General features: G+C 71.9%; 51 protein-coding genes and 1 pseudogene. 28 read left to right on the top strand and 24 right to left on the bottom strand.

The genetic code is table 11. The annotated features are described in order from the left end of the window. Positions 1-12 precede the first annotated feature (12 nt). The gene (locus ACRWK8_RS19675; RefSeq protein WP_431872073.1) at positions 13-1,281 is read right to left on the bottom strand and encodes an amidohydrolase family protein; all 1,269 of its coding nucleotides are present in this window, start codon (positions 1,279-1,281) and stop codon (positions 13-15) included. Positions 1,282-1,413: 132 nt separating this feature from the next. Here ACRWK8_RS19675 and ACRWK8_RS19670 point away from each other — a divergent pair, with 132 nt between their 5' ends. From ACRWK8_RS19670 to ACRWK8_RS19655, 4 genes are all read left to right on the top strand, one after another. Beyond that, a complete protein-coding gene (locus tag ACRWK8_RS19670) occupies positions 1,414-2,388 on the top strand; it encodes a sugar kinase (RefSeq protein ID WP_431872057.1) in 975 nt (324 codons plus the stop codon). Positions 2,389-2,463: 75 nt separating this feature from the next. Next, positions 2,464-3,210, top strand: a complete 747-nt coding sequence (locus tag ACRWK8_RS19665) for an IclR family transcriptional regulator (protein WP_431872055.1) — start codon at positions 2,464-2,466, stop codon at positions 3,208-3,210. Further along, positions 3,207-3,839, top strand: coding sequence for a bifunctional 4-hydroxy-2-oxoglutarate aldolase/2-dehydro-3-deoxy-phosphogluconate aldolase (locus ACRWK8_RS19660; RefSeq protein ID WP_431872053.1), 633 nt, complete (start codon positions 3,207-3,209; stop codon positions 3,837-3,839). The genes ACRWK8_RS19665 and ACRWK8_RS19660 overlap by 4 nt, the downstream gene beginning before the upstream one ends. 45 nt (positions 3,840-3,884) lie before the next feature. Next, positions 3,885-5,945, top strand: a complete 2,061-nt coding sequence (locus ACRWK8_RS19655; protein WP_431872051.1) for a tetratricopeptide repeat protein — start codon at positions 3,885-3,887, stop codon at positions 5,943-5,945. On the opposite strand, the gene ACRWK8_RS19650 is transcribed toward ACRWK8_RS19655, so the two are convergent. Together ACRWK8_RS19650 and ACRWK8_RS19645 are read right to left on the bottom strand one after the other, a co-directional pair. Further along, positions 5,916-6,092: a DUF397 domain-containing protein gene (locus tag ACRWK8_RS19650; RefSeq protein ID WP_378744916.1), complete on the bottom strand. Its 177-nt coding sequence runs from the start codon at positions 6,090-6,092 to the stop codon at positions 5,916-5,918. The two genes, ACRWK8_RS19655 and ACRWK8_RS19650, sit on opposite strands and share 30 nt — an antisense overlap. 50 nt (positions 6,093-6,142) lie before the next feature. Beyond that, entirely contained in the window at positions 6,143-7,138 is a 996-nt protein-coding gene (locus ACRWK8_RS19645; protein ID WP_431872049.1) for a stage II sporulation protein M, read from the bottom strand. A 117-nt stretch (positions 7,139-7,255) separates the two neighbouring features. Here ACRWK8_RS19645 and ACRWK8_RS19640 point away from each other — a divergent pair, with 117 nt between their 5' ends. Next, positions 7,256-8,071, top strand: coding sequence for an RDD family protein (locus ACRWK8_RS19640; protein WP_378744906.1), 816 nt, complete (start codon positions 7,256-7,258; stop codon positions 8,069-8,071). Here ACRWK8_RS19640 and ahcY (ACRWK8_RS19635) read toward each other — a convergent pair. Further along, on the bottom strand, positions 8,047-9,309 hold the full coding sequence (gene ahcY / locus ACRWK8_RS19635; protein WP_431872047.1) for an adenosylhomocysteinase: 1,263 nt from the start codon (positions 9,307-9,309) through the stop codon (positions 8,047-8,049). The two genes, ACRWK8_RS19640 and ahcY (ACRWK8_RS19635), sit on opposite strands and share 25 nt — an antisense overlap. Positions 9,310-9,327: 18 nt before the next feature. Then, the gene (gene ahcY / locus ACRWK8_RS19630) at positions 9,328-10,761 is read right to left on the bottom strand and encodes an adenosylhomocysteinase (RefSeq protein ID WP_378744895.1); all 1,434 of its coding nucleotides are present in this window, start codon (positions 10,759-10,761) and stop codon (positions 9,328-9,330) included. Between the two features lie 129 nt (positions 10,762-10,890). On the opposite strand from ahcY (ACRWK8_RS19630), the gene ACRWK8_RS19625 reads away from it, so the two are divergent. Both ACRWK8_RS19625 and ACRWK8_RS19620 read left to right on the top strand, forming a co-directional pair. Continuing rightward, the gene (locus ACRWK8_RS19625; protein WP_378744888.1) at positions 10,891-11,337 is read left to right on the top strand and encodes a MerR family transcriptional regulator; all 447 of its coding nucleotides are present in this window, start codon (positions 10,891-10,893) and stop codon (positions 11,335-11,337) included. A gap of 83 nt (positions 11,338-11,420) precedes the next feature. Continuing rightward, positions 11,421-12,557, top strand: a complete 1,137-nt coding sequence (locus ACRWK8_RS19620; RefSeq protein ID WP_431872043.1) for a hypothetical protein — start codon at positions 11,421-11,423, stop codon at positions 12,555-12,557. Positions 12,558-12,661: 104 nt separating this feature from the next. Here the strand turns inward: ACRWK8_RS19620 and ACRWK8_RS19615 are convergent, their stop codons facing one another. The 4 genes from ACRWK8_RS19615 to ACRWK8_RS19600 all read right to left on the bottom strand — a co-directional run bounded on the left by ACRWK8_RS19615 (position 12,662) and on the right by ACRWK8_RS19600 (position 16,235). After that, positions 12,662-13,990 (bottom strand): serine/threonine-protein kinase, encoded by a 1,329-nt coding sequence (locus ACRWK8_RS19615; RefSeq protein WP_431872041.1) that lies wholly within the window; start codon positions 13,988-13,990, stop codon positions 12,662-12,664. A gap of 179 nt (positions 13,991-14,169) precedes the next feature. Further along, the gene (locus ACRWK8_RS19610) at positions 14,170-14,346 is read right to left on the bottom strand and encodes a Trm112 family protein (RefSeq protein WP_357768719.1); all 177 of its coding nucleotides are present in this window, start codon (positions 14,344-14,346) and stop codon (positions 14,170-14,172) included. 28 nt (positions 14,347-14,374) lie between these two features. Beyond that, positions 14,375-15,745 carry a phosphomannomutase/phosphoglucomutase gene (locus tag ACRWK8_RS19605; RefSeq protein ID WP_378744863.1) on the bottom strand — a complete coding sequence of 457 codons (1,371 nt, stop codon included), beginning with the start codon at positions 15,743-15,745 and terminating at the stop codon, positions 14,375-14,377. Positions 15,746-15,833: 88 nt separating this feature from the next. Beyond that, the gene (locus ACRWK8_RS19600) at positions 15,834-16,235 is read right to left on the bottom strand and encodes a DUF3499 domain-containing protein (RefSeq protein WP_017542446.1); all 402 of its coding nucleotides are present in this window, start codon (positions 16,233-16,235) and stop codon (positions 15,834-15,836) included. 196 nt (positions 16,236-16,431) lie between these two features. On the opposite strand from ACRWK8_RS19600, the gene ACRWK8_RS19595 reads away from it, so the two are divergent. Continuing rightward, positions 16,432-16,827: a metallopeptidase family protein gene (locus ACRWK8_RS19595; protein WP_378744850.1), complete on the top strand. Its 396-nt coding sequence runs from the start codon at positions 16,432-16,434 to the stop codon at positions 16,825-16,827. On the opposite strand, the gene ACRWK8_RS19590 is transcribed toward ACRWK8_RS19595, so the two are convergent. The 5 genes from ACRWK8_RS19590 to ACRWK8_RS19570 form a co-directional block, all read right to left on the bottom strand. After that, on the bottom strand, positions 16,828-17,244 hold the full coding sequence (locus ACRWK8_RS19590) for an SRPBCC domain-containing protein (RefSeq protein WP_431872037.1): 417 nt from the start codon (positions 17,242-17,244) through the stop codon (positions 16,828-16,830). 119 nt (positions 17,245-17,363) lie between these two features. Then, positions 17,364-18,863, bottom strand: coding sequence for a DUF5719 family protein (locus tag ACRWK8_RS19585; protein WP_431872035.1), 1,500 nt, complete (start codon positions 18,861-18,863; stop codon positions 17,364-17,366). A gap of 3 nt (positions 18,864-18,866) precedes the next feature. Next, positions 18,867-22,244, bottom strand: coding sequence for a glycosyltransferase (locus ACRWK8_RS19580; RefSeq protein WP_431872033.1), 3,378 nt, complete (start codon positions 22,242-22,244; stop codon positions 18,867-18,869). 305 nt (positions 22,245-22,549) lie between these two features. Then, on the bottom strand, positions 22,550-22,837 hold the full coding sequence (locus ACRWK8_RS19575; RefSeq protein ID WP_014908913.1) for a WhiB family transcriptional regulator: 288 nt from the start codon (positions 22,835-22,837) through the stop codon (positions 22,550-22,552). 240 nt (positions 22,838-23,077) lie between these two features. Beyond that, positions 23,078-24,433 carry a hypothetical protein gene (locus ACRWK8_RS19570; protein WP_431872031.1) on the bottom strand — a complete coding sequence of 452 codons (1,356 nt, stop codon included), beginning with the start codon at positions 24,431-24,433 and terminating at the stop codon, positions 23,078-23,080. Positions 24,434-24,679: 246 nt separating this feature from the next. Here ACRWK8_RS19570 and cofD point away from each other — a divergent pair, with 246 nt between their 5' ends. From cofD to ACRWK8_RS19535, 7 genes are all read left to right on the top strand, one after another. Next, positions 24,680-25,669, top strand: coding sequence for a 2-phospho-L-lactate transferase (cofD, locus tag ACRWK8_RS19565; RefSeq protein ID WP_431872028.1), 990 nt, complete (start codon positions 24,680-24,682; stop codon positions 25,667-25,669). Positions 25,670-25,713: 44 nt separating this feature from the next. Further along, complete coding sequence (locus ACRWK8_RS19560) at positions 25,714-27,009, top strand: coenzyme F420-0:L-glutamate ligase (protein ID WP_431872071.1); 1,296 nt, start codon at positions 25,714-25,716, stop codon at positions 27,007-27,009. 90 nt (positions 27,010-27,099) lie between these two features. Continuing rightward, a complete protein-coding gene (locus ACRWK8_RS19555) occupies positions 27,100-28,686 on the top strand; it encodes a Na+/H+ antiporter (protein WP_378744803.1) in 1,587 nt (528 codons plus the stop codon). A 143-nt stretch (positions 28,687-28,829) separates the two neighbouring features. After that, complete coding sequence (locus ACRWK8_RS19550; protein WP_378744797.1) at positions 28,830-29,840, top strand: chitinase; 1,011 nt, start codon at positions 28,830-28,832, stop codon at positions 29,838-29,840. Between the two features lie 508 nt (positions 29,841-30,348). Further along, on the top strand, positions 30,349-30,618 hold the full coding sequence (locus ACRWK8_RS19545) for a hypothetical protein (RefSeq protein WP_378744792.1): 270 nt from the start codon (positions 30,349-30,351) through the stop codon (positions 30,616-30,618). Then, on the top strand, positions 30,611-31,270 hold the full coding sequence (locus ACRWK8_RS19540; protein ID WP_378744787.1) for a DUF6879 family protein: 660 nt from the start codon (positions 30,611-30,613) through the stop codon (positions 31,268-31,270). Before ACRWK8_RS19545 ends, ACRWK8_RS19540 begins: the two co-directional genes overlap by 8 nt. Beyond that, complete coding sequence (locus ACRWK8_RS19535; protein WP_431872025.1) at positions 31,218-32,006, top strand: DUF6082 family protein; 789 nt, start codon at positions 31,218-31,220, stop codon at positions 32,004-32,006. The genes ACRWK8_RS19540 and ACRWK8_RS19535 overlap by 53 nt, the downstream gene beginning before the upstream one ends. Before the next feature lie 45 nt (positions 32,007-32,051). On the opposite strand, the gene ACRWK8_RS19530 is transcribed toward ACRWK8_RS19535, so the two are convergent. Next, positions 32,052-34,679, bottom strand: a complete 2,628-nt coding sequence (locus ACRWK8_RS19530) for a bifunctional FO biosynthesis protein CofGH (protein ID WP_431872023.1) — start codon at positions 34,677-34,679, stop codon at positions 32,052-32,054. A 103-nt stretch (positions 34,680-34,782) separates the two neighbouring features. Between ACRWK8_RS19530 and ACRWK8_RS19525 the strand changes: the two genes are divergently transcribed. Together ACRWK8_RS19525 and ACRWK8_RS19520 are read left to right on the top strand one after the other, a co-directional pair. Further along, positions 34,783-35,826, top strand: a complete 1,044-nt coding sequence (locus tag ACRWK8_RS19525; protein WP_431872021.1) for a lysylphosphatidylglycerol synthase domain-containing protein — start codon at positions 34,783-34,785, stop codon at positions 35,824-35,826. Between the two features lie 169 nt (positions 35,827-35,995). After that, positions 35,996-36,763 carry a hypothetical protein gene (locus tag ACRWK8_RS19520; RefSeq protein ID WP_431872019.1) on the top strand — a complete coding sequence of 256 codons (768 nt, stop codon included), beginning with the start codon at positions 35,996-35,998 and terminating at the stop codon, positions 36,761-36,763. Positions 36,764-36,765: 2 nt separating this feature from the next. On the opposite strand, the gene ACRWK8_RS19515 is transcribed toward ACRWK8_RS19520, so the two are convergent. From ACRWK8_RS19515 to ACRWK8_RS19505, 3 genes are read right to left on the bottom strand one after another with little or no spacing between them, the layout of a single operon-like run. After that, positions 36,766-37,872 (bottom strand): glycosyltransferase family 4 protein, encoded by a 1,107-nt coding sequence (locus tag ACRWK8_RS19515; protein ID WP_378744730.1) that lies wholly within the window; start codon positions 37,870-37,872, stop codon positions 36,766-36,768. Beyond that, positions 37,869-38,804: a glycosyltransferase family 2 protein gene (locus ACRWK8_RS19510; protein ID WP_352387834.1), complete on the bottom strand. Its 936-nt coding sequence runs from the start codon at positions 38,802-38,804 to the stop codon at positions 37,869-37,871. The genes ACRWK8_RS19515 and ACRWK8_RS19510 overlap by 4 nt, the downstream gene beginning before the upstream one ends. Positions 38,805-38,844: 40 nt before the next feature. Continuing rightward, positions 38,845-40,905: a hypothetical protein gene (locus tag ACRWK8_RS19505; protein ID WP_378744707.1), complete on the bottom strand. Its 2,061-nt coding sequence runs from the start codon at positions 40,903-40,905 to the stop codon at positions 38,845-38,847. 143 nt (positions 40,906-41,048) lie between these two features. Here ACRWK8_RS19505 and ACRWK8_RS19500 point away from each other — a divergent pair, with 143 nt between their 5' ends. Next, complete coding sequence (locus ACRWK8_RS19500) at positions 41,049-41,852, top strand: TIGR03089 family protein (protein ID WP_431872016.1); 804 nt, start codon at positions 41,049-41,051, stop codon at positions 41,850-41,852. A 19-nt stretch (positions 41,853-41,871) separates the two neighbouring features. Here ACRWK8_RS19500 and ACRWK8_RS19495 read toward each other — a convergent pair whose 3' ends face one another. The 3 genes from ACRWK8_RS19495 to ACRWK8_RS19485 form a co-directional block, all read right to left on the bottom strand. Further along, the gene (locus ACRWK8_RS19495) at positions 41,872-42,084 is read right to left on the bottom strand and encodes a hypothetical protein (RefSeq protein ID WP_431872014.1); all 213 of its coding nucleotides are present in this window, start codon (positions 42,082-42,084) and stop codon (positions 41,872-41,874) included. Between the two features lie 202 nt (positions 42,085-42,286). Further along, positions 42,287-43,501, bottom strand: a complete 1,215-nt coding sequence (locus tag ACRWK8_RS19490) for an amidohydrolase (protein ID WP_378744683.1) — start codon at positions 43,499-43,501, stop codon at positions 42,287-42,289. Between the two features lie 69 nt (positions 43,502-43,570). After that, complete coding sequence (locus tag ACRWK8_RS19485; protein ID WP_378744673.1) at positions 43,571-44,389, bottom strand: helix-turn-helix domain-containing protein; 819 nt, start codon at positions 44,387-44,389, stop codon at positions 43,571-43,573. A gap of 214 nt (positions 44,390-44,603) precedes the next feature. Between ACRWK8_RS19485 and ACRWK8_RS19480 the strand changes: the two genes are divergently transcribed. Then, the gene (locus ACRWK8_RS19480; protein WP_352388179.1) at positions 44,604-45,071 is read left to right on the top strand and encodes a PLD nuclease N-terminal domain-containing protein; all 468 of its coding nucleotides are present in this window, start codon (positions 44,604-44,606) and stop codon (positions 45,069-45,071) included. Positions 45,072-45,194: 123 nt separating this feature from the next. Further along, complete coding sequence (locus ACRWK8_RS19475) at positions 45,195-45,851, top strand: peptidylprolyl isomerase (protein ID WP_378744650.1); 657 nt, start codon at positions 45,195-45,197, stop codon at positions 45,849-45,851. 76 nt (positions 45,852-45,927) lie between these two features. Here ACRWK8_RS19475 and ACRWK8_RS19470 read toward each other — a convergent pair whose 3' ends face one another. Beyond that, positions 45,928-47,100, bottom strand: coding sequence for a cysteine desulfurase family protein (locus tag ACRWK8_RS19470; protein ID WP_431872010.1), 1,173 nt, complete (start codon positions 47,098-47,100; stop codon positions 45,928-45,930). A 207-nt stretch (positions 47,101-47,307) separates the two neighbouring features. Here ACRWK8_RS19470 and aroA point away from each other — a divergent pair, with 207 nt between their 5' ends. Together aroA and rsgA are read left to right on the top strand one after the other, a co-directional pair. Continuing rightward, entirely contained in the window at positions 47,308-48,633 is a 1,326-nt protein-coding gene (gene aroA, locus ACRWK8_RS19465) for a 3-phosphoshikimate 1-carboxyvinyltransferase (RefSeq protein WP_378744630.1), read from the top strand. Further along, positions 48,630-49,661 carry a ribosome small subunit-dependent GTPase A gene (gene rsgA / locus ACRWK8_RS19460; RefSeq protein ID WP_378744611.1) on the top strand — a complete coding sequence of 344 codons (1,032 nt, stop codon included), beginning with the start codon at positions 48,630-48,632 and terminating at the stop codon, positions 49,659-49,661. The genes aroA and rsgA overlap by 4 nt, the downstream gene beginning before the upstream one ends. Positions 49,662-49,715: 54 nt before the next feature. On the opposite strand, the gene ACRWK8_RS19455 is transcribed toward rsgA, so the two are convergent. After that, on the bottom strand, positions 49,716-50,069 hold the full coding sequence (locus tag ACRWK8_RS19455; RefSeq protein ID WP_378744594.1) for a winged helix-turn-helix transcriptional regulator: 354 nt from the start codon (positions 50,067-50,069) through the stop codon (positions 49,716-49,718). A gap of 97 nt (positions 50,070-50,166) precedes the next feature. Between ACRWK8_RS19455 and ACRWK8_RS19450 the strand changes: the two genes are divergently transcribed. Then, positions 50,167-51,048: an NAD(P)-dependent oxidoreductase gene (locus ACRWK8_RS19450; RefSeq protein WP_431872007.1), complete on the top strand. Its 882-nt coding sequence runs from the start codon at positions 50,167-50,169 to the stop codon at positions 51,046-51,048. A gap of 217 nt (positions 51,049-51,265) precedes the next feature. On the opposite strand, the pseudogene ACRWK8_RS19445 reads toward ACRWK8_RS19450, so the two are convergent. Continuing rightward, positions 51,266-51,850: pseudogene (locus ACRWK8_RS19445) on the bottom strand (TetR/AcrR family transcriptional regulator); the annotation flags it as partial. Between the two features lie 102 nt (positions 51,851-51,952). Between ACRWK8_RS19445 and hisN the strand changes: the two are divergent. From hisN to ACRWK8_RS19420, 5 genes are all read left to right on the top strand, one after another. After that, the gene (gene hisN / locus ACRWK8_RS19440; RefSeq protein ID WP_431872005.1) at positions 51,953-52,762 is read left to right on the top strand and encodes a histidinol-phosphatase; all 810 of its coding nucleotides are present in this window, start codon (positions 51,953-51,955) and stop codon (positions 52,760-52,762) included. Between the two features lie 57 nt (positions 52,763-52,819). Next, on the top strand, positions 52,820-53,347 hold the full coding sequence (locus ACRWK8_RS19435; protein WP_378744559.1) for a hypothetical protein: 528 nt from the start codon (positions 52,820-52,822) through the stop codon (positions 53,345-53,347). A gap of 175 nt (positions 53,348-53,522) precedes the next feature. Next, positions 53,523-54,758 (top strand): ABC transporter permease, encoded by a 1,236-nt coding sequence (locus tag ACRWK8_RS19430; RefSeq protein ID WP_378744549.1) that lies wholly within the window; start codon positions 53,523-53,525, stop codon positions 54,756-54,758. Positions 54,759-54,767: 9 nt separating this feature from the next. After that, a complete protein-coding gene (locus ACRWK8_RS19425; protein ID WP_431872002.1) occupies positions 54,768-55,793 on the top strand; it encodes an efflux RND transporter periplasmic adaptor subunit in 1,026 nt (341 codons plus the stop codon). After that, the gene (locus ACRWK8_RS19420) at positions 55,794-56,513 is read left to right on the top strand and encodes an ABC transporter ATP-binding protein (RefSeq protein ID WP_378744528.1); all 720 of its coding nucleotides are present in this window, start codon (positions 55,794-55,796) and stop codon (positions 56,511-56,513) included. Positions 56,514-56,621 lie beyond the last annotated feature (108 nt).

The raw sequence follows: 56,621 nt of genomic DNA, 5'->3' as shown, positions 1-56,621 counted from the left end.
CGTTTCCGGCCCTCAGGCACGGTCCTTGGCGGCTGGGCGGGGGAAGGGCTCGTCGAAGTCCTCGGGGCGGTCCAGGCGCTGGACGGCGGAGCGCACCTGCTGGTGACGGTGGTCCTCGGCCCGTTCCTGGGCGGCGCTCAGGGGTACCCACGCCGGGGGCGGCTCGGCGGCTCGCGGTGTGAGCAGGCAGCCGCGGGCGTAGGTGGCGGTGTTGGTCAGGCGGAGCGGGGCCTCCCGGGTGCCGCCGTGCACGTCGACGACGGGGAAGCGCCCCTCCTCGGCGTCGAACACGGCGATGTCGGCGTCCGCGCCCGGGCTCAGCGTCCCGGCGGGCAGGCCGAACGCGCGCGCGGGGCGGTGGGTGGCGGCGGCGACCACGTCGGTCAGGCCCATTCCGGCGGCCAGGGCCTTGCCCATGACGGTCGGCAGGTCGAAGGCGGGGCCGTACACGGACCGGATGTGCAGGTCGGTGGAGACCAGGGGGACCAGACCGGCGGCCAGCTCGGCTTCGAGCACGTCGAAGTCGAAGGCGCCGGAGCCGTGCCCCAGGTCGAAGAGCACGCCGGAGTCGCGCAGGCGCAGCAGGGTGTCCGCGGGGCGGCCGTCGACCACCAGGCCGGTGGCGACCCCGGTGGCGCAGTGGGTGACGACGTCTCCCTCGGTGAGGAAGGGCGCGATGTCACCGAGGTCGGGCGGGCCGTAGCCGATGTGCACCATGAGCGGGCGCTCCAGGCGGCGTGCCAGCTCCGCGGCTCTGCGCAGGGGCTCCACGCCGTGCGCGCCGACGGTGTGGCTGTCCATGCGCGCCTTGACGCCGCAGACGAAGTCACCGTGGCGGGCCACCACGTCCGCGGCCGCGTCGACGTCGAGGTTCTCCAGGACGTGGTGCTCGCCCGTGCGTCCGACCAGCCCGATCCCGGAGACGTTGACCAGGGCCCGGACGCGGAACGGGGCGGGCTCGGCCACACTACGGCGCAGCCCGTCGAGGCCGTAGGCACCGGCGGAACCCGCGTCGACCCAGGTCGTGACGCCGGTGCGCCAGGCGATCGGCTCCGGGTCCACGCCCCAGTACGTGGCGCCGTGCAGCACGTGGGTGTGCGCGTCCACCAGACCGGGGAGCACCAGCTTCCCGTGGACGTCCTCGACCCGTGCGGCCCGGTCCACCGGCAGGGCGGCGGCGACCTCCGCGATCCGTCCGGCCCTGACAGCGACGTCGGCCGTCCCGTCACGCCCCGAGGCCGGGTCGATGACGCGGCCGCCGCGCAACAACAGGTCCCACACTCGAGCCACCTCCGTTGTGCTGCGTACTGCGCAACACTGTTGCGCGGTGAACAACATATTGAATAGCATTCGCCGGTGACGCAGGTCAACACATCCCGTGAGACCAGTCACCAGACGAACCGGAGGTCGTGAGTGAGCACGCAGCGACGGATCGAGGTACCAGCGCCGTCCTCTCCCGCGAGCTCCCAGGACGCGTCCCCCTCTCCACTCGACGCGGTGTGCGTGGGCGAGACGATGGCGCTCCTCATCCCCGAACCGCACTCCAACGGGTCCCCCCGATTCCACGCCGAGATCGGCGGAGCCGAGTCCAACGTCGCGGTGCACCTCGCCCGCGCCGGACGGGCCGTCGCGTGGCGCAGCGCGCTGGGCGACGACGTGTTCGGGCACCACGTGCGCGAACGCCTGACCGACGCGGGCGTGCGGTGCCTGGTCCGGGAGGACCGCACGCGCTCCACCGGCCTCTACATGAAGGAGCCCTCCCCCGAGGGCACGCGCGTGCGCTACTGGCGCGCCGGATCCGCCGCCTCCACCCTGCGCCCGGCGGACGCGGCCGAGGTGTGGCGGTGGCGGCCCCGGCTGGTGCACACGACCGGGATCACCGCCGTCCTGTCCCACACGGCGCGTGACCTGGTGCGGGAGCTGTTCGAGCAGGCGCCCCCCACGACCGTGCGCAGCTTCGACGTGAACTACCGCCCCGCGCTGCACGGCGCGGACAACGCCGACCTCCTGCTGGACCTGGCCCGCCGCGCCGACGTGGTGTTCTGCGGCCTGGACGAGGCCCAGTCCCTGTGGCGGGTCGAGTCCCTGCCCCACCTGGTCGAACTCCTGGCCGGCCCGGACGGCCCCGACCTCGTCGTCGTCAAGCAGGGCGCCCGGGGCGCCACCGCCGTCCGGGACGGGCGGACCTGGTTCGAGCCCGCTCCCCGCGTGGAGGTCGTCGAACCCGTCGGGGCCGGGGACGCCTTCGCCGCCGGGTTCCTCGACCGCCTGCTGGACGGTGCTCCCCTGCCCGACTGCCTGGCGGAAGGCGCCAGACTGGCCGGGGTGGTGCTCGGACTCCCCGGTGACATCCCGCCTCCGCAGGAGGGGTCCCCCGCCACCCGCTGAGAGGCCGTCCCAGTCCGGAACCGCCTCCGACCACCCCAGGGGCCGCGCCCCTGCAGACCAAGGGGAGAACCACCGGTGTCCAACAGTGTCGAACGCGCCCTGCGCATCCTCGTGGAGCTGGCCGACGGTCCCAGCACCATCAGTGAGCTCGGCCGCCGCCTCGACGTGCACCGCACCACCTCGCTGCGCCTGCTGCGCACCCTGGAGGAGGAGCGGTTCGTGCGCCGCGCGGACGACGGCGCCTACCGGCTGGGGCCCCGCCTTGCCGCCCTCGCCGCCGCCGCGCTGGACGGGCTCGACATCCGCGACAGCGCCGCCCGGCACCTCGCGGCGCTGGGCGACACCTGCGGGCAGACCATCCACCTGGGCGTGCTGGAGGGCCACCAGGTGATGTACCTGGACAAGGTGGAGTCGCGACAGGCCGTGCGCATGTACTCCCACATCGGCGCGCTGGCGCCGCTGCACGCCACCGGGATCGGCAAGGTCCTCCTCGCCTACCTGTCCGCCGGGGAGCGCGACGACCTGCTCGGGGCCTCCCCCTACCCCCGGTACACACCGAACACGCTCACCGACCGGGCGGCGCTCGACGAGGTCCTCGACCGCACCGCGCGCCAGGGGTGGGCCCTGGACGACTTCGAGCACGAGGAGTTCATCCACTGTGTGTCCGCGCCGGTCTTCGACGCGGCCGGACGGGTGGCCGCCGCGATCTCCGTGTCGGCCCCGAGCATGGTGCTGGACCGGCCCGGGCTGCTCGCCCACACCGAGGACCTGACCTCCACAGCGAGGGCCATCAGCGAAGAACTGGGTTGGAGCCAACGATGACCACGAACGACGGCGCCCCGACGGGCTCGATTCCCGGCTGGGCCGACTTCTTCCGTGAGGGGCTCGCCCCCGTCCCCGTGATCCTGATCCTGCGCGGGACCACACCCGAGGAGGCGGTCGCCGCGGCCCGGGCCGCATGGAGCGCGGGGGTGCGGCTGGTGGAGGTCACCCAGGAGAGCGAGGCGGGGGCGCCCGCCCTGGGAGCGGTGGTGAGCGCCGCCGAGGGGCGGCTCCCCGTGGGCGCGGGAACGGTGACCACGCCCGAGCGGCTGCGCCGGGCGGTCAACGCCGGAGCGGAGTTCGGGGTGGCCCCCGGGCTCGACCCGGACACCGTCGCGGAGGCCGACCGCCTGGGCGTGCCGTTCCTTCCCGGGGTCTCCTCGCCCACCGAGGTCGGTCAGGCGCTCCGGCTGGGGGTCACCACGGTGAAGGCGTTCCCGGCCAAGGTGCTGGGGCCCGCCTGGGTGTCCGCCATGGCGGGCCCGTTCCCCGAGATCCGCGTCGTTGCCACAGGCGGGGTCGACGCCCGGAACGCGGCCGACTACCTACGCGCGGGAGCGGTCGGCGTGGGCGTGGGCCGCTCCGCGACCGAGGGCGGCGCCCTGGCCGAGCTGATCCGAACCCTCTAGGCGGTGGGCTGCGGAGGCAACGCCCCTTCGTGCACTATGTGTGCCATGGCCCCTCCCCCCGAAGCCCACAACCACGCCGACGGACCCGTGTACGGGCACCTGGTCCAGGCCCGGGACATCCACGGTGGCGTCACCGTGAACGCCGCGCCGGTGGCCGCCCCGGTGCACGACGTCAGTTTGGATCCTCCACGTCCCTCCACCGCGGTGCGCGGGCGCGACTCCCTCCTCGACGCGCTCCGCGCGGCCATGGAACGGGGGGCACCCGTCCCCCACGTGCTCACCGGCCCTGGCGGGTTCGGCAAGACCACCGTGGCTGCCTCGCTCGCGGAGCACGCCCGGTCGGAGGGCTGGACGGTGTTCTGGGTGCGCCCGGACACGATCCAGCCGAGCATGCTGGAAGCCGCCGTCGAGCTGGGGGGTTCTCGACAGGAGGCAGACCAGTTCAGGGCCGCGCCCCGCCAGGCGGCGCGCTGGGTCTGGCGGCACCTGGACGCCGCGCCCCGCCCCTGGCTGCTGGTCATTGACAACGCCGATCAGCCGGAGCTGCTCGACCCGGAGAACCGTCCGGGTGAGCAGCGCGGCTGGATGCGGTCCAGCCCTGGCGGCTTCGTGCTGGTCACCAGCCGCGTGGACGATCCCGGGCTGTGGGCGCCCGCGACGGTGCACCGATTGGGCTCGCTCCACGGCCAGGAGGCAGTGGACGCACTGGTCGACCACGCGGGAGGACGACGCCCGTCCGGATCCGACGAGTTGGCCGCACGTCTCGGTGGGATCCCCTTGGCACTGTCGCTGGCCGGACGCATCCTGGCCACCCACGGCGTGCTCTTCCCCGACGCGCGGTCCCTGCTGGAGCACATCGAGGAGGACGTTTCCCGGCTCGATGCGCTGGCGACACCGATGTCCCAGGGCGGAGGCACCGAACGTCAACTCCTGTCGGGGGTCTGGAACGTATCGCTGCGCCTGGTCTCCGACCAGAACCCACAGGCAATCCCGCTTCTACGGGTTCTCGCGGTCTTCGGCAGCGACGGCCGGGCCGTACCCATGGCGAAGCTGCCCTTGGAGGACCTCAGGGGTGGAAGGCTCGACCTCCACTCCATTCCACTTGATGCCGCCTCGTTGGCCCGCACGCTGAACGCCCTCGTGGTACACGGTCTGGTCACCGTCATCGGAACCGGGAACGACATGGCTCTCCAGCTGCACCCTCTCGTGTCTGAGGGGGTCAGGTCGGGGATGACGGAGCAGGACCTACCGCTGGTCGAAGAGATGGGTACGCTCCTGGACCGTCAGGGGGAACAGGACCTCAGGTTCCAGATCGCCGCCCGAGGGACTCTGGCCCGCCTCTGGAGCAAGCTGTCCGCGCACTCTGAGGAGGACAGTAATCGCACTCCTGAGTTCACCAATCAGCGAGAACTGGGACGTGCTCTGCTCCTCATCGGCCTGCCCGAACCGGGGGAACGTCTTTTCACGAAGCTGGTTGCGGACGCGACGAGGGTGTTGGGCGCGGAGAACTCCTTCACCCTCAAGGCCCGCCACTTTCTGGCCGAGGCCAAGATGTACCAGGGACTCCTTGATGAGGCGGAAGAAGAGTTTCGCGCGCTCCTTTCCACAGTGACGTCGGCACTCGGCGCGGACGATGTCGCGACAACCGAGGTTCGGTACATGTTGGCTCTGGTCCTCGTCCGTCGTGAGCGCTGGGCCGAGGCGGAGAAGCAGCTCCAGCGTGTCTATGACGAACGCGTGGCGACCTCGGGGGAGACCGAACCGAGTGTCCTGTTCACTGCGGCGACACTGGCCTACGTGGCCGTGAAACAGGGTCGCGCACGAGAGGGAGAGAGGACGCTCCGGCGAGTGTACGCGATCCGGGAGAGCACGCTGGGAGCCGAGCACAGCCAGACTCTGAACGTCCTGCAGGATCTGGCGCACGCGGTGGAGACGGATGGGCGGCTCGCGGAGGCCGAACGCATGTTCCGACGTGTTCGCGACGTGCGTCGCGAACACGTCGGAGCGGGGCTACCTGACACAGTGCTCGCGGAGAAGGATCTGGAGAGGGTACGGGCAGCGCTGGCACGCGCTGAATCAGGAGCGCAGGGCACCCAGGAAGGATGACCATGCCACGGGAACGAACCCGAGGCGGGTTCCGTCCGGTGCACGAGAGTCCCGGGCGCTCACACCGTGCTGACCCACAAGGGCCTCGACACAGCAGCTGGCTCCCTGACTGAAACTGCTCTTGAACCAAGGGGGAGAGTCGTCCATACCCACGATCGTGACACGGGAGCGCCCGGAATCACAGGCCCTTCGGCCCGTCAGCCCGCCACGGGGAGGGCGGCCGGGGCGTCCTCGATGTCGCCGGTCACGCCCTCCAGGTAGGCCCTCCTACCCACCGTGTAGACGTAGACGAAGAACAGGACCTCCGCCACCACGCCGATGCCGATGGCGACCCAGGTGTTGGTGATCCAGCCGGTGACCAGGCCCTCGATCAACCCCGAGACGAACAGCACCACCACCAGGCCCAGGACCACCGCGATGGCCGCGCGGGCCTCCTCACCGAGGGCGCGCAGACGGGTCCGCTCCCCCGGTGCGATCAGCGACCACCCGATCTTCAGGCCCACGCCCCCGGCCACGAACACGGCGGTCATCTCCAGCAGGCCGTGCGGGAGGATCAGCGCGAAGAACACGTCGCCGCGCCCCATCGCGAACATCATGCCCCCGGCCATCCCGAGGTTGACCGCGTTGAGGAACAGCACGCCGATGGTGGGCAGCCCGAAGGCCACCCCGAAGATGATCGCCTGCGCCGCCACCCAGGCGTTGTTGGTCCACACCTGGGCCGCGAAGGAGCCGGCCGGGTTCTCCACGTAGTAGTTGGCGAAGTCGTGCTCGACGTAGCGCGCGATGGACTCGGGGGTGCCCAACGCCGCGAGGACCTCCGGGTTGGTGGCGATCCACACCCCGGTGACCGTGGCCACGGCGAGGGTCCCGGCGGTCACGCCGATCCACCACCAGCGCAGCCGGTAGAGCACGGCCGGGAACACCCGGGTGAAGAAGCCGGTGACGTCCGTCCACGAGGAGGCGTGCGAGCCGGTGACCGCCGAACGGGCCCGGGCGACCTGGGAGGTGAGCCGCCCCGCCAGTTCCGGGTCCTGACCGGAGGAGCGCACCACCGACAGGTGGGTCGACACCCTCTGGTACAGGTCGACGAGTTCGTCGATCTCCTCACCTGTGAGCGAACGGCGCCGACGCACCAGTTCGTCCAGTCGTTCCCACTCCTGGGCGTGCGCGGCGGCGAACACGTCGATATCCACGTAAGGGACATTACTGGATTTCGGCCTTCGCCTCCCCGACGGGTGAGAACAGCGCCGCGCGCTGGCGGGTAGTGTCAGGGAGACGGTTTCAGACACCCGGTAAGGGAGCGTGCACTGGTGTCCTATCCCGGTGGTGGCGAGACCCGTGACGACGTGTACGGCGTGACGCCGCTGGTCACGGGCGACGCGGTGGTGCTCGAACTGCGCCCGGCCGGGTTCGCCACGCGTGCGGCGGCGATCGCCATCGACTTCCTGGTGCAGGTCATCGCGCTGATCGCCCTGGGTCTGCTGGTCAACTGGATCGGTGTGAGCGTCGACTTCGCCGCGACCAGCGCGGTCTCCCTCGCCTCCACCATCCTCGTCATCGTGGGCTACCCCGCCGCGTTCGAGTCGATCTCACGCGGGCGCTCCCTGGGCAAGATGGCCTTGGGCCTGCGTGTGGTGGGCACCGACGGCTCCCCGGAACGCTTCCGGCAGGCCCTGGCCCGCGCCCTCTCCGGTTTCGTGGAGCTGTGGATGACCTTCGGTGTCATCGCCCTGGTCACCTCGATGCTCAACCGGGACGGCCGCAGGGTCGGTGACTTCGTGGCCGGAACCATGGTGGTGGAGGAGCGCACCGGGGGCCGCCGCGACACGGCCGTCCCGATGCCCCCGCACCTGGCCGCCTGGGCCGCGACGACCGAGCTGTCGCGCCTGTCCCCGGAGACCGCCAACGCCGCCCGCCAGTACGTCCTGCGTTACGGCGAGCTGGCCGAGCACACCCGTCACGAGATGGGCAGCCAGCTCGCGGACACGGTGGCGTCGCAGATCAGCCCGCTTCCGCCACCCGGCACGACCCCGCCGTACTTCCTCGCCGCCGTCCTGGCGGAGCGCCGTCGGCGCAGCCTGGAGGCCATGAACGCCGAGGGTCAGGGGCGCCAGGAGCGCAGGTAGGCCTCCTGGCCCGGGGTGAGGACGTCGATGCCCACCCCCAGGGCCGCGAGTTCCAGGCGCGCGACCTCGTTGTCGGTCTCCTCGGGCACCTCCGCCACGCCCGGGGCGAGGGTGGCGTGTTCCCGGGCCAGCCACTCGGTGGTGAGGGCCTGCACCGCGAACGACATGTCCATGACGGCGGCCGGATGCCCCTCCGCCGCTCCCAGGTTGACCAGACGCCCTTCGGAGAGCAGCAGGAGCCTGCGGCCGTCCTCGAACTCGTACTCGTCGGCCTGTTCCCGCACACCCCGGTCCACGGAGACGGCGAGCGACTCCAGGGCGTTGAGGTCGATCTCCAGGTCGAAGTGGCCCGAGTTGGCCAGGATCGCCCCGTCGCGCATCACCGACAGGTGCTCGCGCCGGATCACGTCCCGGTTCCCGGTGGCGGTGACGAACACGTCCCCGACGGGGGCGGCGGTCTCCATGGTGGCGACCGTGTACCCCTGCATCACGGCGTCCAGCGCCTTGACCGGGTCCACCTCGGTGACGACCACGTTCGAGCCCATCCCCCGGAACCTCTCGGCCAGACCCCGACCGCAGTAGCCGAACCCGGCCACGACGACGGTCCGACCGGCCAGGAGCGTGTTGGTGGCCCGCAGGACACCGTCCACGGTCGACTGCCCGGTGCCGTACCGGTTGTCGAACATCCGCTTGGTCCGGGTGTCGTTGACCGCCACCATCGGCAGCCGGAGCTCGCCCTCCGCGCTCATCCGGCGCAGCCGGATCACTCCGGTGGTGGTCTGCTCACAGCCCCCGAGGATCCCCTCCAGCAGTTCGGGGCGGCTCACGTGCGCGGTGTTGACCAGGTCGCAGCCGTCGTCCAGCAGCAGGTGCGGCCGGGACTCCAGGACGGTGACCAGGTTGCGGTCGTAGGCGGCCGTGTCCATCCCCGCCCACGCGTGCACGGCCACCCCGTACTCGGTGACCAGGGCGGCGGCGGTGTCGTCCTGGGTGGACAGCGGGTTGGAGGCGGCGAGCCACACGTGCGCCCCGCCCGCGCGCAGCACACGGAGCAGGTTGGCGGTCTCGGCGGTCACGTGCAGGCACGCGGCCACCCGCAGACCTTCGAGCGGGCGTTCGTCCGCGAACCGCGCGCGGACGCTGCGCAGGACCGGCATGGAGCGTTCGGCCCATGCCACACGGCGGACCCCGGCCTTCGCGAGGCCGAGGTCCGCCACCTCGTGTGAGGGAGGAGTCATCTGAGGTAGGACTCGCCCCTAGTAGCGGTAGTGGTCGGGCTTGAACGGCCCGGCCACGTCCACGCCGATGTAGGCGGCCTGCTCCTTGGTGAGCTCGGTCAGCTTGACGCCGAGCGCGGCCAGGTGCAGACGGGCGACCTTCTCGTCGAGGATCTTCGGCAGCGTGTACACGTCGGTCGGGTACTCGTCGGGCTTGGTGAACAGCTCGATCTGCGCGATGACCTGGTTGGTGAAGCTGTTGGACATCACGAAGCTGGGGTGGCCGGTGGCGTTGCCGAGGTTCAGCAGGCGGCCCTCGGAGAGCACCAGGACGGACTTGCCGTTGTCCTGGGTCCACTCGTGGACCTGCGGCTTGATCTCCTTCTTGGTGATCCCGGGGACCTTCGCCAGGCCGGCCATGTCGATCTCGTTGTCGAAGTGGCCGACGTTGCCGACGATCGCCTGGTGCTTCATGCGCAGGATCTGGTCGGCCATGATCACGTTGAAGTTGCCGGTGGTGGTGACGAAGATGTCACCGACGTCCAGCACGTCCTCCAGCGTGGTGACCTGGAACCCGTCCATCGCGGCCTGGAGGGCGTTGATGGGGTCGATCTCGGTGACGATCACGCGGGCGCCCTGGCCGCGCAGCGCCTCGGCGGAACCCTTGCCGACGTCGCCGTAACCGCAGACGACGGCGACCTTGCCACCGATGAGGACGTCGGTGGCGCGCATGATGCCGTCCGGCAGCGAGTGGCGGATGCCGTACTTGTTGTCGAACTTGCTCTTGGTGACGGAGTCGTTGACGTTGATCGCCGGGAACGACAGGCTGCCGTCACGCTGCATCTCGTAGAGGCGGAGGACACCGGTGGTGGTCTCCTCGGTGACGCCCTTGATCCCCCGGGCGATGGCGGTCCACTTGCCGGAGTCCTTCTTGAGGCTCTCCTGGAGGAGGGTCAGGACGACCTCGAACTCCTCGCTGTCGGCCGTGGACGGGTCCGGGACGGCACCGGCCTTCTCGAACTCGGCGCCCTTGTGGACGAGCATGGTGGCGTCACCGCCGTCGTCCAGGATCATGTTGGGGCCCTCGCCGGGCCAGGTGAGGGCCTGCTCCGTGCACCACCAGTACTCCTCCAGCGTCTCGCCCTTCCAGGCGAAGACGGGGACGCCCTTCGGGTCGTCGACGGTGCCGTCGGGGCCGACCACCACGGCGGCCGCGGCGTGGTCCTGGGTCGAGAAGATGTTGCAGGAGACCCAGCGGACCTCGGCGCCGAGGGCGACGAGCGTCTCGATGAGGACGGCGGTCTGGACGGTCATGTGCAGCGAGCCCATGATGCGGGCGCCCGTGAGCGGCTTGCTGTCACCGAACTCGGCGCGGGTGGCCATGAGGCCGGGCATCTCGTGCTCGGCGAGACGGATCTCGTCGCGGCCGAACTCGGCCAGGGAGAGATCTGCGACCTTGAAGTCGAAAGCCATGCGTTCCTCACTCGTCAAGTCATGGTTGCCACCCGATTCTAGGCCCGCGACCACCCTCCGCACACAAACCTCACACAGAGATGTCAGATTCGCGCGACGCGGCGGTGGTGGTGGGTTAGGGTCACCTGCATGGCCGCCCTCGACGACGACCCCACAGCGCCCGGACCGCACGGTGCGCCGGTTCCCATCTCCGCCGCCGCCGAGCGGGTCGGCAGCACCGCACGCATGCTGCGCTACCGCGAGGGCCTCGGTCTGCTCCCCCGCACGCAGGAACAGCCCACGGGACGCGGCCACCGGCACCGTCGGTTCACGGAGGACGACCTGCGCACGATCGCGGGCGGGCTGGAGCTGGAGCGCGAGTTCGACATCCCTCCCGCCGCCCTCGCCTTCGCCCTGAGGGTCCTGGCCGAACCCGAGGTACTGGCCCGGGTCCGCGCGCACGGCGAGCGTCTGGGCAGGTTGGCCGCCGCCCCCACCCGCGCGCTGGACTTCGAGAAGGAGAAGGCCATGCGTCTCCTTCACGCACGTCGCCCGGCCCCGCAGGGCCCCGGGACGCGCGGCGGCCCTTCTGGTTGACCTGAGCCCACGGCCGTCACCGGACACACGGCCCCACCCTTCGGCATGTTTTGGCAAAGACCGCACGGGCTACGGATGAGACCGTGGACAGCCAAATCGGAGACACGGCCTGGGAGACACTCCCCGAGCGCGTGCGCGCAGACCTCAGGGACGTCGACCTCCTTCGGACGGTCTGGGCCCGCCGACGCCAGGACCGGCCCCAACAGCGGCACGGGGCCGCGCGACGCGAACTGACGCGCGACCGCGTGCGGGAGTGGGGTGGCGGAGCCGACCTCACCGACCTGCTGCTGACCGGCGAGTCCGTATCCGGAGAACCCCTCACCGGACCCCACGTCGCCGCGCTGGCGGGACGGGTCGCCGAGCTCCCCGAGGGCGAGGAGCGCCGGACCGGCGTCCCCGACGGTCCCCCGTTGCGCCCCCTGCGGACCGCGCTGTCCACGGAACACACGCTGCGCCTGGCCCGGGCCGCGACGGTCCCCGCACACCCGGTGGTACGGGCCGCGCACACCTACGCCGAGTGCGTCCGGGTGGCGGCCGAGGCCTCCGGGGAGGAGACGCACGGCGACGGGGCGGCCTGGACGCTGCCGTGGGTGCTGGCCTCACGGGTCCTCCAACGGGCCGACCTGCCCCCGCTGCTCCTCGACCCCGGCACCCCTCCGCCCGACCCGGCGGGCAAGCACGACCCCGAGGAACCTCTCGCGCCCCTGGTCTCCCACATGGCCCGGCTGGTCACGGGTGCGCTGCGTGACGAGCTGGCGTGGAACCCGGAGGAGGCGGTCCCGAGCGGTCGCCCGGTCCCCCCGCTGACGGCCGTGACGCGGCGCCGGGTCCTGGAGCACGTGCGCTCCCGGCGCGGTTCGGTGGCGCTGCTGCTGAGCGCCCTGGATCCGACGGCGACCGCCACCGTGACCTCCGGCGACGGTGGCCGGGGCGGAGACACCGCGCACTGGTGGTCCTGCCTGGAACTCCTGGTGGACGGGGCCTCACTCGCCCTGTACGTGGTGGTCCGGGACGTGGGCAGCCCGCCCTCGGGGGTGCTCGCGGTGACCGCGCACGCGCGCCTGACCACCCCGGAGGGGGTCCGGTCGGCGCTGGAGATGTCACGGAGCGACAGCGTCACCGTGCTGCCCACGGACTGCGTGGACGACCGCTGGCCCCAGGTGCGGGAGCTCGTGGACGAGGCGGTGTCGCGCGCCGTGCACGAGCTCACGCGCGGCTGAGCGGGGCGGGAGCCACGCGAGTGGGCAGGGCTGGCGGGTGGACGGGCGCCACGCGGGTGGGCAGGCGGTGGACGGGAGCCACGCGGATAGGTGGGCGCCGGACGTCAGCCGCTGAGGCCCAGGATCAGCAGGAGCAGCAACAGAATGATGATGGTGACCAGTACCGCCGGGATCACCCAGCCCTGCTGGAGGATCGAGTCCTGCTGGCTCGGCCGCTGGTGCGGCGTGTGGTGCGGTGTGTAGGTCTGGTTCGGGTTGACCGCCCCGGTCATCATCGGGTTCGCGCCCTGGTGCACGGCGTGCGGCTGGTGGTGCGGACTCGGGGCGCCCGGCCTCGGGTTGGACATCCCCGGGTGGGCGCCGAATCCGCCGTGCCGGGGGTTCGAGCTCATCGGGTGGCCCATCTGTCCCGGGCGGGGGTTCGAGGTCCCCGGCTGCGGACCGAGGGGGCGCGGGTTGGACACGCCCGGCGGGTACCCCATGCCCGGCTGTCCGCCGGTCTGCGGGTACTGCGGGGCCTGCGGGTGCACGGGGGGCAGCGGGTTGCCGTTGAGCAGGCCGGTCTGCGCCACCCGCTCGCCCTGCTGGAGCGCGTCGTCGGCGTCGTTGGAGGCACCGACCGGGCCGTCGTGGCCGAGCAGCCGCATGAGCAGCGTCTGGGCGTTCGGGCGGCGGTTCGGGTCCTTGTCCAGGCACGACTCCACGATCGGCCGCAGCGCCTCGTCCACCCCGTCCAGGTCCGGCGGGGCGCTCACCACGCGGTGCACGACCGCCGGGACGGTGTCCGAACCGAACGGTGCGCGGCCCGTCGAGGAGAACGCGATCACACAGCCCCAGGCGAAGATGTCGCACTTGTCGGTGATCCCGCGGCCCTCGATCTGCTCGGGCGCCATGTAGGAGGGCGTGCCGACGATCGAGTTGGTCATCGTGGCGGTGCCGTCGTCCACCCGGGCGATGCCGAAGTCGATCACGCGCGGGCCGTCCGGGCCCAGCAGCACGTTCCCGGGCTTGAAGTCGCGGTGGACGATCCCCGCCTTGTGGATGGCCACGAGCGCCGTGGCGGTGGAGACGGCCAGGCGCTGGAGCGCGGTGCCGCGCACCGTCCTGCCCTTGGCCACCGTCTCCTGGAGGTCCTTGCCCGGCACGAACTCGCTGACCACGTAGGGAGGGTCGCTGTCGAGCTGGGCGTCGATGATCGCCGCCGTGCAGAAGGACGCGACCCGCTGGGCGGCCCGCACCTCCTTCTCGAACCGCTTGCGCAGGTCGGCGTCGGCGGACCACTGGTCGTTGAGGACCTTGACCGCGTACTCGTCGCCGTTCCCGTCCTCAGCGAGGTAGACGACCCCCTGGCCGCCCTTCCCCAGTCGTCCGGTCACGCTGTATTCGCCGAACGCGGAGGGGTCGCTCGGCAGTAGCGATTCGGGACCGGGCATCGATGTCCTCCTGGGAGGTGGGCTTGAGCGGGGGCGCAGCATCAGGGTAACGGGGAAGGGACGCCGGGTGGGGCCGCGACCAGTCGCGGCCCCGAAGGAGTCCCCTCACCCGGGTGTACCGGATATGACTGCTGAAACGCGGAGTTCGTTCCCCTCCCCGCCCAACCTTTTCCCAGCGTTCAGGAGAGCGTGCGCGCCTCGTCCACCAGCAGGACCGGAATCCCGTCGCGGATGGGGTAGGCCAGGCCGCTCTCGTCACAGACCAGTTCGTCGGTCTCCGGGTCGTGGCGCAGCGGGGCCTGGCTCTGCGGGCAGGCCAGGATCTCCAGCAGCCAGCCGTCGATCTTCGTGCTCATGGTTCTCGTTCCTCGTGTGATGGCCGTGTCAGGCGCGGACGATGGCCAGGACCTCGTCGCGCAGGCGCGCCACGGCGGTGTCGTCCGGGGCCTCGACGTTGAGCCGCAGGAGCGGCTCGGTGTTGGAGGCGCGCAGGTTGAACCACGCGCCGTCCGCCAGGGTGACGCTGAGGCCGTCGAGCTCGTCGACGGTCACCCCGTCCCGGTCCCCGAACGCGGCGCGCACCGCGGCCATGCGACCGGCGGCGTCGTCGACCTTGGAGTTGACCTCCCCCGAGGCCGCGTACCGGGAGTACTCCTCCGTGATCCGCGAGAGCGGACGGTCGTCCGCGCCCAGGACACGCAGGACGTGCATGGCCGCGAGCATACCCGTGTCGGCCTTCCAGAAGTCCCGGAAGTAGTAGTGCGCGGAGTGCTCCCCGCCGAAGATCGCACCGGTCTCGGCCATGGTCGCCTTGATAAAGGAGTGGCCGACACGGGTGCGCACGGGCCTGCCGCCGCGCTCGGTGACGATCTCGGGGACCGCCGCCGAGGTGATGAGGTTGTGGATGACGGTGCCGCCGGGCTCGCGCTTGAGTTCCTCGGAGGCGACCAGCGCGGTCACGGCGGACGGGGAGACGGGCTCGCCCCGCTCGTCGATCACGAAGCAGCGGTCGGCGTCGCCGTCGAAGGCCAGGCCGAGGTCGGCGCCGGTCTCACGCACCTTGGCCTGGAGGTCGACCAGGTTGTCGGGGTCCAGGGGGTTGGCCGGGTGGTTGGGGAAGGTGCCGTCCAGCTCGAAGTACAGCGGGACGACGTCCAGCGGCAGGCCCTGTTCCAGGACGGCCGGGACGGTGAGGCCGCCCATGCCGTTGCCCGCGTCCACGACGACCCTGAGCGGACGGGAGCCGGTGAGGTCGACGAGCTGCCGGAGGTAGTCCGCGTAACCGGGCAGCAGGTCCCGCTCGGTGACGGTGCCCCTCGGGCCCTCGTGGGCGTTCGGGTCCTCGGCCCCGGACAGGAAGTCCTCCGCGAGCCCGCGGACGTCGGCCAGCCCGGTCTCGGCGCTGATCGGAGCGGCGCCCGCGCGGCACATCTTGATGCCGTTGTACTCGGCCGGGTTGTGGCTGGCGGTGAACATCGCGCCGGGCAGGTCCAGGGAGCCCGATCCGTAGTACAGGAGGTCGGTGGAGCCGAGTCCGGCGAAGACGACGTCCACGCCCTGGGAGGTGACGCCGTCCGCGAAGGCGCGGGCGAGCTCCGGTGAGGAGGGGCGCATGTCGTGGGAGACCACGACGGCGGGTCCGCCGACCACCCGGGCGAAGGCGGCACCGATCGCGTGGGCGATCCCGGCGTTGAAGGTGTCCGGGATCACACCGCGTACGTCGTATGCCTTGAAGATGCTTCCGAGGTCAGCCACGTCTGCTCCGGCCAGGTCGATCCTGCGACGATTCGGTCCAGCGCCCCGTCGTTCGAGCGCCGTACAAAACTAGCAAGACCGGGCCGGGTCAGCCGTTCGGGTGGTGTGGCGGGCGTTGCTCACCCCGGTCGGACTTGACCACGCGCAGGTGGCCCCGGCGCAGCGTCTCGTGGCCCTCCCCCACGGGTTCGCCGGGGGACGGCTCTTGACGCGCGGGCGGCCGCGCCGCCTCACGTACGGCGTCGGCGAGGGCCTCCAGGTCATCGCTGCCGGGACCACCTCCCGACGTCTCGACCGGAAGCCGAACGACCTCCCAGCCACGCGGCGCGGTCAACCGTTCGGCGTGGATCGCGCACAGGTCGTAACAGTGCGGTTCCACGTAGGCGGCGAGCGGACCGAGGACGGCGGTGGAGTCGGCGTAGACGTACGTGAGCGTGAATACGGCGGGCTGCCTGCACGCGGTGCGGGAACAGCGTCGAACATGGCTCACAGCGTTTGACTGTATGCCTTTACCGAGGGACACGCCAGCATCGTCCCATGACCTGCACAGTTTTTGGGCGACTGTTCTTGACCCGGGAGGGTCGACGTCCGATTCTTCCGTGGCGCCAGGACTTCGCGCAGGGCCCGCGATGGCTTAGTCTCGAAGTGTGCGACGAGTGCGCCTTTCCAGTGGCCAACCAGACAGAGTGCGGCGCCGGGACCGCCGGGGCCGGGGCATCCGCGGTCCTCTCGTGCCCTCCGACCTGCCCGTCTCCCGGAGCCGGGCGCAGGCCTTCGACGACCTCGTCCTGGACGCGGTCGAACGCCTCGAACGCCTGTGGGCGCGTGAGCTGGCGAACGTCGACTTCCTCGTGGAGGACGTTCCCCCGATCCCGCCCCACGGTGACCTGACCGAGGCGATCCCCTTCTCCCGCCTGGAGAGCGAACCCACGGGCCGCGCGCGGATCATCGTCTACCGGCGCCCGGTGGAGATCAGGACCAAGGATCCCGAGGAGCTGGCCCTCCTCGTCCACGAGACCGTGGTCGAGGAAGTGGCCAACCTGCTCGGCGTCGAACCCGAGTCCGTGGACCCGGAGAACTGATCACACCTCGTCGAGCGACCTCTCCAGCTCGTCCAGGCAGGAGCGCCAGCCCTCCGCCGTGCGCTCCGCCCAGTCCCGGCCCGTGAACGTGTGTGCCAGCACCAGCCGCCCGTCCTCCTCCAGGGTGAGGCGGAGCTGGTGCTCGCCCGTCTCCGTGTCGAACTCCCGGAAGCCGAACACCCGTGGCGGGTCCACCTCCGTGACCACGGCCGTCGTCTCCTGACCCTCCCCGTCGTCGAAGGCGATCTCGCCGCCGACCCGCAGGTCCAGCTGGTCGACCGCCATCGGGTACCACCGGCTCAGTTCGGCGGGCTCCGTGAGGGCGCGCCACACCCGCTCCACGGGTCGCCCGAGGTCCCGTTCCAGCGTCAGCGTCCACCTGTCGTCACCCAGCGACTCCAGCCGCGTCTCGCCCATGCCGCCCCCTTCGACCGATCCCTCTCGCTGACCTCACTACCCACATCCGCCCCTCCCCCACCCGGAGCTCCTCCCGCCACCCGCGTGGAAGGGGGTGCGCACGCCATCGGAGGCGGTGGTCAGGGAACGATGCCGGTCATGCTGTCGCGGACCACGGGCAGCTGGACCCTCACGGGGGCGGGGGTGACGGGCAGGACGCTGACGCCGTCGCCCGAGCGCAGGACCCGGGCCGCGTAGACCGGTCCGGAGTCCTCCAGCAGCTCCAGGCGGACCGCGTAGCCGTCCTCGGGGTCGGCGCCCGAGGGGGCCCCCCAGCCCTCGGTGTCGGTGCCGAACACGTGGGTGGTTCCGGCGGCGACCTCGGCGCGGACGGCGTCGCCCATGCTCCCGTCGGCGGCGATCGGGGTGGCCACCACCTGGGCGTCCTGGTCCGGGGCTCCCAGCACCAGCTCCACGTCGAGGTCCTCGGGCATGTCCGCGATGACGGCCGTGGTGTCGAGCGGCCCCGTGAGGGGGTCGACGGCGGCCGTGTAGGCGGTCTCCACGACCTTCCCGTCGTCCGCGGCCTCCGCGATCACTCCGGCGACCACAGCGCCGTCGGCCTCGACGACGACCGTTCCGGGGGCCTCCGCCAGGGAGCCCTCCAGGCTCAGCCAGGCGGACGCCGCGGGCGGGACGTTCAGGACCAGGGGCTCGTCGTCGGTGCCGTTGGGCTCCTCGGTCACCACGCGCACGCGGGCCTCGACCGGAGCGTCACCGGGCGCCGCCACGAACAGGCGGCGCGTGCCCTCGCCCCCGGGTACCCCGGGGATCACGTGCTCCTCGTCGGGCGCGCGGGTCGGCGGGACCCAGTCAGCGTTCCCCGAGGAGTGTTCCGCGAGCAGGGACACGGCGACGCGGCCGGTGCTGGTGCGCACATGGACGCCGAGGGAACCGGTGTTCTGGATGAGCTCCGTGACGTCGAGTTCGGTCGACTCCCCCGGACCGAGGTGGATACCCCGGCTGTCCGCGGAGTAGGAGGGCCCCTCCATGGTGTAGAGGTCGACGCTGACCGTGGCCCGGAAGTCCTCCGGGTTGGCCAGGTGCACGGTGAGGGTCTCCAGGTCGACGTCGTCGGGGTCGTCCGCGCCGGGCAGGGCGAACCAGGTCCCGATCGACGGTGCGGCGCAGCGGACCTCGGTGACGCCGTCATCGGAGACGGTGGTCTGCGCGGAGTCGAGTCCGGAGGCCAGCGAGCCCTCGGCGTGCAGGGCGGTGGGCCGGGTGGCTTCCCCGGTGTCGGTGCTCCAGACCCGCCCGGGTTCGGTGAGCTCCTCCCCGAGAACCTCGGTGTCGGGCCCGTCCCCGTCCACCCGGGACAGCGGGACGGCCCACAGCCGGCCCTCGTCGTCGCGGCTGACCCGGGGGGCGAAGGCAGCGATCGAGCTGTCGGCGTCGTCGGACGGCTCGTGCGGGGCCGGGCAGACCCGTGACGCCAGGTCCGGGCGGACGGTCTCGGGCTCGGACACCCCGAGCTCGGCGTTGACCGGCCGGATCACGAACGCCACCCCGAACAGGGCGAGCAGGGCCAGCGCGACCAGCCCGAACAGGGCGAACCGGTTCTCCACGATCAGTCGCATGTCCTACCCCTCATCCTCGGTGCCCGCTCGGCGCCTGGGCGCCCTGCGGGTCCCGGCGCGTCGTGTGCCCCGCGTCCCACGGCGCCTGCCCCGGACGACGGGGAGGGAGCCCGTGGTGGTCGGTCCGGGATCCGGTTCCGGCGGTTCCGGCTGGTCCTCCGGCTTCTGTTCCGGCGCCTGGTCCCGGGCCTTCTCCTGAGCCCTCTCCAGAGCTTTCTCCGGGGCCACGCGGCGGGACCTGCCCGTGCGGCGGGGTCGGCGGGGCCTGGGCATCGGAGTGGCCTCGATGAGCCTGCGCTCCTCCTCCGTCCGCACGCCCGGGGCGGCGAGCACCGCCACGATCAGCAGCAGCACTCCCTGGGTGATCCACCAGGCGGTGTGCACGAGGTCGGTGTGCCACACCCGCAGGTCGCCGCCGTGTACCGGCAGGGCCCACGCCTGGGTCCCGTTCTCGGTGTCGACCGGGGTGAGTTCGGCGCCGTCCAGGGTGGCCCGCCATCCGCCGTCGGCGGGTTCCGCGAGGGCGAGGCGACGGCCGGTGTGGCCCCCGCCGATCTCGGCGGTGAGCTGGTCGGCGGGGCCCTCCACCCGGAGCGCCTCGGCTTCGAGGCCGTCCTCGGAGACCGTGCGCAGCACACCCGTGGGTTCCGCGACCCGCCAGAGGCCGTAGTGGTCGGACAGTGACTGACGTCCGAGGCCCGGGGTGCCGTCGAGGGTGTCGACCATGGTCGCGTCGGCCGGCCCCCCGAGTTCCGGGCGCGGGTAGAGCACGTACTGGACGCCGTGGTCGAGCAGGGTGACCAGTTGGTCGCTGCCCTGGCCCGCGGCGAGCTCCGCGACGGCCTGGTCCATCGCGGCACGGGTGCCGGGTTCGGGAACGACGCGCTCCTCCCCCAGCCGGGGTTCGCGGCCCCGGACCACCACGTAGTCCACGGCGCCGTCGTCGGCGGGGGTGACGATGACGGTGCGGGGTTCGGTGCCGTCCGCGCTCACGCTCTCCAGGGCCCCGGGCACGGAGCGGGGCGCGTTCGCGGTCATCGGTCCGTCCACGCCCTCCCACATCCACAGGGCCGCCGCCGAGACGGGGGTGGCCAGCGCGAGCAGGGCCACGGCCAGCGCGAAGTACCTCCGGAGGCCGCCGTGGCGAATCATGTTCCCGAAGGCGCGGGCCGCCGTCGCGGCCGTCAGGAGGACGGCGGTGGCGGCGAAGGACAGCGCGACGCCCGGCCAGACCAGGGCGGGCGGGCCGCCGAAGTAGGGCTCGATGACGATCCTGCTGGTCAGGACGGCGACGAGCATCCCGAACAGGGCGAGGCTCCAGCCCGCCGCGACCAGCATGCGGTTGCGGAGCAGCAGCAGGGAGCACAGGGCGGCGGCGATGAATCCGGCGGTCACCCAGACCGGGGGCGTTCCGGGTCCGCCCGGGGAGAGCATGAGCAGTTCCGTGGGGGTCGCCCCGGGGTTGGACAGCTCGGGCCGGTGCAGCCCCGCCTCCAGCAGCCACAGGCTGGGGTGCGTCAGGAGTTCGAGGGTCCACGGCATGAGGAGCACCGCGGGCGTGCCCAGGCTGATGCCCATGCTGACGAAGATCCGGCGCCCCAGGTGCCCGAAGGCGACCGCGGCCAGGACTCCGGTGACCAGGCACAGGAGCCAGACGATGGGCACGAACGCGGTGGCCACGGTGAGCGCCAGGCCCAGGCCCCAAGCGGCCCTGCGCGAGGACTTCGGCGGCATGGAGACCAGGCGGACCAGCAGCAGGCCGAGGATGGGCAGCAGCGCGTGGACGAGGGCCGTGCCCAGCCTGCCCTGCGCGACGGCGCCGGTGGCCATGGGGAGCAGGGCGTAGGCCCCGGCCATCCACAGCCGGGCCGGGCGGAAGCGCAGCACCTCGCGGGCGAGCAGGTAGGAGGTGAGACCGGCCAGCGGCACGCAGCCCAGCAGGATCACCATGACAGCGATCCACGGCTGGCCGAGTGTGAGGGTGGACAGCAGCGCGAGGAACCCGACGTAGGGCGGGACGACCCCGGCCGAGCCCACTCCGCTGTCCGGGTGACCCGCCAGGTAGAGGTTCCACAGGTCGAGGGCGTTGCCGGTGACCGGGGGCAGGGCGCCGCCGCCGAGCATCCCGCCGAGGAGGAGGGAGCGTTCGGCGACGAGCGTCACCACGGTCAGGCCGATGACCAGCAGGACTCCCGGTTGGAGGACCACGCGGCGCAGGAAGGACGTGGAGTCGTCGGCGGGGCCGTCGTCCTCCTCGCCCGGAGGGGCGGTGACCGCCTGGTGGCGTCCGGCGGTGTCAGCCATCCGCTCCCCGGTGAGGACCGCGGTGACGGCGTCGGCGAACTGCCGCACGGCCACCCCCCGGGCGAGGAACGGGCGGATCGCGCTGTAGGTGCGGCGCCGGTCGCGGCGCCGCCGGAACCGGGCCCGGGCCAGGCGGAACGGCCGACCGTAGACGAGGGTGATCGCGGCGGCCTCGTCCAGGGCGTTGGCGGGTTGCTTGATGAGCAGGTACATGACCACGCGCAGCAGCGAGCCCACGGAGTTGCGCAGCAGCGCGAACACCATGCCGCCGACGGGCAGGTTGGCCAGGAGAACGAACACGGCGTGCCTGCGGTCCACCCGGCGGGGGTGGTTGCGGGTGGCGGTGATCCTCCTGCGGCGTCGGGCCGAGGCCTCCGCGTGGTAGGCGACGGCGTCGGTGACCAGGCGGACCCGGAGCCCGGCGCCGCCGACGCGCCAGCAGAAGTCGATGTCGTCGCGGAAGAGCGGCAGCGCCGGGTCGAATCCGCCGAGGCGCTCCCACACGTCACGGCGGACCAGCATCCCCGCGCTGGAGACCGCCAGGACCTGGCGGGTGCCGTCGTGCTGGCCGTGGTCGAACTCGCGCTGCTCCAGCCCGGTCTCGCGGCGGCCGGCGCCGTCGATGGTGACGCCCGCCTCGACGAGGAGGCGGCGGTCGAACCAGTCGCGGAGCTTGGGGCCCAGCACGGCGCTGCGCGGGTCCTGGTCGGCGGCGGCGAGCAGGTGTTCGAGGGCGTCCTTCTCCGGGGTGAGGTCGTCGTGGATGAGCCAGATCCACTCGGTGGCGTCGTCCTCGTAGCCCTGCACCTCGGTGGTGGACCTGGGCAGGTCCAGCGCGGCCTTGACGGCGTCGCCGTATCCGGTGCGGGCGGGCAGGTCGATGACGGCGTCGGCGGGAAGGTGGTCCGCGAGGACGTCGGGGCTGCCGTCGGTGCTGCCCGTGTCGGCGGCCACCACCCGCTGTACGGCGCGGGTCTGGGCTCGGAGCGCGGACAGGGTTTCCGACAGCCATCGTGAGCCGTCGTGGGACACGATGACCGCGGTGACGACGTGGCGGGCGGAATCCAGGTCAAGCACGGCTGTGGTCGGGTCTCTCCGGGAGAAGGGGCGGGCCCGTGCGCGGGCCCGGGGTGTGCCGACCGGAGCGGTCGGTGGGCGCCTCAGTGCGCCGGGGCGGTTCGCGGAGGCGAACGCGGGACATCACGATACGCCACCGCACACCATTACGGATCATTTTGGTCGAGGGCGCGAGGGGCGACCATAGCGGTGCATTAGGCGCCCAGCGGACCTGACGGACCAATCAGGCCCAAGGGCCCGAAGGGTACGGAACATGAAAAAGGCGCGCCCGGGCTCGTGGCCCGGACGCGCCGTGACGCGTACCCCTACAGCATGTCCGCCAGGAAATCGAAATCTCCCCCGGCGGCCTTCTTCAGCCGTCGACGCTCGCGCTCGGAGAGTCCCCCCCAGATGCCGAAGCGTTCGTCATGCTCCAGCGCGTACTCCAGGCACTCCGCACGTACCTCGCACGACTGGCAGACCTTCTTGGCCTCCCGTGTCGAGCCGCCCTTCTCGGGGAAGAACGCCTCCGGGTCCGTCTGCGCGCACAGGGCACGTTCCTGCCAGCCCAGATCCTCGTCCGAGCCGTGCGCCAGCGGGATGACCTCGCTCATGCGCACCTCCTGTAGCCCCCCAATAGATGTCCCCGACCCTTTTCGTCCCCCAGGCCGGGTGGAAATCCCACAAGGGAATTACACGCGGACGCTTCACCGTGAGTCAAGCGCCCTGCGTGGTAATCCACTGAATATCATGTAACGAACCTCCGGCGGCAGGCCCGCGATGTCCGTTCTGCGGATTACCACGCAATTCACGTACCTTCCCCAGGTGCGGAGAGCGCGGCGTTCGGAGCCGGTTCAGCGCTGGCCGTCGTTGCCGTACCAGTTCTGCTGGCCGTCGGTGCCGCCCTGTCCTTGCTGGTCAGAGCCGTATCCGGCGCCGGAACCGTACTGGGCTCCGTAGCCGCCACCACTCTGATCGGTGGCCTCGGCACCATTGTTCTCACCGGAGTTAAAGAATGGTTCAACTCCGGGGGCGGCCTGGGCGTCCTGCCCCTGCTGGGCCTGCGCCTGGGCGGCCGGGTCCTGGTACCAGCCGTTGGCGATGGCGTCCTGGGCCTGCTGGTCGGCGGCGGGCTGCGGCGCGTACTGCGACGGGTCGTAGGACTGGCCGTAGGCGGCCTGCTGCTGCGCGGCGGCGTCCTGACCGTAGGCGGCCTGCTGACCCGAGGGGTCGTAGCCGTACGCCTGCTGCTGGGCCTGGGCGTCGTAACCGTAGGCCTGCTGGGCACCGGTCCCGTACGCCTGCTGCTGCGCGGCCACGTCGTAACCGTACGCCTGCTGCTGCGCGGCGGCGTCCTGACCGTAGGCCTGCTGGGCACCGGTCCCGTACGCCTGCTGCTGGGCAGCCACGTCCTGACCGTACGCCTGCTGCTGCGCGGCGGGGTCCTGACCGTAGGCGGCCTGCTGCGCGGCGGCGTCCTGACCGTACGCGGCCTGCTGACCCGAGGGGTCGTAGCCGTACGCCTGCTGGGCACCGGTCCCGTACGCCTGCTGCTGCGCGGCCACGTCCTGACCGTACGCCTGCTGCTGCGCGGCGAGGTCCTGACCGTAGGCGGCCTGCTGACCCGAGGGGTCGTAGCCGTACGCCTGCTGCTGGGCGGCCGGGTCGGCCGTCTGGTAGCCGGTCGGAGCGAAGGACTGCTGCGCACCGGTCGCGGGCGGGAACGGCTGCTGGTTGTACACCTGCTGCTGCGGCTGCGCGCGGGGAACCACGGTGGGGTCGTTGAAGATCTTGATGAGGTAGAACCCGAAGAAGCCGAGCACGGCGCCCTGCACCGCGCGGCCCAGGAACCCGGCGAAGGCCACGCCGCCCTCGCCCGGACGGATGTCGATGAAACCGCTGATCAGCGCGATCAGGCAGAACAGCAGACCGACGCCGACCAGGACCATCGAGGTCAGGATCACCGGGAAGGAGCTGGGGCGGGTCCGCTCGCTGGTCAGGACCAGGGCGACCGCGGCCGCGAGCAGGAGGGTGACGGTGAATCCGTAGAAGTCGCCGCCGTTCGCCACCATCGCCAGCGGGAAGCTGTAACCCTGCGCGCTGGAGTTGATGATCACCGAGATGAGCCCGGCCAGCATGTGGACGCCCAGAGCCCCCAGCAGGACCCAGGCCCCGGGCAGGCGCAGGCGGTCGAGTGTTTCGTTGTTCAAGAGAGGTTCCCCTCTGCTGCTTCGCCGTCGCGTCGGAGGAAGCTTGGCATATCGTCGGGCTGTCGGGTGAATCGGCCGAAACGCGCTCGACAGGACGTGGGGACACCGAGCGCGGGGCCGTTGAAGTGGGATGGTGACCGCCGTCCGTTGGTTCACACACCGTCGGTCCCGGATCGGTCACGCTGGATCGTACCCACGGAGGGGCAGACGACCCATACTCGCCCCCAGCCTGCCAGACTTGGGCGCATGCGGATAGTCGTACCGGCTGGCGGTATCGGCGGCGCGCGTTTCCTCCGTGGTCTCAGGGCCGCCATGGGGATCGACGCCGCGACCGAGTCCGACCAGGCCACAGACCACCAGATCACCGTCATCGGGAACACCGGTGACGACATCACCCTCTTCGGTCTCCGGATCTGCCCGGATCTGGACACCGTCATGTACACCCTCGGCGGCGGGATCAACGAGGAGCAGGGCTGGGGCCGTGCCGACGAGACCTTCACGGTCAAGGAGGAGCTCGCGGCGTACGGGATGAAGCCCACCTGGTTCGGGCTGGGTGACCGCGACACCGCCACCCACATCGTCCGGGCGCAGATGATCGCCGCCGGGTACCCGCTCTCCGCGATCACCACGGCGCTGTGCGACCGCTGGCGGCCGGGCGTCCGGCTCCTCCCGATGACGGACGACCAGGTCGAGACGCACGTGATCGTCAACGACGAGGACGGGCGGCGGGCGATCCACTTCCAGGAGTGGTGGATCCGACACCGGGCCGCGCTGCCCGCCGAACAGATCATCAGCATGGGCGCCGAGAAGGCCAAGCCCGCCCCCGGCGTGGTCCGTGCCATCCGCAACGCCGACGCGGTGATCATCCCGCCGTCCAACCCCGTGGTGAGCGTGGGTTCGATCCTCAACATCGAGGGCATCCGCGAGGCCATGGTGGGCAGGACCGTGGTGGGTGTCTCGCCGATCATCGGCGGAGCCCCCGTGCGCGGCATGGCCGACGCCTGCCTGAGCGCCATCGGAGTGGAGACCGGCGCGGGCCCGGTGGCCGAGCACCTCGGCTCCGACCTGCTGGACGGCTGGCTGGTGGACGAGATCGACGCCGACACCCGGGTGGACGGCGTGGAGGTGCGCTCCCGCCCGCTGTACATGAACGACCCGGAGAGCACCGAGGCGATCGCCCAGGCCGCACTGGACCTGGCCGTCGAGCTCTCCGAGCGCGGGGAGTCGGCCCGGTGAGCGTCGAGACGCGAACGGAGCGGGGCCGGGTGGACGGGCCACCGGTGAGCGAGCTGCGGGTGCGCGGGCTGCCCGGCATCCCCGAGGTGCGCGCCGGCGACGACCTGGCGGCGCTGATCTCCGAGGCCGTGGCCGCTTCCGGCCAATCCCTGGTGGACGGCGACGTCCTGGTGGTCACCTCCAAGATCGTCAGCAAGGCCGAGGGCCGCTCCCAGCCGGGAGACGACCGTGAGGCCGCGATCGACGCCGAGACCGAGCGCGTGGTGGCGCGGATGGGCCACATCCGGATCGCCCAGCACCGTTCCGGCCTGGTCATGGCCGCCGCCGGGGTGGACGCCTCCAACGTCGCCCCGGGCACGGTGCTCCTGCTGCCCGAGGACCCCGACGCCTCCGCGCGCGCCCTGCGGGCGCGGCTGGCCGAACTCCTGGGCGTGCGCGTGGGTGTGGTGGTCTCGGACACGTTCGGCCGCCCCTGGCGGATGGGCCAGACCGACGTGGCGATCGGCGCGGCCGGGATCACCCCGGTGCAGGACCTGCGCGGCACCACCGACGCCCAGGGCAACGTCATGGAGGCCACGATCAACGCGGTGGCCGACGAGGTCGCCGCCGCCGGTGAGCTGGTCAAGGGCAAGGCCTCCGGGGTCCCCGTCGCCGTGGTGTCGGGCCTGGTCGGCCTGGTCACCGAGGAGGACGGCCCCGGGGCGGCGGAGCTGATCCGCCCGGCCGACGACGACCTGTTCCGCTACGGTTCCAGGGACGTCGTGGCGGCCCGGCGGACGGTGCGCTCCTTCACCGAACGGCCGGTCGACCCGGCCCTGGTGCGCCGCGCGGTGGCCACCGCCGTGACCGCCCCCGCGCCGCACCACACGACCCCCTGGCGGTTCGTCCTGGTGGAGTCGCCGGACACCCGTGAGCGGCTGCTCGACTCGATGCTGCGGGCCTGGGTGGAGGACCTGCGCCGCGACGGCTTCACCGAGGAGCAGATCGCGCGGCGGACCAGGCGCGGCGACGTGCTGCGCGGCGCGCCCAGCCTGGTGGTGCCGTTCCTGGTCGCGGACGGGGCGCACCCGTATCCGGACGAGCGCCGCGCGGACGCCGAGCGGTCGATGTTCCTGGTGGCCATGGGCGCGGGGGTGCAGAGCCTGCTGGTGGGCCTGGCGATGGAGGGCCTGGGCTCCGCGTGGATCTCCTCCACCATGTTCTGCGCCGACGTGGTGCGCGAGGTCCTGGAGGTGCCCGAGGACTGGCGTCCGATGGGCGCGGTGGCCGTGGGCTACGCGGCCGAGGCCCCGAAGGAGCGCCCGCCCCGGGACCCGGACGCCTTCATGGTGGTGCGCTGACCCCGGGGTGGAGGACGGCGCGTCCTCCGTCGTGACCCGACCCCGCCCCGGCATGCTGGGGCGGGGTCGGGGCCGTCGGGGGGAGCCGGGATGTCCGTTCAGCACTACGTGATCGCCACGCTGGTCGTGGTGGTCGCGGTCATCGTGGGCCAGCTGATCGCCGGACGGATCAGGATCCCGGGAGCGGTGGTCCTGGTGGTGCTGGGCATGCTCCTGGGAATCGTGCCGTGGATGCACTCGATGTCCATCACTCCCGAGGTCATCCTCCTGGTCTTCCTGCCGCCGCTGATCTACAACGCGGCGTTCTTCTCCTCCCCCAGGGACATGCGCGAACTGGCGCGGCCCATCATCGTGATGTCGGTCGGGATGACGCTGGCGACGGCGTTCGGGCTGGCCGCGGTCATCCACCTGCTCATCCCGGCCGCGGGCTGGCCCGCCGCCATCGCGTTGGGCGCGGCGATCGCGCCGACCGACGCCGTGGCGGCCTCCGCGATCCTCAAACGCGTGGGCACGCCGCGTCGGGTGCTGACCATCCTGGAGGGTGAGTCCCTGATCAACGACGGGGTCGCTCTGACCCTCTTCAGCCTGGCCATCACCGCCATGATGCGCCCGCTCACCCCGGGGGACGCCCTGCTGGAACTGGGCAGGGTCGTGGTGGGCGGGCTGCTCTACGGTGCCGTGGTAGCGGTGCTGATCGCGTGGGGGCGCAACCGGATCCAGGACCCCTCACTCCAGCTGATGACGGTGCTCATCACACCGTTCGTGGCCTACATCCCCTCCGAGATGGCAGGGTTCTCCGGGGTGCTGTCAGCGGTCGTGGCCGGGTTCTACCTGGGTACCCACGGTGAGGGTCTGCTGCCGCCACGGGTGAGGGCGAGCGGGCAGACCATCTGGGGCACCCTGGTGAGCCTGCTGGAGGCGATGCTGTTCGTGCTTCTGGGGTTGCAGTTGGACGCCGTGCTGCGGGCGGTACGGGCGAACTACTCGATCACGGACCTGGTGGTGGCGGCGCTCGTGGTGACCGCAACCGCCATGGTGCTGCGCATGGTGCTGATGATGTTCCTGACGTCGTTGCAGCGCTTCGTCTCCCGGTCCCCGCTGGACGTGTCGGGCTTCCGGGAGCGCGTGGCGATCGGGTGGAGCGGAATGCGCGGCGCGATCTCCCTGGCGATCGCGCTGTCCCTGCCCGCGACCCTGAACGGGCAGCAGTTCACCGAGCGGGGCGCGCTGATCTTCATCGCCGGCGTGGTCGTGATGGGCACGCTCCTGACGCAGGGCACGACACTGCCGTGGCTGCTGCGCAAGCTGCGACTGTCCGACGAGGGCACCCGTCACCGGGAGTTCCTGCGGGCCGAGTACGAGATGGACTGCGCCGCCGTGCGCAAGGTGGACGAGATGCTCACCGGGGGCGAGCTGGACGACCGGTCGGCGGACGCCATGCGTGACCGCTTCAGCAAGAGGATCGGGCACGTGAAGGGGTTGCTGGACGAGGGGGACCTCGACCGGGTGAAGGAGGACGCCCGGGACCGCAGGGAGACCCTCACCCAGATCAACCAGGCCCGACGGGACTCCCTCATCTCCCTGTACCGCTCGGGGGACATCGACCACGACGTGTTCACGAAGCTCGCCCGGGACATGGACATCCGGGACGGCGGGCCCGGCCAGTACGGAGTGTGACTGGTACCGGGTACCCAAGAAAACCGCAAACTTTCCTAACCGTTTCCGTTGACCTTCGCGGAACGCAACTTTAAAGTTTCCTAACAATTACCGGCTCACAGAGCACGCCTTCGTCACCCCGCTCGACGAAAGGAGCACTCCCCATGCTCAGCCCCCGGAAGTCCAGGCTCGCGATCCTCAGCGGCCTCGCCGCCGTGGCCACCGCGTTCGTCACCTCCGTCGGTGCCCTGGCGCCCGAACCGGCACAGGCCTCGACGGATCCCGTCGAGACCCAGCAGACCAGCCAGTGGCTCACCGGCTACTGGCACAACTTCGACAACGGCTCCACCGTGATGCCGCTCTCCGAGATCCCCAGCGAGTACAACCTCGTGGCGGTCGCCTTCGCCGACAACCATCCCCAGCTCGACGGCGGCATCACCTTCAACCTGGCCAGCGACGAGCTCGACGGCTACACCGACGCGCAGTTCCGCGAGGACATCGCCGCCATCCAGGCCGAGGGCCGCAAGGTGATCATCTCCGTGGGCGGCGAGCTCGGCCACGTGGACGTCACCAACCCCACCCAGGCGCAGAACTTCGCGGACACCACCCACGAGCTCATGCAGGACTACGGGTTCGACGGTGTGGACATCGACCTGGAGCACGGCATCAACGCCGAGCACATGACCAGCGCCCTACAGGACCTCAGCGGCCAGGCGGGTCCCGGGCTCATCATCACGATGGCGCCCCAGACCATCGACTTCCAGAGCCCCAGCGCCGGGTACTACCAGCTGGCCAGCAACATCTCCGACATCCTCACCATCGTGAACATGCAGTACTACAACTCGGGCTCCATGCTCGGTTGTGACGACAGCGTCTACCAGCAGGGCACGAGCGACTTCGTCGCCGCGCTGGCCTGCATCCAGCTGGAGATGGGCCTGAGCCCCGACCAGGTCGGCCTGGGCCTGCCCGCCGTGCCCTCCGCGGCCGGAGGCGGCTACCTGGCCCCGAGCGGCATCATCTCCGCCCTGGACTGCCTGGAGACCGGAACCGACTGCGGCTCCTACTCCCCCACCACCCCGTACGGGCCGATCGGCGGCGTGATGACCTGGTCCATCAACTGGGACGCCACCAACAACTACGACTTCGCCAACACCATCTCGGCCCGACTCCAGTAACCCCCCAGCCCGCGGGTCCACTCCCATCCCGCGGACAGCGCCCCGTCGCCTCACTCCCATCCCCGACGGGCCGCCCGAGAAAAAAGGGGCGGGACGCCACCCCCCGGCGTCCCGCCCCTCCTTCGTGGCCCGCTCCTCGAAATCCGATGAATGGCGCCAAGCTGGCACGTCATAGCATGAGCGGAAATTGCCCCAGACTCATGAAGCGGCAAATCACTCGACTCCCGAACAAACTGCACAGGCATAAGCATGTGCAGTTCGAGTCCTCTCCGTGACCTACAGAACCCGAGGTCAGAACCTCTGGAACCTCCCGAGAGAACCTCTGGATCCCCTCGGGTAAAAAATCTTCCACGCCCTCCTGTGGAAAACTCAAGAGCGCACGGTTGAACACGTACAGTGCTGTGACATGGATGCGGTTGGCCGATTTCTGCCATCCACGGGATCACGGCATAATCAGGCCTTCACTGGGCACGTCTAATCCCCCGCCCCCAGGCCTGAAAGGAAACCCATGGAACGTCTCTGGGAGGTCGACCCCTCAGCACTCTTCGCGAGGCGTCTGGGCAAGACCGCAGCGGAACTCAAGGCCAGCAGGTTCAACGACGACTGCCCCGAGATCTGGGAGCTCGACAACGGCGACGTGGCCGTGGTGGGGCGCGACGCGACCGAACTCTTCCGGGACCGACTCCCCACCGGCCTCCGGGTGGGGAGCGACGAGCGCCTGGTGGTGATCCCGGGGATCATGCTCCGATCCGCCAAGAAGGACATCAGCGATGCCTGACGCCACTCCCTTCCATGCCGTTCGCGCGTCTCCCGGACGCGAGTTGGACCGTCGCGCCTACCACGCGGACGCGGCGCGAGTCCGCGCCGACCCGGACATCGTCGGAGACTCCTGGAAGCTGGAGCGGTCCCAGGTCTTCCACGAGGACGGCGACCCGGCGTGGGAGGCCTACCAGGAGGGTGACTGGGCCAGGGTGGCCCGGATCTTCGAGAGCGAGCGCCCCGACCTGGAACGCCAACGGAGGAGCTACACGCAGCAAGGAGTGCACCTGCGCCGGGTCCGGATCGTCGAGACCCCGATCACCCCGTATCTTCGGTGGGAGATGTTGAGCCACCGCGTTTTCGTCGAGAGCGGGTACGAGATCGGTGTTCTGGATGCCGAGCAGGTCGGGGAGTTCGAGCGGGAGTCACCCCTCCCGGAACTCGTGGTCTACGGAGGAGAGGTCGTCTACCAGGTTCGCTACGACGAACGCTGGACCCCCATCGGAGCCAAGCGGATCGACGACCCTGAGCTCGCCCGAACCCTGTCCGAGGCCATCGCCGACCTCTACCGCAGGTCCGAACCCCTGCTGGAGTTCTACGACAGGGAGGTCCGTCCGCGTGTCCCGGCCGTCGGCCGACCGGAGCACGCCCGTTCCGCCGTCAGCGGCTGACCGGGGCGCCGCGAGGATCCTCCCGGCTGTCGTCGTCGTACTGGTGGTACTCGCCGGACTCGCGCTGACCCTCGTCTCACCCCTGGGTCTGCGCGTTTTCGGCGGTACGAACAAGGAGTGGGAACGACTGAGTCTCATAGGCCAGACCTACGGGGCGATCTCCGCGTTGATCGCGGTGCTCGCGCTCCTCGGTGTGATCGTGACCCTCGTCTACCAGGCCCGTGAACTGCGCAGAGCGGCGGACGACAGCCGCCGTCAGGCCATGGGCGACCTCCTGCGAATGGCCATGTCCGACCCCGACCTCGACGAGTGCTGGGGGCCGGTCGACGGCGAGGGCGACGCCAGGGCCCGCAAGCAGCTCATGTACACGAACATGATCGTCACGCAGTGGGGCACCTCGTTCCGGGCCGGGGCGACCCCCGAGAAACGCCTGCACCGCAACGCCCTGGAGATGTTCCGGGGCGAGGTCGGCCGGGACTACTGGGCGCAGGCCCGGACCAGTCGCCTGTCCGCGCCAGCGAGCAGGGCCGACGCCAGGTTCAACCAGATCCTCGACGACGCCTACCGTGCGGCGCTGGCCGAGGCCCCGGCCCCCGTGCCGAGGCGGGTACCCCCGCGCCCCGACACACGGCCCCGGTCCCAGCTGCGCCGAGCCGCCCCGGCCCTCCTGGCCTTCGGGCTGGGCGGCGTGGTGACCGGTGCGGTCCTCACCGCGCTGGGGCGTCGCGACGCCTGACCGGGGTGCGGGGCGCGCTCGGCGTCCCGCACCCTCCGTTCCTGGTCAGGCCATCGGCAGCTGGGGCCGCAGGATGCTCGCGGCCACGCCGTCGCTGGCCTCCGCGACTCGGCGGCGCTCCTCCGGGACGGTCCCGTAGAGGGTGGTGCGCTGGCGGACCGGACGGCCGGTGGGCTCGACGAGGGCCCTGATGTCACTGATGGTCTTGTAGGAACCCTGGCCGGAACCGGCCATGCGGCTGATGGTCTCCTCCATCAGGGTGCCGCCCACGTCGTTGACTCCCCCGCGCAGCAGCTGACGGAAGGTGTCCTCCGCGAGCTTGACCCAGGAGCCCTGGATGTTGTCGATGCTCCCGTGCAGGAGGAGTCGGGCCAGGGCGTGCACCGCGCGGTTCTCCCGGACGGTCGGCCCCGTGCGGGCCAGCCCGGCGAGGTAGATCGGCGCGTTGGTGTGCACGAACGGCAGCGGAACGAACTCCGTGAAGCCGGGCCTGCCGTTGCGCTCCATGGACCGTTCCTGGAGCGACCGCAGCAGCTTGATGTGCGCCACCCAGTGGTGCGGGGAGTCCACGTGCCCGTACATCATCGTGGACGTGGTCGGGATGCCCAGGTCGTGGGCGCTCGTGATGACCTCGATCCACTCGCTGGCCGGGAGCTTGCCCTTGGTGAGCACCCACCGGACCTCGTCGTCGAGGATCTCGGCGGCGGTCCCCGGGATCGACCCCAGTCCGGCCTCGCGGGCGCGGGTCAGCCACTCGCGCACGGACAGGTTGGTCCGGGCGGCGCCGTTGACCACCTCCATCGGGCTGAAGGCGTGGACGTGCATGTCGGGGACGCGCTCGCGGACGGCGGCGGCGATGTCGAAGTAGGCGGTCCCGGGCAGGTCCGGGTGGATGCCGCCCTGCATGCACACCTCGGTGGCCCCCGCCTTCCAGGCCTCCTCGGCGCGGTCGGCCACCTGGTCGAGGGAGAGCGTGTAGGCGTCGGCGTCGGTGCGCCGCTGGGCGAACGCGCAGAACCGGCAGCCGGTGTAGCAGACGTTCGTGAAGTTGATGTTCCTGGTCACGACGTAGGTGACGTCGTCGCCCACGGTGTCGCGGCGGACCCGGTCGGCCAGGTCGGTGAGCGCGTCCAGGGCGTCCCCGTCGGCGTGCAGCAGGGCCAACGCCTCGGAGTCGCCGAGTCCGGCCGGGTCGTTCTCGGCGCTGCGCAGTGCGGCGGCGATCTCGGGGTCCAGGCGTCGGGGTGTGGCCCCCTTCCGGTCCACTCCGGAGGCCAGTTCGTCCCAGTCGCCGTAGACCGCCTCGAAGTCGCCGCGCCGGTCACCGGTGCGGCCCTCGCCGTCGATCTCCGTGTGCAGGTCGGTGCGGCCCGAGGAGACCAGGACCGCCTCCGGCTCCTGCCAGGGGCGGCCCACCAGGGGTGCGTCCTCGCGGGCCAGGCCGGTCTCCGGGTCCACCAGGGCGTGGACGTGCTCGCGCAGGCGCGGGTCGACCCAGGGCTCTCCCGCCCGGATGTACTCGGGGTACACGGTGAGGCGCTCACGCAGGTCGAAGCCCTGGGCGGCGGTGCGGGCGGCGAGGTCGTCGATCTGCGGCCAGGGGCGCTCGGGGTTGACGTGGTCGGCGGTGAGCGGAGAGACACCGCCCCAGTCGTCGATGCCCGCGCGGATCATCAGTGCGTACTCGTCCACGCCTCCCCGGTCCGCGCCGATGAGGTTGGGCGGGGCCTGCACGTGGGCCCGGGGCCCCATGACGAGGCGGGTGACCGCGATGGTGGCGGCCATCATGTCGCGTTCGGCGTCGGGCCGGTGCATCATCGCGGTGTCCGGCTTGGCCCGGAAGTTCTGCACGATGACCTCCTGCACGCCGCCGTAGCGGCGGGAGACCCCGCGCATCGCGAAGATCGACTCCGCGCGGTCCGCGACCGTCTCACCGATCCCGAGCAGGATGCCGGTCGTGAAGGGGACGCTGGAGCGCCCGGCGTCCTCCAGGGCGCGCAGCCGCACGGCGGGGTCCTTGTCGGGGCTGCCGTAGTGGGGCTGGCCCTTCTCGGTGAACAGCCGCCGGGAGGTGGTCTCCAGCATCATCCCCATGGAGGGGGCGACGGGCTTGAGCCGCTGGAGGTCGGACCAGGTCAGCACCCCGGGGTTGAGGTGCGGGAGCAGACCGGTCTCCTCCAGGATCATGATCGCCATGGCGCGCACGTAGGAGAGGGTGTCGTCGTAGCCGCGCGAGTTGAGCCACTCGGCGGCCTGCTTCCAGCGGTCCTCGGGCCGGTCTCCCAGGGTGATGAGGACTTCCTTGCAGCCCAGGGCGGCGCCCTCGCGGGCGACCTCCAGGACCTCGTCCGGCGACATGAAGGGCGCGTCGAGACGCCCGGGGACCGTGGCGAAGGTGCAGTAGTGGCAGCGGTCGCGGCACAGGCGGGTCAGGGGGACGAAGACCTTGCGGCTGTAGGTGATGACGCCGGGGCGGCCCGCCGCCTCCAGGCCCGCGTCGCGGACCCGTCCCGCGTACTCCAGGAGTTGGTCGAGGTCCTCGTCCCGGGCGTGCAGCAGTACCTCCGCCTCGGTGACGTCGAGGGTCTTGCCGTCCCGGGCACGGGCCAGGGCCCTGCGCGTGACGGATGCCGTCGGGGTGGGGATGGGGGCAGGGTCGTTCGCACCACTCATAAGCGATCACCCTACGCGCCCGGTCGGTTTCGGTCGCGGGCGCCACCCGGTCGGGCCTGTGGACAACCCGGGAGGGGCGGGGTCCGCGGCATAGGCTTGGGGGGTGCTGACTCGGCTTCGACGGAACTCCTGGGTGCGCCTGGCCCTGCTCGCGCTGGTGTGCGCGTGCGCGGGCGCCGCTCTGTACGCCAACTGGACGCAGGCACGGGCCGCTGTGTCCGAGCTCCCGCTCTGGGTGCTGCCCACGGCGGTGCTGGCGGGGATGCTGGGGCTGGTGGCGCAGATGATGGCGTGGCGCTCGCTGCTGGCCGGTCTGGGCTCGCCGTTGCCGAGGGCGGCGGCCGCCCGGGTGATGTTCGTGGGCCAGCTCGGCAAGTACCTGCCGGGGTCGGTGTGGGCGTTCGTGGCCCAGGTGGAGCTGGCCCGTGACTGGCGGGTGCCGAGATCGCGGGGGGCGGCGGCGACCCTGCTGGCGATCGCCGTCACGGTGGCCGTGAGCCTGGCTGTGGCGGCTGTGGCCCTGCCGCTGTCCTCCGCCGAGGCGGCCCGGCGCTGGTGGTGGGCGCTGGCCGCTGCCCCGTTGCTGTTGGCCTGCCTGCACCCGAGGGTGCTGGGGTGGGGGGTCCGGCTGGCGGCCCGCCCCTTCGCGCGGTTCCGTGAGGTGGCCGAGGCGGGTCCACTGGAGATCGGCGGGCGTTCGGTCGCGGCGTCGGTGTCCTGGACCCTGGTGGCGTGGGTGCCGTTGGGCGCGCACGTGTGGTTGCTGACCTGGGCCGTGGGGGGCGACGCCCTGGGATCGGTGGGCCCGGCGGTGGGCGCCTACGCGCTCGCCTGGACTCTGGGGCTGCTGGTGGTGTTCGCGCCCGCCGGTCTGGGCGTGCGCGAGGTGGTGCTGGTGGTGGCGCTGGCGCCGGTGGTCGACGCGGGCGCCGCCCTCGTGGTGGCGGTGCTGTCCCGGCTGGTGATGACGGTGGCGGACGTGGGCTGGGCGGGGCTGTCGCTCCTGTTGTCGCCGGGACCGCCGAAGGGTGGTTCCGGTGACGGGGAGGAGGGTTCTGGGCCGGTGCGCGGAGCGTCCGTGGGGGATCCGGAGAGACCGTCCCCGAGGGCGCGTACGGGACCGGGCTCCGAGCGGGAACCCGAGTAGGGCCCGGCGCGGGGAGCGAGGAGGAGACGCGTCCGGCCCGAGGTCCGGAAACGGTCCGGAGGCGACCGGGCGGGCCCCGGGGTGGGCCCGAACGGCCGGGAACGCCCCGCGCAACAAAACAGGAAAGAAACCTTCTTTTTTGGCGGGACGCGGCCTATGCTCATGCCGTATGAACTGGGCCCCCCGCTTCCCACGTGTCCTGTCCGCCCTCGCCGTGACCCTCACACTGGCACCGGCCACCCTCGGCGCGGCCGATCCGGCGACCGAACCCACGGCCGAGGCCACCGCCGAAGGCCCCACCCACGCGTACGTCAAACCCGCCGACGTGGCGTGTGACCAGGGCGCGGGCACCCTCACCGTGGTGGGTCAGCTCTTCCCCGTGGTGAGCGACTCCCCCGACGGCCAGCCCGAGCTCTCCCTGAGCCTGGCCGCCGAGCTCGCCGCCGACAGCGAGGAGGACGGCGAGGACGAGACCGAGGGCGAGGAGGGGACGACCGACCTCGAACTGGAACTGGTGCCGAACCCCGAACCGCTGCCCGGGATCAGCGCCGAGGACATGGGCGCGGCCACCGAGCGCGCCGGAACCCTCACCGCCACGCTCTCCGGCGACGACGGCAGGCTGCTGACCGGTGACGATCCGCCCGGCCTGGCCTGGGAGGACTGGGAACCGCCACTGGGCTTCTACGAGGTCCGCGTGGCCACCGAGACCTTCAGCCTGCCCGGGTTCGGGGACTGCACGGTGACCGCCGCGACCCCGCTGAGCAGCGTCCAGGTGGGCACCGAGGACGAGCTGACGGAACAGCGCGCGTCGGGCCAGGAGGCGTCCTCCGACCCGCGCGCGTACCTCCCGTGGGTCCTTCTGGGCGTGGGGATGCTCGGCGCCGTCTGCATGCTGGTGCCCGCCGTGCTCCACCTGCGCCGCCGCCGGGCGTCCTGAGGTCAGGCGGACAGCAGCCGGTCGGTGTAGGCCCTCCAGTACGGTTCGGCGTCCACCGGCCGGACACCCTCCCTGAGCCGGGCGGGCGTGCCCGGCTCGTAGAAGGCGGCCAGCGCCCGGGCGAGGTCCGCGACGTCTCCCGGTTCGCAGAGCAGCCCGTCCACGCCGTCGCGCACGTGGTCCGCGAGGGTGCCCGCCCGGGTGGCGATCACCGGGAGACCGTGCTCGTGCGCCAGCCACACGTTCTGGGTGGCGGTGGCGGAGCGGTAGGGCAGCACCAGGGCGTCGGCCCCGGCGAGCAGCCCGGGCAGCTCGTCTGCGGGCACGTACCCCTCGCGGAACCGGACCCGGTCGGCCACGCCCAACTCCCCGGCCAGGTCGGCGAGGTCCGTGGAACCTCCCCAGAACTCACCGGCGACGGTGAGGGTGACGTCCTCGGGCGCCCCCTCGGCCAAGGCGCGCAGCAGCACGTCCACCCCCTTGTACGGGCGGACGATCCCGAAGAACACCAGGTTTCGGTGCTCCCCTGAACCACCGGCACGCGCTCCCCCGGTCTCGGGCAGGTGCGGCGGCATCTCCGCGACCACGGGACGCGGCCGGTCCGGGCCGAGCAGCCCCTCGGCGAGGTGGCCCTGTTCGGCCGAGTGGGTGAGGACCCCGTCCACCCGCCGCAGCAGCGCGCGTACCAGGGACACGTCCACCGCCCGGCGCTCGTGCGGCAGCACGTTGTGGCACAGCGCCACCACCCGGGTCCCCCGCCGTCGCGACCTGATCCCGGCGAGGACGCCGAGGTAGGCGGGCACCTGCACCGGCGAGAACAGGGTGAGCACCACCAGGGCGTCCTCGCCCGCGAGCCGACGCCCCGTGCGCCACCAGCCGTCCGGCCGGTACCAGGCCAGCTCATGGCGGGTGTCCGGGTACGGCTCCCCCTCGGGGTCGGTGATGGTCTGCGTGCCCGGGTAGAGCGCCGCCGGGTACTGCGCCCGCCAGGACTCGACGCCCGTCTCGTGGCCGAGCGCGCGCAGCCGGTGCGCGAGCTCCGTCGTGTGCCGGGCCCCGCCGCCCTTGTAGGGGTGTGCGGGGCCCACGAGGGTGATCCGGCCGGTCACGGGTGCTCCCTGGAACGCACGATGAGGTCGGCCAGGAGCGCGATCGCCGCGATGATCAGCCCGGTCATGAGGATCATGACGGTGTTGTTGGGTATGTAGAGCGGGTTGCGGACCTGGTCGTAGACGAACTTGACCGCCCCGATCCCCAGCAGCCACAGTGCGGGCGGCATGAGGACCTTGAGCGGGTTGAAGTACATGACCATGCGGAGCACCTGGAGGATGTACCGGTAGGCGTCGCGCACGAAGTGGAACTTGGACGTCCCCGCCCGCTTGGCGTACTCGATGGGCACGTACCTCAGCGGGTGCTGGTTGGACAGGAACGCCAGCGTGATGGTGGTGACGCAGGAGAACCCCGGGGGCAGGAGCCGCAGGTAGGGGCGGGCGACGTCCCTGCGGAACACCCGGAGCCCGGAGTTGAGGTCCGGGATGCGGGTGTTGGTGAGGCGTTCCGCGACCTTCCGGATCATCCACTTGGCGGGGACCCGGAGCGCCTTGTGCGATCCCCTCTCCTGGGTGCGCGCACCCACGACCTGGTCGATCTCCGGGTCGTTGTCGAGCATGGCGACGAGCTCGGGGATGCGCTCGTTGGGGTAGCTCATGTCGGCGTCGGTCCACGCCACGAACTCGCCGCGCGCCCGCTGGCTGCCGATCCGCCGCACGGTGCCCGCGCCGCCGTTGTGCCCGAAGGGGACCACCCTCATGTGCGGGAAGAGGCCCTCCACCTCGCGCAGCCGGGTCAGGGTCTCGTCGGTGGAGGCGTCGTCGACGGCGAGCAGTTCGTACGTGTACCCCGAGGAGTCCATCGCCGAGCAGATCCGTTTGATCTCGTCGACGACGTGCTCCTCCTCGTTGTAGCAGGGGAGGACGATCGTGACCCGCACCGGCGGGGCGTCGTGCTCCGGGGCTCGGCCTGGGGCGTCTGCGTGGCTCATGGTCCTTCTCAGCGGGGTGGTCGAGGGACGGGCGGGGGTCTCACGCCGGATCGTTCGTGGCGGGCAGGACGGCGGTCCACACACTGCCGTTGAAGGTCCAGTGTCCGGTCGGGGGTTCCATGAGGGTACTGGGGTCCATCTGGGCGACGACGTGGAAGTGCCGTTCGGGTTCGACCGTGGACCCGGTGAGCGCGTCGAGCGGTTCCCAGTCGGGGGCGGCCAGCACCGCGTCCCGGCCCCGCTGGTGCACGGCCGAGACGACCCTCTCGACCGCCTCCGGGGAGGGGTCGTCCAGGGAGGCGGTGGGCACGCCGCAGACGTTGCGCAGCAGCGGCATGTAGTTGCCCGCCAGCCCGGGGTCGACCACGATGACCGAGGAGTCGGGGGGCAGCGACGCGCAGAGACTCTCCGTCTCGGCCACGGTGCCCACGTCCTGCCGGTACCCCATGATCCCCGACGCCGAGGTGACCGCTCCGGGTCCGAGCAGGGCCACCGCCGAACCGGCGGCCACCACGACCGGGAGGCTCCGCACCATCGCGGTGGCGCGGGTGTGCCGGACGGAGTTCTCGCAGTAGCGGGTCAGCCAGGCCAGGAACCAGACCGCGAACAGCACGAACGCCGGGATCACCAGCACGATCAGGCGCCTGCTGGCCCAGGGGTGGTCCGGGGTGATGGCGGGGCGCAGGAGCGTGGTGGAGACCGTCCACACGAGCAGCATGGCGGGCAGCAGCCACTGGAGGTCGCGGCGCTGCGTGAGGCGCCGCAGGACCAGCGCCACCCCCAGGGAGGCGAACAGCACGGTGCTCAGCCCCACGTACCAGCCCACCCAGTACAGGCTCATGTCGTAGTAGGTGCGGCTCCCCTCGATCGGCAGTCCCTCGATGTCCTGGACGGAGGCCACCCACTGGTCGGTGAAGTCGCTGCCGTGCCCGTAGTCCGGCCAGAGCAGGGGGCGGACGGCGAAGCCGACCATGACCAGCAGCGCGAGCAGCGCCATCGCGTTGGGCAGCCAGCGGACCCGCTCGGTGTGCGGCAGCCCGAACCGCCACAGGGCGGCGGTGAGCGCGACGGTGACGCCGAGAACCGCGGCGCTGATCAGCAGGAGCGGGTTCAGGGAGTCCGACAGGTACTCCAGGTACGGCAGCGAGTAGCCGTACCCCGCGACCAGCCCGTACCCCACGCCCACGCCGAGGCCGGTGAGCAGTGGCAGCGCCTGTCCGCGCCTGGCGACCAGCAGCAGGCCGACGAAGCCCACCACCGGCAGGAGGTCGCGGATGGCGTCGATGCGCACCAGCACGCCGAGGCCGAACACCACCCCGGCCACCAGCGCCAGCGCCTGGGGGCCTCCCCAACGGTCGGTGAGGGCGCGTCTGCGGCTCAGGGCGTCGAAGGCGAGGACCATGCCGCCCAGGAGCAGGATCTGCGCGAGGGGCTCGCTGTAGGTGAACCGGCTGACCCACTGCTGGGGCAGGCAGACCGCCAGGATCAGGGCGGCCAGCGGGGCCCAGCGGGCGCCGACCAGGCGGGCGGTGAGCCCGGCGAAGGTCAGCACGCCCAGCGCTCCCAGGACCGGGGTGGTCACCAGCATGCCGTCCAGGCCGCCGAGCCAGTAGCCGACCGCCAGCACCAGCGGCGCCCCGGCCATGAACTGCGGCCAGATGACGTCGTCGCGCTGGTAGTGGGCGAGGCTCTGGTAGCTCAGGGCCGGGTCGTCCCCCGCGATGAGTTCCCGCTGCTGCGGGATGGGCAGGAACCCGTTCTCCGCGATCCAGGCCGTGTACATGGCATAGGAGGCCGGGTCCCGCCGGATCACCAGGGCCTCGGCGTGGTAGGCGATCTGGACGACCGCGAAGCCCACGGTGACGACCACCACCGCGACCACCGGCCACCAGGGCACGTCCTCCTCGTCCGGCGGGTCCGGGAGCAGGCGCGGTACCAGGGCGCACGCCGCGACGACGGCGGGCAGTCCCAGGACGAGTCCGGTCAGCGGGGTGAACTGGCCCAGGACCAGCAGGGGGAAGGCGACGAGGAGCCAGGCCGAGAGGGCGATCGCGGGGAGCGCGGTCACACGGGCGAGGAGCCGTCCGGGAAGCAGGCGCATGAAGGCAACTCTGGCACTTCGCCCTTCGCTACGCACACTCCGTCCCCAACCAGGGCGCGACCGTGACAAAGGGGGCGTGCTCGGAAGGGGCGGCCGCGGGCGGGGGGGCGGTCCGGGAGATCGGTCCGGGAACACGCCCTAGCATGGGCGCCATGTCCGACTCTCCCGCGCGGCTCTGGCGCGCCCTCGTCTCCGCCGATCCCACCCGCCCGTTCGTGACCTCCTACGACGGCCTCGGGGACCGGATCGAACTGTCCCGGGCCACTCTCGACAACTGGGTGTCCAAGACCTCGAACATGCTCGTGGACGGCTTCGGTACCCAGCCCGGCGATCGGATCTCGCTCGCCCTGCCGCCGCACTGGCAGTCACTGGCGTGGGTGCTGTCCTGCTGGTCGGTGGGGGCGGCCGCGGTGCTCTCCGGTGAGGGCTCGGCGCCCGAGGTCGCGGTGGCCGGACCGGACCGCCTCACGGAGGCGCTGGACAGCGGGGCGGAGGAGGTCGTGGGCACCTCCCTGGACCCGTTGGGCCTGCCGCTGCGCGAGGTACCGCCGATGGTCACCGACTACACCGTGGAGGTGCGCGGGCACGGAGACCACTTCCCCGCCTACCCGGTGGACGCCGCCGAACCCGCCCTGGAGTCCGCCGGGCGCACTCTGACCGGCGCCGAGGTGGTGGCGGCCGGACTGGCCCTGGCCAAGGCGTGGGACCTGGGTGAACGTGACCGCCTGGCGGTCGTCACGGCTCCCGACGCCCCGCTGGACTCCTTCGGCGCGGACCTGGCCGTGGTCACCGCCGCGATCGCCTCCGGGGTTCCCCTGGTACTCACCCCGCCGCCCGCCGAGGACGGGCTCCAGCGGTTCCTGGACCGGATGGGCGCGGAGGCCGTGACCGTCCTGTACGGCACCGAACCCGCCGGGGACCTGCCCTTCCGCCGGGTGACGCGGTAGGGGCCACGGTCGCTCCCGCCTATGCGCCGAGGGCGAGCCTCCAGCCTCGTCCGCTCCGGCGCGACTCCGAGCGGGACCGGCGGGCTCCCTCCGCCCGCTCGGCCGCTCGGACCCTCCGGGCCTCCTCGCGCCGCTCCTTCCGTGCCTGGCGCGCGGCGCACTCCTCGCGGGCGGCCCGTTCGGCCTCGGCCCGGTAGAGGTCGGCGGCCTGTGCGGCGAAGTCCGGGTGCATGGTGTCCCCCTGCTGGTCCGTGTCGGCCGGGAACCTCCCGGCTGGTTACAGACTCCGGCTAAGGCACCCGGCCGCACATCGGGAGACTTCACCAGATGACGGCGCCGTGCCCCGCCTCAGAGGGCGCGGGACACGGCGTGAGGACGTCTGAGGTACCTCAGAGGGCCGGTGGGGGGCGGTGGGGCCGCACGGCGGTCCGGGCTCAGGACTCCCGGTAGTAGGCGTCCGCGACGATCCCGGCGCGCGTCGACTCGTCGTAGGTGTACACCTCGCGGCCGTCGACGAACACGCGCCGGGCGCGGCTCATGATGTCGAGCGGGTCTCCGGACCACACCACGACGTCGGCGTCCAGCCCGGGGCGCAGGGACCCGACCCGGTCGTCCAGGCCCATGATCTCCGCGGGGTTGACGGTGAGCGCGCGGATCGCGGAGTCGCGGTCCATGCCCTCCTTCACGCACAGGATGGCCTGGTACACGAGGAACTCGATCGGGATGACCGGGGCGTCGGTGGTGAGGGCGACCTTCACGCCCGCGCGGTCCAGGATGCCCGGGTTGGCCAGGGTCCGGTTGCCCACCTCCACCTTGGAACGGCTGGTCATCAGCGGACCGGTGATGACGGGGATGCCGCGCTCGGCGATCTCGTCGGCCAGCAGGTGGCCCTCGGTGCAGTGGTTGATGATGAGGCGATAGCCGAACTCGTCGGCCAGGCGCATCGCGGTGTGCATGTCGTCGGCGCGGTGCACGTGCTGGCACCAGGGCACCTCGCCGTCGAGGACCTGGACGAGGGTCTCCAGGGTGTTGTCGCGGTCGAAGGGCGTGCCCTCCTGGGCGGCGTGGTCCCGCTTGGCCTTGTAGTCCTGGGCCCGGGTGAAGGCGTCGCGGATGACCGCGGCCACGCCCTGCCGGGTGGAGGGCAGGGTGTCCTTCTTGCCGTAGACGCGCTTGGGGTTCTCACCGAGGGCGCTCTTGACGCTGGCGGGCTCCTTGAGGAGGCGGTCCTCGACGCTGCGGCCCCACATCTTGAGGGCGACGGTGCGGCCGCCGATGGGGTTCCCGGAGCCGGGCTTGATCACCGAGCTGGTGACGCCTCCGGACAGGGCGTCGGCGAAACCCTGGTCGGCGGGGTTGATGGCGTCGATCGCGCGCATGCGGGCGCCGTTGGGGTCGGTCATCTCGTTGGTGTCGTCACCGGCCCAGCCGATGGTCTCCTCGTGGATACCCACGTGGCCGTGGGCCTCGACGAAGCCGGGAAGGACCCACTGACCCGCGGCGTCGACGATCTCGGCGCCCTCGGGGACCGTGACGTCGGCGGCCGGTCCGACTGCGGCGATCTTCCCGTCGGAGATGAGGACCGTGCCCCCGTCGATGGGGTCGCCGTCGACGGGAACCACGTATCCGGAAGTGATTGCGATATCCATGGCGGGCAACCTAGCCCATGGACGGTCACGTTCCCAAGGCCGTTCCGTGACCGATCAGCCAACGACCGGTCAGCCCTCGGGCCAGCGCACGGTGAGGAGTTCGGACTCGGGGGTGAGGTCCACACTGGCCTCCTCGATGGAGTCGCGCACCATGCGGCAGTGCCCGACGTCCTCGGTGTCCCCGGTCAGCTCGCCGCCCTGCGCGGCGAAGGCGTAGACCATGCTGGGGCGGTCCGCGAACTCCATGATCCGGAACGCGCCTCCGAGGCCCGGGTGGTGCGGGGTCTCCTCGGGGATCACGGCGAGGCTGAGGATGCCCGCCTTGACGAGGTCCCCGAGGAAGTCGCGCTGTCCGTTGAGGACGTCGGCGCCGCCCTGGGGCCGCTGGAGCACGGACTCGTTGAGGACCACGCGCAGCGCGGGGCCGTCGGGGCCGGTGGTGGCGGCGCGTTCGGCCATCTCGTCCTCCACCAGGGCCTCGATCTCCTCGCTGTCGAGGTTGGGGTGGCGGGGTTCGAGGATCGCCCGCGAGTACTCGCGGGTACGCAGGAAGACGGGGACCGCCATCGGCTGGTGCTCCCAGAGGCGGGCGGCGTGCGTGCCGAGCTCGCTCATGTCCCCGAACTCGCTCGGGAAGGCCTCCGCCTGGAGGGTGATGGCCCACGCGTCGACCAGCTGGTGCTCGGTGCCCAGCGCGGTGTCGACCCTCTCGACCAGTGATCGGGCCGGGCGGCAGTGCGCGTCCTCGACCTCGCGGAGCTTGTCGTCGGTGACCCCGACGTTCCTGGCGAGCTCGGCACGTGAGAGGCCCCGATCGGAGCGGGCACGCAGCACCCGTGCCCCGAAGGGGAGCCACATCGCCGACGGCAACACGGTGTTCACGCCCATAACCTCTCCCGTCCTAGGCCGGTCAGCAGTCACCTGTGGAGGGCAGGTGGTGACGTACCCTCTGTCCGACGCCCCAGCCCCTGTGGTCCGACCCTCCCCGGTTCGGGGCGGCTGGTCAAGCGACCGGGCGGGTGCGGCCATCCGTGATAAGTCAGTACAAAGCCGATGATGTCGCCCCAGCGCTGTCGAGTGTTTCCCCCGATTGGAAGGTCCGTTGGTCTACTTCGCCCTCTTCCTTGCCCTCGCGTCGCTCGTCTTCTGGGTCTACGTGCTCTTCGACGTCATCGGCTCGGACTCCGAGAGGATCCGTCTCCTGCCCAAACCGGTGTGGGCGGTGATCGTCCTGCTCCTGCCCAAGGTCGGCGCCGCGCTGTGGTTCCTGCTCGGGCGCCCTCCGCGCGACCCCGCGCTCGCCCAGGGCCCCGCGGGCCCGCCCCCGCCCTTCCCCGAGTACGAGCACCCCGGACGTGCCCGCGCCGTCTCTCCGGAGGAGGACGAGGCGTTCCTGCGGCGCTGCCGTGAGCGCGCCGAGGAGCAGCGCCGCCGCGCCAGGGAGATCCAGGAACGCGAGTCCCGGGAGCGTCAGGAGCGTGAGCACGGGGGACGCGACGCCGGAGGGGCGTCCGGCTCGGGCGACTCCCGCCGTGACGACGACGAGGACCCGGTCGGTCCGTCGTCCTGACCGCCGTCCGAAGGGCCCGGAGCACGCCGGATCCGCCGTCGGGCCAGCCCACGGGACCGGCGCCCACCCGTCCGGAGTAACCTGTGTGCCGCCCCGCCGCGAACCTGACCCGGAAGTGAACCGATGAACCGCTTGACCCTGCCGGTAGCGATCCTCGCCTCCACCGCCCTCCTCGTCACGGCCGCGTGCCAGAACGAACCGGAGACGCCGGAGTCACCGGAATCCCCCGAGGCCACGGAGGCCACGGAGACGGAGGTGGAGGTCCCCGACGTCGACGGGGCCACCCTGCACACCAGCGAGGGCGACATCGAGGTGGAGTTCTTCGCCTCGGACGCCCCGCGTGCCGTCACCAACTTCGTGGAGCTCGCCGAGGGGGACGGTCCGAAGAACGAGGAGACGGGCGCCGCCGAGTTCTACGACGGCACGGTCTTCCACCGCGTGATCGACGGCTTCATGATCCAGGGCGGCGACCCGACCGGCACCGGTCGCGGCGGCCCCGGCTACACGTTCGAGGACGAGTTCGACTCCGGTCGCGCGTTCGACGAGCCGGGTCTGCTCGCCATGGCCAACTCCGGCCCGAACACCAACGGTTCGCAGTTCTTCCTCACGGTGGAGCCCACGCCGCACCTGACCGGCCTGCACACCATCTTCGGCAAGGTCGCCGACGAGGAGTCGATGGAGGTCGTGGACGCGATCGCGGTCGTCGAGACGGACAGCGCCGACCGCCCCACCAGCGACGTCGTGCTGGAGTCGGTCACCGTCAAGCGCGCGGAGGACTGACCCCCGCGCGAGCGGACCGAACGGCGGCGGTGCCCTGGGGCGCCGCCGCCGTCGTCGGGCCACACCTCCGGGATCGTCAGCGCCGTCGCTTGGCTCTGGCGGCGCGGGCGCGCTCCACCGCGGGGCCGATCGCCTCGACCAGCCGGTCCACGTCCTCCTCGGTGGACGTCCGTCCCAGGGACAGGCGCAGACTGCTCAGGGCCGTGTCCGGGTCCGCGCCGGTCGCCAGCAGCACGTGACTGGGCTGCGCCACCCCCGCCGAGCAGGCCGAGCCGGTGGAGCAGGAGATGCCCCTGGCGTCGAGCAGCATCAGCAGGGCGTCGCCCTCGCAGCCGGGGAAGGACAGGTGCGCGATCCCCGGGAGACGCAGCTCCGGGTCGCCGTTGACCACCACGTCTGGCACGACGTCCCGGACCCGGGACTCCAGTTCGCCTCGGAGCGCGGTGAGGTGCTTGGCGTGCTCCTCGCGGTCACGGACGGCGGCGTCCACGGCGGTCGCGAGGCCGCGCGCCAGCGGGGCGGACAGCGTTCCGGAACGGATGTCGCGTTCCTGGCCGCCACCGTGCAGGACCGGGGTCGGGGCGAGCCCCCGGGCGACCAGCAGGGCTCCGGCGCCCACCGGACCCCCCAGCTTGTGCCCGCTGAGGGTCAGGGCGCTCACACCGCTCGCGGCGAAGTCCACCTCCAGCGCGCCCACGGCCTGGACCGCGTCCGTGTGGAAGGGGACTCCGTACTCGGCGGCGACGGCGGCCAGCTCGCGCACCGGCTGCACGGTGCCGATCTCGTTGTTGGCCCACATCACGGAGACCACGGCCACGGAGGCGGGGTCGCGGTCGATCGCCGCGCGCAGCACCTCGGGAGCCACACGGCCCACCGCGTCCACGGGCAGTTCCTCGCACACGGCGCCCTGGTGGTCGGCCATCCAGCGCGCGGGGTCGAGCGCGGCGTGGTGCTCGACGGCGCTGACCAGGACACGAGTGCGCCGGGGGTCCTCGGCGTTGCGGGACCAGTACAGGCCCTTGATCGCGATGTTGTTCGACTCGGTCCCGCCCGCGGTGAAGACCACCTCGTGCGGGGTGGAGCCCACCGCCTCGGCCACACGTTCTCGGGACTCCTCGACGGTACGCCGAGCGGTCCGTCCGTGGCCGTGCAGGGACGATGGGTTGCCGAGCGCGCCGAGCTGCGCCGCCACATCGGCGATCACCTCGGGGCGGACCTCGGTCGTGGCTGCGTGATCCAGATACACCATGGCGCATTCCAGGATACGTCCGACCACATCCGCCCCCATCCCCCGCCCCGTCTCCTCCTCCACGGGCCGTGCGGGCGGGTCCGCCGCGCCCGCCCGCCGTCGCGTCGTCCCGCCCCCGACACGTGGCCCGCTCCTCTTCCGACGCCTCCGTCCACAGGCCGACCACGACCTCCTCCGCGTCCGACCACGGACCGATAACCTTGGACCATGCCTGACTCCGTGCCCACGCCGCCCGCCTCGCCCGCCACCCCCTCCGGGGAGCACTGGCCCGCGCCCGTCGCGCGGCAGCCGGTGCGCGCCCGCGTCTCCCTTCCCGGATCCAAGTCCGTCACCAACCGGGCGCTGATCCTCGCCGCGCTCTCCGAGACGCCGTGCGTGGTACGCCGCCCCCTGGTGAGCAGGGACAGCGAGCTCATGGTGGGTGCCCTGCGCGCCCTGGGCACCCGGGTCACCGAACTCCCCTCCGACGACCCGGAGGTCCCGGACCTGTCCGTGACCCCGGTGGCGCCCCGGGGCCCGGCCGCCGTGGACGTCGGCAACGCGGGCACCGTCATGCGGTTCGTGCCGCCGCTGGCCGCCCTGGCCTCCGGGGACGTCCGCTTCGACGGCGACCCCCGCGCGCGTGAGCGGCCGGTGGACGAGCTGCTCGGCGCCCTGCGCGCGCTGGGCGCCGACATCGACGACGAGGGGCGCGGCGCCCTGCCGATGACCATCCACGGCACCGGTGCCGTCCGCGGCGGCGAGGTCACCCTGGACGCCTCGGGCTCCTCGCAGTTCGTCTCCGCGCTGCTGCTCAGCGGTGCCCGTTTCACCGAGGGCGTGCACGTGCGGCACGAGGGCCCGCCGGTCCCCTCCCAGCCGCACCTGGACATGACCGTGGAGATGCTGCGTGCCGTGGGCGTCCGGGTCACCACGGGCGAGAACGCGTGGAGGGTGGAGCCGGGTCCGGTCCGGGCCTCGGAGATCACCGTCGAGCCCGACCTCTCCAACGCCGCGCCGTTCCTGGCCGCAGCCCTGGTCAGCAAGGGTGAGGTGACCGTCCAGGGATGGCCCGAGCACACCACCCAGCCCGGCGACGCGCTGCGCGATCTCTTCACCCGGATGGGCGGCGAGGTCTCCCGCTCCGGTGAGGACCTCACCCTGCGTGGTACCGGCGAGATCCACGGGATCACCGCCGACCTGCGCGACGTGGGCGAACTCACCCCCACCATCGCCGCCGTGGCGGCCCTGGCCGACTCCCCCTCCCGCCTCACCGGGATCGCCCACCTGCGTCGGCACGAGACCGACCGCATCGCGGCGCTGGCCGCCGAGATCAACCGCCTGGGCGGGGACGTGGAGGAGCTGCCCGACGGGCTGCTCATCCGGCCCCGGGCCCTGCACGGCGGGGTCTTCCACTCCTACGACGACCACCGGATGGCCACGTCCGGCGCGGTGATCGGGCTCGCGGTGCCCGGGGTGGAGGTGGAGAACATCGCCACCACGCGCAAGACGCTGCCCGACTTCCCGGGTCTGTGGTCGGAGGTCCTGGCATGAGCCGCACGCGGGGCGGGGGCCGCCACCTGGACGAGGACGACATCCGTGTGCGCGCCCGAGGCGGCTCCAAGCCCCGCACCCGGAACCGGCCCAAGCACGAGAACGCCGTGGAGGGCCTGGTCACCGCCGTGGACCGGGGGCGATACCGCTGCCTGGTGAACGGTGTCCCCGTGGTGGCGATGAAGGCCCGCGAGCTCGGCCGGGGATCGATCGTGGTCGGTGACCGGGTGGACGTGGTCGGAGACCTCTCCGGCAGACCCGACACCCTGGCCCGCGTGGTGCGGGTACGCGAGCGCGCCTCCGTGCTCAGACGCACCGCCGACGACACCGACCCGGTCGAACGCGTGATCGTCGCCAACGCGGACCAGCTCGCGATCGTCTGCGCCCTCGCGGACCCGGCCCCGCAACCGCGCTTCGTGGACCGCTGTCTGGTCGCCGCGTACGACGCCGGGCTCGAGCCGCTGCTCTGCCTCACCAAGGCCGACCTCGCCGCGCCGGACGAGATGCTGAGCACCTACGAGCCCCTCGGGCTGCCCTACGAGGTGCTCGGCCCGGAGGGTGACCTGGACGAGCTGCGCGGCCGTCTCGCGGATCGCACCACGGTGTTCGTGGGCTCCTCGGGTGTGGGCAAGTCCACCCTGGTGAACAGACTGGTGCCGGGCACGGACCGGGCGGTGGGCCACGTGAACGCCGTCACCGGCCGTGGCCGCCACACCTCCACGTCCGCGCTCGCCCTGCGGTTCGAGGGCGGCTGGCTGATCGACACCCCCGGCGTGCGCAGCTTCGGCCTGGCGCACGTCTCCCCCGAGGAGATCGTGTCCGGGTTCCAGGACCTCGCCGCACTCGCCGCCGACTGCCCGCCCGCCTGCTCCCACCAGCCCGACGCCCCGGAGTGCGCCATCGGCGCGGCTCTGGCACGCGGCGAGGTGGACGCCGAGCGGGTGGCCTCGCTCCGCAGGCTCCTCAGCAGCCGCGAGGGCGACGACGACACCGAGGACGCCCCGCCGCCGCCCGGCCCCCACTCCTGACGCCCGCAGGGCCCGGGTGCGGTCGGCCTCTCCGGAGGGGTCGACCGAACGGGCTCAGGCCGTCCGGGCCCCGGTGTAGCCGGCGGGCAGGCGGTGTTCACGTCCCCAGGCCCCCAGGGGCTCCAGGGCGCGGTTCAGGCTGCGGCCGAGGTCGGTCAGCGAGTACTCCACCCGGGGCGGAACCTCGGAGAAGTCCTCACGCCGTACGATCCCGTCGTCCTCCAGCTCGCGCAGGTGCGAGGCGAGGACCTTCTCCGTGATGCCCGGCAGGGCGCGGCGCAGCTCACCGAACCGGTGGGGGCGTTGGTCGAGCGCCCACAGCACCAGCACCTTCCACTTGCCGCTCACCACGTCCATCGCTGCGTCGATCCCGCAGTGATACCCGTCCCGCCCCTGTTTGGCGGCCATGACCCCCACCCCGTCCACCTGCTCGCTTACCCCGAAGTGCGCGCCCACTCCGAAGTGCGTACTTGTCCCGTGCCGAGCGCGGTACAAGCCTAGACACATGACCAACGACAACAAGCCCCGCGTCGTCCTGCTCGGACTCGGCGCCATGGGCACCGCCCTCGCCCAGGCCTGGCTGCACGCCGGGTACCCCCTGACCGTCTGGAACCGCACCGCCTCTCGCGCCGAGCCCCTGCGCGCGCTCGGCGCCGACGTGGCCGCCACCGCCGCCGAGGCGGTCGCCGCCGGAACGCTGATCGTCACCTGTCTGATGGACGACGCCTCCGTCGAGGACGCCCTGGACGGGGCCGACCTCGTCGGCAGGGACCTGGTCGACCTCACCACGGGCACCCCGAACGAGGCCGACGCCCGCGCCGTGTGGGCGCGGGACCGGGGCGCCCGCTTCCTCAGCGGCGGCATCATGTCGAGCCCGTCGATGGTGGGCGTCCCCGAGGCCGGCGGGTACGTGTTCTACAGCGGCTCCCGGGAGCTCCTGGACCAGCACGAGTCCGCACTGGCGGCCGTCCTGGGCGTGCGCTACACGGGCTCCCGCCCCGGCTCCGCGGCCCTGTACGACATCGCGCTCCTCAGCGCCATGTACGGCATGTTCGCCGGGGTCTCCCACGCCTTCGCGCTGGTGCGAGAGGAGGAGATGCCCCTGAAGGAGTTCTCCGGCCTGCTCACCTCGTGGCTCACAGCCATGCTCACGTCCAACGACACCGTCGCCGACCAGCTCGACAGCGGTGACTACACCAGGGACGTGCAGGCCAACCTGGGGATGCTGGTGTCCGGCTTCCGCACCTTCGAGGTCGCGGCGCGGGAGCAGGACGTGGACTTCCGGCTGCTCGCGCCCTACCTGGAGCTGCTGGAGGAGCGCCTGGGCCAGGGGTACTCCGACGAGGGCACGGCGGGCGCCATCGGGCTGCTCGCGAAGTCCGCCTAGTCCGCGGGCGACCGGCCCGCCGTGCGGGCCCCGCGTGCGTGGGGTCCCGGCGGGCCGCTCACTGTGGTCGGGGGGAGGGGGCCTCGGGGTCGACGGTCCCGCCGCGGCGCCGGTCGTGGGCGCGGTCGCTCTCCGTGGACCCCTGGTCCACGGGGTCGCCGAGCGGCACCTCGCCGCGTTCGCTACGCCCCCGTCCCTCCGGCACCTCCGCCTCCTGACGGTCGACCAGCAGCATGCCGTGCACGACCGTCTCCACCCGGTGGGCCGCCCGGTCCGGATCCACCGGTTGGAGCGCGTACGAGACGGTCAGTCTCAGGGCGACGTCCGCGACCGCCTCCGCGGTGCCGGACGGCACCTGCGGGCAGTGCTCCGCCAGCGTCCAGGCGATGCGTTCCCGCAGCGCGTCCAGGAGCGGCGCCGCCCGGGTGGTGAGCACCGGCAGGAGCTGGTCGTCCCCGGTGACGACCGCGCGCAGCAGGGGGTTGTCCCGCGCGGCGAGGAGGACCATCCGGGTGGTGCGGCTGACCGCGTGGGCCGGGTCGTGGCCGTCGGCCGCCAACATCTCCTCGACGGTGTCCAGGAGTGCCGTGACCTCCCTCACCACCACCGCCTGGAGCAGGCCCTCCTTACTGCCGAACACGTTGTAGAGGGTCTGCCTGGACACCCCGGCGGTGGCGGCGACGTCGATCATCCGCCGCTCGCCCCAGTGCCCCGCCAGCACCTCGGTGTAGGCGGCGTCCATCAACCGTCCACGCACCCCGGTGCCCTCCCGGGGCCGTCTCTCTCCGCTCACGCCACCCATCCTCGCACCCCATCCCCGGGGTCGCGCTCCCCCTAACACTCTGGTCACGCCGGGGGCGGCGCTTTGGGCATGTTCGTGCCCGGGAGGGTAGCGTTACCGGCCATGGTGTCCTTTGACGATGATCTGCGGCTGGCCCACGTGCTCGCCGACGCTGCCGACGACATCGCGGTGAAGCGGTTCCGCGCCCTCGACCTGGTGGTCGACACCAAGCCGGACCTGACTCCGGTGACCGAGGCCGACCGCATGGTCGAGGAGACCCTGCGCGGCGTGCTCTCCCGCGCCCGTCCGCGCGACGCCGTGGTGGGCGAGGAGTACGGCCGGAGCGGCAACAGCAACCGCGTGTGGGTCATCGACCCCATCGACGGCACCAAGAACTACGTGCGCGGCGTGCCCGTGTGGGCCACGCTCATCGCCCTGCTGGAGGGCGACCGGCCCGTGGTGGGCGTGGTGTCGGCTCCCGCGCTGCACCGGCGCTGGTGGGCCTCGAAGGGCGGCGGCGCCTGGGCCGGCCGCAGCCTGTCCAAGGCCTCCCGCTGCCAGGTCTCCAAGGTCCAGGAGCTCTCGGACGCCTCTCTGAGCTTCTCGTCGTTGTCCGGCTGGGAGGACCAGGAGCGACTGGAGTCGTTCCTGGGACTGACGCGCTCCGTGTGGCGGACCCGTGCCTACGGTGACTTCTGGTCCCACGTGATGGTCGCGGAGGGCACCGTGGACATCGCGGCCGAGCCCGAGCTCTCGCTCTGGGACGCGGCCCCCCTGCCGATCATCCTGGAGGAGGCCGGCGGCCGCGCCACCAACCTGCGCGGGGACGGCTTCGAGGACGGCGGGCCCCTGGTGTGCACCAACGGCGCCGTCCACGACCAGGTCCTCACCTGGCTCAACGGCGGACCCACCCCGTTGCGCCGTCCGGAATAGCCACCGACAACCACGAAAAGCACCCGCGCGATTACTTTCAGTAGTAGCGTGCGCTGTGTGCTGACCACGACAACCCATCGACTCCGCGCGGTCGCGCTGTGCGGGGCGGCCCTCCTCCTGTCCACCGGGTGCGGCCAGGGCCACGGCCACACCCCGCAGCAGCTCAGCGAGATGATCGCGGACACGGTGCGCGACGCCGCCGCCTCGGGCCCGCTCGGGCTCGGTGTGCCCGACACCCTGTTCGACCCCGCCCGCTACGCGTGTTCCCCCGCCGTGGACCCCGGGCTCCCCGGCGGCTGGCGCAGTGAGGCCCCGCGCGAGGCCGTCCAGGACGGGGATCCGGTGGAACTGGGCCTCTCCGACGCGGAGGGCGCACACTCCGGCCAGGTGGCCGCCACGGTGACCGGCCCGTCAGGGGAGAACTCCACCGCGGAGGCCGGCACGTCCGACGGCGGCTGGGCCCGTCTGGACTACCCGGACGCCTTCGACGGAGCCGAGGAGCTCACCACCGGTGTGTACACGGTGGTGTGGTCGGACGCCGGCACCGGAGCCCCCATCACCTGCGACGGCTTCGAGGTCGAGTAGGCCCGGCCCGTGTCGTGACCCCGTGTGTCCGAGAACGGCCAAGAGAATGTTCCTCCCGGGCTGAACCGAAACCCCGCGCGTTGGCGATGGGTCTGGTGAAACCCCGCGCGACGCGGGGCGACCCGGCGCCGCCCCTCGCCGCGCCGGGCTCCACAGACACACGGGAAGGGGCTCCATGCTGCGTTCCCTCACAGCTGGGATCGTGCTGGCCTTCGCCGGTTCCCGAGCCAACGTGGCCCGCACCATCCTGTCCTGCGCGGGCATCGTCGTCGGTGTCGGTGCCCTGATCATGGTGGTCACCGCCGGTGAACTGGGCCAGCGCTACGCCACCGCGTTCGGCGAGGCCAACGCCGGTCGGGCGGCGACCATGGAGGTCACCGTCTTCGACAAGGTCACCGACCTCGACGCGTTCGAGGAGGACCTCGGACGCGCGGGCGGGCTGGAGGTCTCGGTCCACAACCGGTCCGAGTCACCGCCTCCGCTGCGCCAGGGCGACCAGGTCTTCCGGGAGGTCGACATCATCGGTGTGGACGTCGCCCTCGGGGACATCCGCCGGATCAACCTGACCCAGGGCCGGTGGTTCACCGAGGCCGACCTGGAGTCGCGCGCACCGGTACTGGTGGTCAACGAGGCCCTCGCGGACGAACTGGGCGACTTCGCCGACGTGCAGCTCGGCGACGGCCGCTGGTCGGACGTGCGGATCGTCGGTGTGACCCAGAGTTCCGTCTACGAACGGGGCTGGTACAGCGCCTATCTGCTGAACGCGCCCGCCACCGGGGAGATCCTCTTCGGCCCCGCCTGGTCCCCCGAGAAGCCGACGGCCTCACAGGTCACCTACCTGGCGCGGATCGACCCCTCCGACTCCGCCGCCGAGGAGATGGACTTCGGTGAGGAGTTCACCGACCGCCTCGCCTCGGCCAGCTGGCGCTGGGGGGTCGACAGCCGGGACAGCCTGATGGCCTACCGCGCCGACAACTCCGAGATGACCGACGAGCTCATCGGCTACCTCTCGCTCGGGCTGATCGGTGTCGCGGTGATCACCCTGTCCACGGGCCTGCTCGGCGTCCTCAACGTCGGGCTCGTCACGGTCCGGGAACGACGCCGGGAACTGGCCACCTACCGGGCGCTCGGCGCGAGCCGGTTCACCCTGTTCGTGGCCGTGGTGATGGAGGCGGTGGTGGTCGCGGTGGTCGCCGGTCTGATCGCCCTCGCGCTGTCCTGGTTGCTCGTCGCCGTGGCCTCGGTGGTCATCGGAAACCTCATGTGGCTGCCACCCGACATCAGCATGACCGTTCCGCCCTCCGCCGCCCTGGTGGGACTGGGCAGCGCGGCCGTCGTCGGGCTCTTGGCCGGGATCATCCCCGCGATCCGGGCGCTGCGCGCGTCCGTCGTCGCCGGGCTGCGGGAATAGGAGACACAAGTGAAGAAGTGGATCATCATCGGCGCGGCCGTCACCCTGGTCCTGGGGCTGCTCGGCTCGGGCTACCTCCTGCTGTCCAGCTTCGGCGGTGGGGCGGACGAGGACGAGTTCCTCGGTGAGGCGGCGGTGGACGTCGGCGGCGCCCCGATCGAGGTCGAGCTGGGCACGGTCAGCTCCCTGCTGGTGCTCGACGCCACGGTGCGTCCGGAGCCGGGCAGGGCGCTCAAGGCCCCCAAGGGGGGCACCGTCACCCACCTGTGGCTGAACAACGGCGACACGGTGGAGAACGGCGCTCCGATAGTCAACGTGAAGGTGCCCGCCGAGACCACCGCGGGGGCGGACGAGGAGGGTGAGGGGGCCGCGGCGTTCACCGAGGTCTCCCTGTACGCACCCACCGCGGGGACGATCAGGGGCATGGGTGACGTGCAGGTCGGTGACGTCCTGGAGCCCGGCGCGACCGTGGCGACCGTCGCCCCGGAGCAGTTCCGCGCGGTGGCCACGGTCCCCGCGAACGACCTGTACCGGCTCTACGAGGACCCCGACGACATCATGTTGAAGATCGACAAGGGTCCGCCCGCCTCGGAGTGCTCGTTCCTCTCCCTTGGTTCGGCCGAGGGAGGCGCCGCCGAGGAGCCCGCGGAGGACGAGTTCTCCGATGAGTCCGAGGGCGCCGGGGGCGGTGCCGAGCTGTCCTGCCGAGTCCCCTCCGACCTCCAGGTGTTCGACGGCGTCCAGGGACAGATGTCGGTGAGCACCGGCGAGGCCGAGGACGTCGTGGCCATCCCGGTGACCGCCGTGCGCGGCACCTCCGAGGAGGGCGAGGTCCTCGTGGTGGCCGAGGACGGTTCCGAGGAGCCCCGCGAGGTCACCCTGGGCCTGTCCGACGGCCAGTTCGTCGAGGTCACCGATGGCCTGGAGGTGGGAGACACCATCATGGACCCGGTCCCGCTGGACCCGCGCTTCGACGTTCCCGGGGCGGAGTCCGAGGAGGACTTCGACGAGGAGTTCTACGGGATGGGTGGCTAGATGACCGCCGACGCTCCCTGTCCGTCGGTCGTGGCCCCGCGCCGACCCGGTCCCCCGCTCCTCCAGGTGAAGAACCTGACCAGGCACTTCACGGTGTCGGGAACCCGGATCGACGTGCTGCACGACTGCACCTTCGACGTCGCCCGGGGCGAGGTCGTGGCCATCGTGGGCCAGTCGGGGTCGGGCAAGTCGACCCTGCTGAACGTCCTGGGCCTGCTCGACAAGCCGAGCACCGGTTCCTACGTGTTCGACGGTGTGGAGACCACGCCCCTGCGCGAGGGCCGGATGTCGCGGCTGCGCGGGGACGGGATCGGGTTCGTGTTCCAGCAGTTCCACCTGTTGGAGCGGCGCTCGGCCCTGGCCAACGTGGGTGTCCCCATGGTGCTCGGCGGGGTTCCGGTGCTGAGCCGCCGCAGCCGCGCGAAGGAGCTGCTGGAGTCGGTGGGGCTGGGGCACCGCCTCCACTCCCAGCCGCACCAGCTGTCCGGCGGTGAGCAGCAGCGTGTGGCCCTGGCACGGGCGCTGAGCCGGGAACCCGCGCTGATCCTCGCGGACGAGCCCACGGGCGCCCTGGACGCTGCCAGCAGCACCATGATCATGGACCAGCTGATCGACCAGGCCCGGGTGCGCGACGCCGCCGTGGTCGTGGTCACCCACGACCCCAAGGTCGCGGAGAGCGCGGACCGCGTGGTGGAACTGGTGGAGGGCCGCACCCGCTGAACCGGACCCCGGTGCCGCACGGGAACGGCGGCACCGGGGTCGGCTCATTTCACCGTGGGGCGGGAACACGAAGAAGCGGCGGGTGGGGTTTTCCCCCCCGCGCTTCCC

This window comes from Nocardiopsis eucommiae (genome assembly GCF_965344335.1).
GTDB classification, from domain to species: Bacteria; Actinomycetota; Actinomycetes; order Streptosporangiales; family Streptosporangiaceae; genus Nocardiopsis; species Nocardiopsis eucommiae.
The sequence above is the reverse complement of the archived record's forward strand: the minus strand, read 5'-3'. Positions and strand labels throughout refer to the sequence as shown.

Bases quoted from the DNA above. Each gene is read 5' to 3' on its own strand.
- ACRWK8_RS19660 (WP_431872053.1), top strand. From the start codon at position 3,207: ATGACCACGAACGACGGCGCCCCGACGGGCTCGATTCCCGGCTGGGCC.
- ACRWK8_RS19655 (WP_431872051.1), top strand. From the start codon at position 3,885: ATGGCCCCTCCCCCCGAAGCCCACAACCACGCCGACGGACCCGTGTAC.
- ACRWK8_RS19650 (WP_378744916.1), bottom strand. From the start codon at position 6,092: ATGGACGACTCTCCCCCTTGGTTCAAGAGCAGTTTCAGTCAGGGAGCC.
- ahcY (WP_431872047.1), bottom strand. From the start codon at position 9,309: ATGACTCCTCCCTCACACGAGGTGGCGGACCTCGGCCTCGCGAAGGCC.
- ahcY (WP_378744895.1), bottom strand. From the start codon at position 10,761: ATGGCTTTCGACTTCAAGGTCGCAGATCTCTCCCTGGCCGAGTTCGGC.
- ACRWK8_RS19625 (WP_378744888.1), top strand. From the start codon at position 10,891: ATGGCCGCCCTCGACGACGACCCCACAGCGCCCGGACCGCACGGTGCG.
- ACRWK8_RS19615 (WP_431872041.1), bottom strand. From the start codon at position 13,990: ATGCCCGGTCCCGAATCGCTACTGCCGAGCGACCCCTCCGCGTTCGGC.
- ACRWK8_RS19610 (WP_357768719.1), bottom strand. From the start codon at position 14,346: ATGAGCACGAAGATCGACGGCTGGCTGCTGGAGATCCTGGCCTGCCCG.
- ACRWK8_RS19590 (WP_431872037.1), bottom strand. From the start codon at position 17,244: ATGGGCGAGACGCGGCTGGAGTCGCTGGGTGACGACAGGTGGACGCTG.
- ACRWK8_RS19585 (WP_431872035.1), bottom strand. From the start codon at position 18,863: ATGCGACTGATCGTGGAGAACCGGTTCGCCCTGTTCGGGCTGGTCGCG.
- ACRWK8_RS19575 (WP_014908913.1), bottom strand. From the start codon at position 22,837: ATGAGCGAGGTCATCCCGCTGGCGCACGGCTCGGACGAGGATCTGGGC.
- cofD (WP_431872028.1), top strand. From the start codon at position 24,680: ATGCGGATAGTCGTACCGGCTGGCGGTATCGGCGGCGCGCGTTTCCTC.
- ACRWK8_RS19555 (WP_378744803.1), top strand. From the start codon at position 27,100: ATGTCCGTTCAGCACTACGTGATCGCCACGCTGGTCGTGGTGGTCGCG.
- ACRWK8_RS19550 (WP_378744797.1), top strand. From the start codon at position 28,830: ATGCTCAGCCCCCGGAAGTCCAGGCTCGCGATCCTCAGCGGCCTCGCC.
- ACRWK8_RS19545 (WP_378744792.1), top strand. From the start codon at position 30,349: ATGGAACGTCTCTGGGAGGTCGACCCCTCAGCACTCTTCGCGAGGCGT.
- ACRWK8_RS19540 (WP_378744787.1), top strand. From the start codon at position 30,611: ATGCCTGACGCCACTCCCTTCCATGCCGTTCGCGCGTCTCCCGGACGC.
- ACRWK8_RS19530 (WP_431872023.1), bottom strand. From the start codon at position 34,679: ATGAGTGGTGCGAACGACCCTGCCCCCATCCCCACCCCGACGGCATCC.
- ACRWK8_RS19520 (WP_431872019.1), top strand. From the start codon at position 35,996: ATGAACTGGGCCCCCCGCTTCCCACGTGTCCTGTCCGCCCTCGCCGTG.
- ACRWK8_RS19510 (WP_352387834.1), bottom strand. From the start codon at position 38,804: ATGAGCCACGCAGACGCCCCAGGCCGAGCCCCGGAGCACGACGCCCCG.
- ACRWK8_RS19505 (WP_378744707.1), bottom strand. From the start codon at position 40,905: ATGCGCCTGCTTCCCGGACGGCTCCTCGCCCGTGTGACCGCGCTCCCC.
- ACRWK8_RS19500 (WP_431872016.1), top strand. From the start codon at position 41,049: ATGGGCGCCATGTCCGACTCTCCCGCGCGGCTCTGGCGCGCCCTCGTC.
- ACRWK8_RS19495 (WP_431872014.1), bottom strand. From the start codon at position 42,084: ATGCACCCGGACTTCGCCGCACAGGCCGCCGACCTCTACCGGGCCGAG.
- ACRWK8_RS19490 (WP_378744683.1), bottom strand. From the start codon at position 43,501: ATGGATATCGCAATCACTTCCGGATACGTGGTTCCCGTCGACGGCGAC.
- ACRWK8_RS19485 (WP_378744673.1), bottom strand. From the start codon at position 44,389: ATGGGCGTGAACACCGTGTTGCCGTCGGCGATGTGGCTCCCCTTCGGG.
- ACRWK8_RS19475 (WP_378744650.1), top strand. From the start codon at position 45,195: ATGAACCGCTTGACCCTGCCGGTAGCGATCCTCGCCTCCACCGCCCTC.
- ACRWK8_RS19470 (WP_431872010.1), bottom strand. From the start codon at position 47,100: ATGGTGTATCTGGATCACGCAGCCACGACCGAGGTCCGCCCCGAGGTG.
- aroA (WP_378744630.1), top strand. From the start codon at position 47,308: ATGCCTGACTCCGTGCCCACGCCGCCCGCCTCGCCCGCCACCCCCTCC.
- rsgA (WP_378744611.1), top strand. From the start codon at position 48,630: ATGAGCCGCACGCGGGGCGGGGGCCGCCACCTGGACGAGGACGACATC.
- ACRWK8_RS19455 (WP_378744594.1), bottom strand. From the start codon at position 50,069: ATGGCCGCCAAACAGGGGCGGGACGGGTATCACTGCGGGATCGACGCA.
- ACRWK8_RS19450 (WP_431872007.1), top strand. From the start codon at position 50,167: ATGACCAACGACAACAAGCCCCGCGTCGTCCTGCTCGGACTCGGCGCC.
- hisN (WP_431872005.1), top strand. From the start codon at position 51,953: ATGGTGTCCTTTGACGATGATCTGCGGCTGGCCCACGTGCTCGCCGAC.
- ACRWK8_RS19430 (WP_378744549.1), top strand. From the start codon at position 53,523: ATGCTGCGTTCCCTCACAGCTGGGATCGTGCTGGCCTTCGCCGGTTCC.
- ACRWK8_RS19420 (WP_378744528.1), top strand. From the start codon at position 55,794: ATGACCGCCGACGCTCCCTGTCCGTCGGTCGTGGCCCCGCGCCGACCC.